This window comes from Spongiibacter sp. (genome assembly GCF_984394615.1).
Window position 1 is genome coordinate 1 of the sequence record NZ_CFHTQA010000007.1, and the last position, 57,671, is coordinate 57,671.

General features: G+C 55.2%; 50 protein-coding genes (1 of these 50 running past the window's edge). 22 read left to right on the top strand and 28 right to left on the bottom strand.

Annotation, left to right across the window (positions count from 1 at the left end; all coding sequences use genetic code 11):
• Positions 1-118 precede the first annotated feature (118 nt).
• Positions 119-832: a BamJ family beta-barrel-assembly machinery protein gene (bamJ, locus tag AC5DB9_RS04360; protein WP_028968338.1), complete on the bottom strand. Its 714-nt coding sequence runs from the start codon at positions 830-832 to the stop codon at positions 119-121.
• A gap of 157 nt (positions 833-989) precedes the next feature.
• On the opposite strand from bamJ, the gene AC5DB9_RS04365 reads away from it, so the two are divergent.
• A complete protein-coding gene (locus tag AC5DB9_RS04365; protein ID WP_272991218.1) occupies positions 990-1,817 on the top strand; it encodes a hypothetical protein in 828 nt (275 codons plus the stop codon).
• A 7-nt stretch (positions 1,818-1,824) separates the two neighbouring features.
• Here AC5DB9_RS04365 and AC5DB9_RS04370 read toward each other — a convergent pair whose 3' ends face one another.
• Positions 1,825-2,310 (bottom strand): TIGR02444 family protein, encoded by a 486-nt coding sequence (locus AC5DB9_RS04370; protein WP_272991219.1) that lies wholly within the window; start codon positions 2,308-2,310, stop codon positions 1,825-1,827.
• Between the two features lie 27 nt (positions 2,311-2,337).
• On the opposite strand from AC5DB9_RS04370, the gene AC5DB9_RS04375 reads away from it, so the two are divergent.
• A complete protein-coding gene (locus AC5DB9_RS04375) occupies positions 2,338-4,236 on the top strand; it encodes an ATP-binding cassette domain-containing protein (RefSeq protein WP_273009698.1) in 1,899 nt (632 codons plus the stop codon).
• A gap of 17 nt (positions 4,237-4,253) precedes the next feature.
• Here AC5DB9_RS04375 and AC5DB9_RS04380 read toward each other — a convergent pair whose 3' ends face one another.
• Positions 4,254-4,910, bottom strand: coding sequence for a glutathione S-transferase family protein (locus tag AC5DB9_RS04380; protein ID WP_022959142.1), 657 nt, complete (start codon positions 4,908-4,910; stop codon positions 4,254-4,256).
• A gap of 152 nt (positions 4,911-5,062) precedes the next feature.
• Between AC5DB9_RS04380 and AC5DB9_RS04385 the strand changes: the two genes are divergently transcribed.
• Entirely contained in the window at positions 5,063-5,689 is a 627-nt protein-coding gene (locus tag AC5DB9_RS04385) for a class I SAM-dependent methyltransferase (protein WP_022959141.1), read from the top strand.
• On the opposite strand, the gene AC5DB9_RS04390 is transcribed toward AC5DB9_RS04385, so the two are convergent.
• Positions 5,686-6,342 (bottom strand): 2OG-Fe(II) oxygenase, encoded by a 657-nt coding sequence (locus tag AC5DB9_RS04390; RefSeq protein ID WP_272989024.1) that lies wholly within the window; start codon positions 6,340-6,342, stop codon positions 5,686-5,688. The two genes, AC5DB9_RS04385 and AC5DB9_RS04390, sit on opposite strands and share 4 nt — an antisense overlap.
• A gap of 58 nt (positions 6,343-6,400) precedes the next feature.
• The gene (locus AC5DB9_RS04395; protein WP_272989027.1) at positions 6,401-7,276 is read right to left on the bottom strand and encodes a hypothetical protein; all 876 of its coding nucleotides are present in this window, start codon (positions 7,274-7,276) and stop codon (positions 6,401-6,403) included.
• Positions 7,277-7,365: 89 nt separating this feature from the next.
• On the opposite strand from AC5DB9_RS04395, the gene argA reads away from it, so the two are divergent.
• Positions 7,366-8,676: an amino-acid N-acetyltransferase gene (gene argA / locus AC5DB9_RS04400; RefSeq protein ID WP_272989029.1), complete on the top strand. Its 1,311-nt coding sequence runs from the start codon at positions 7,366-7,368 to the stop codon at positions 8,674-8,676.
• Between the two features lie 17 nt (positions 8,677-8,693).
• Complete coding sequence (locus tag AC5DB9_RS04405) at positions 8,694-9,422, top strand: 16S rRNA (uracil(1498)-N(3))-methyltransferase (protein ID WP_272989032.1); 729 nt, start codon at positions 8,694-8,696, stop codon at positions 9,420-9,422.
• Here AC5DB9_RS04405 and AC5DB9_RS04410 read toward each other — a convergent pair.
• The 6 genes from AC5DB9_RS04410 to pilG form a co-directional block, all read right to left on the bottom strand.
• Complete coding sequence (locus tag AC5DB9_RS04410; protein ID WP_022959136.1) at positions 9,419-9,910, bottom strand: chemotaxis protein CheW; 492 nt, start codon at positions 9,908-9,910, stop codon at positions 9,419-9,421. The genes AC5DB9_RS04405 and AC5DB9_RS04410 overlap by 4 nt on opposite strands.
• Positions 9,907-15,174, bottom strand: a complete 5,268-nt coding sequence (locus AC5DB9_RS04415; RefSeq protein WP_272989037.1) for a hybrid sensor histidine kinase/response regulator — start codon at positions 15,172-15,174, stop codon at positions 9,907-9,909. Before AC5DB9_RS04415 ends, AC5DB9_RS04410 begins: the two co-directional genes overlap by 4 nt.
• A gap of 66 nt (positions 15,175-15,240) precedes the next feature.
• Positions 15,241-17,262: a methyl-accepting chemotaxis protein gene (locus tag AC5DB9_RS04420; protein ID WP_022959134.1), complete on the bottom strand. Its 2,022-nt coding sequence runs from the start codon at positions 17,260-17,262 to the stop codon at positions 15,241-15,243.
• 50 nt (positions 17,263-17,312) lie between these two features.
• The gene (locus AC5DB9_RS04425; protein WP_272989041.1) at positions 17,313-17,852 is read right to left on the bottom strand and encodes a chemotaxis protein CheW; all 540 of its coding nucleotides are present in this window, start codon (positions 17,850-17,852) and stop codon (positions 17,313-17,315) included.
• Positions 17,853-17,868: 16 nt separating this feature from the next.
• Positions 17,869-18,231, bottom strand: coding sequence for a twitching motility response regulator PilH (gene pilH, locus AC5DB9_RS04430; protein WP_022959132.1), 363 nt, complete (start codon positions 18,229-18,231; stop codon positions 17,869-17,871).
• An 88-nt stretch (positions 18,232-18,319) separates the two neighbouring features.
• Entirely contained in the window at positions 18,320-18,709 is a 390-nt protein-coding gene (gene pilG, locus AC5DB9_RS04435) for a twitching motility response regulator PilG (protein WP_022959131.1), read from the bottom strand.
• 324 nt (positions 18,710-19,033) lie between these two features.
• Here pilG and gshB point away from each other — a divergent pair, with 324 nt between their 5' ends.
• The 4 genes from gshB (at position 19,034) to ruvX (ending at position 21,995) form a co-directional block, all read left to right on the top strand.
• Positions 19,034-19,999 (top strand): glutathione synthase, encoded by a 966-nt coding sequence (gene gshB / locus AC5DB9_RS04440; RefSeq protein WP_272989045.1) that lies wholly within the window; start codon positions 19,034-19,036, stop codon positions 19,997-19,999.
• Complete coding sequence (locus AC5DB9_RS04445; protein ID WP_272989048.1) at positions 19,996-20,877, top strand: energy transducer TonB; 882 nt, start codon at positions 19,996-19,998, stop codon at positions 20,875-20,877. The genes gshB and AC5DB9_RS04445 overlap by 4 nt, the downstream gene beginning before the upstream one ends.
• Before the next feature lie 79 nt (positions 20,878-20,956).
• A complete protein-coding gene (locus AC5DB9_RS04450) occupies positions 20,957-21,526 on the top strand; it encodes a YqgE/AlgH family protein (protein ID WP_272989051.1) in 570 nt (189 codons plus the stop codon).
• Between the two features lie 49 nt (positions 21,527-21,575).
• The gene (gene ruvX, locus AC5DB9_RS04455; protein ID WP_022959127.1) at positions 21,576-21,995 is read left to right on the top strand and encodes a Holliday junction resolvase RuvX; all 420 of its coding nucleotides are present in this window, start codon (positions 21,576-21,578) and stop codon (positions 21,993-21,995) included.
• Positions 21,996-21,997: 2 nt separating this feature from the next.
• Here ruvX and AC5DB9_RS04460 read toward each other — a convergent pair whose 3' ends face one another.
• Both AC5DB9_RS04460 and AC5DB9_RS04465 read right to left on the bottom strand, forming a co-directional pair.
• A complete protein-coding gene (locus AC5DB9_RS04460; RefSeq protein WP_022959126.1) occupies positions 21,998-23,158 on the bottom strand; it encodes a PilT/PilU family type 4a pilus ATPase in 1,161 nt (386 codons plus the stop codon).
• Between the two features lie 26 nt (positions 23,159-23,184).
• Complete coding sequence (locus tag AC5DB9_RS04465) at positions 23,185-24,219, bottom strand: type IV pilus twitching motility protein PilT (RefSeq protein ID WP_272989055.1); 1,035 nt, start codon at positions 24,217-24,219, stop codon at positions 23,185-23,187.
• 99 nt (positions 24,220-24,318) lie between these two features.
• On the opposite strand from AC5DB9_RS04465, the gene AC5DB9_RS04470 reads away from it, so the two are divergent.
• The 8 genes from AC5DB9_RS04470 to rdgB all read left to right on the top strand — a co-directional run bounded on the left by AC5DB9_RS04470 (position 24,319) and on the right by rdgB (position 29,728).
• Positions 24,319-25,029 (top strand): YggS family pyridoxal phosphate-dependent enzyme, encoded by a 711-nt coding sequence (locus AC5DB9_RS04470; protein ID WP_272989058.1) that lies wholly within the window; start codon positions 24,319-24,321, stop codon positions 25,027-25,029.
• A gap of 112 nt (positions 25,030-25,141) precedes the next feature.
• The gene (proC, locus tag AC5DB9_RS04475; RefSeq protein ID WP_337924564.1) at positions 25,142-25,969 is read left to right on the top strand and encodes a pyrroline-5-carboxylate reductase; all 828 of its coding nucleotides are present in this window, start codon (positions 25,142-25,144) and stop codon (positions 25,967-25,969) included.
• 7 nt (positions 25,970-25,976) lie between these two features.
• Positions 25,977-26,564 carry a YggT family protein gene (locus tag AC5DB9_RS04480; protein ID WP_022959122.1) on the top strand — a complete coding sequence of 196 codons (588 nt, stop codon included), beginning with the start codon at positions 25,977-25,979 and terminating at the stop codon, positions 26,562-26,564.
• 6 nt (positions 26,565-26,570) lie between these two features.
• Positions 26,571-26,879 (top strand): DUF167 domain-containing protein, encoded by a 309-nt coding sequence (locus AC5DB9_RS04485; RefSeq protein ID WP_272989060.1) that lies wholly within the window; start codon positions 26,571-26,573, stop codon positions 26,877-26,879.
• 9 nt (positions 26,880-26,888) lie between these two features.
• Positions 26,889-28,043, top strand: coding sequence for a homoserine O-succinyltransferase MetX (gene metX / locus AC5DB9_RS04490; RefSeq protein WP_022959120.1), 1,155 nt, complete (start codon positions 26,889-26,891; stop codon positions 28,041-28,043).
• The gene (gene metW / locus AC5DB9_RS04495) at positions 28,043-28,633 is read left to right on the top strand and encodes a methionine biosynthesis protein MetW (RefSeq protein ID WP_022959119.1); all 591 of its coding nucleotides are present in this window, start codon (positions 28,043-28,045) and stop codon (positions 28,631-28,633) included. The genes metX and metW overlap by 1 nt, the downstream gene beginning before the upstream one ends.
• Positions 28,634-28,659: 26 nt before the next feature.
• The gene (locus AC5DB9_RS04500) at positions 28,660-29,133 is read left to right on the top strand and encodes a DUF4426 domain-containing protein (protein ID WP_272989065.1); all 474 of its coding nucleotides are present in this window, start codon (positions 28,660-28,662) and stop codon (positions 29,131-29,133) included.
• 1 nt (position 29,134) lies between these two features.
• Complete coding sequence (gene rdgB / locus AC5DB9_RS04505) at positions 29,135-29,728, top strand: RdgB/HAM1 family non-canonical purine NTP pyrophosphatase (protein ID WP_272989067.1); 594 nt, start codon at positions 29,135-29,137, stop codon at positions 29,726-29,728.
• A gap of 463 nt (positions 29,729-30,191) precedes the next feature.
• On the opposite strand, the gene AC5DB9_RS04510 is transcribed toward rdgB, so the two are convergent.
• Positions 30,192-32,783, bottom strand: a complete 2,592-nt coding sequence (locus tag AC5DB9_RS04510) for a hypothetical protein (protein WP_272989070.1) — start codon at positions 32,781-32,783, stop codon at positions 30,192-30,194.
• A gap of 686 nt (positions 32,784-33,469) precedes the next feature.
• Here AC5DB9_RS04510 and AC5DB9_RS04515 point away from each other — a divergent pair.
• Together AC5DB9_RS04515 and AC5DB9_RS04520 are read left to right on the top strand one after the other, a co-directional pair.
• A complete protein-coding gene (locus tag AC5DB9_RS04515; RefSeq protein WP_272989074.1) occupies positions 33,470-35,116 on the top strand; it encodes a TIGR03545 family protein in 1,647 nt (548 codons plus the stop codon).
• Between the two features lie 80 nt (positions 35,117-35,196).
• Positions 35,197-35,535: a HopJ type III effector protein gene (locus AC5DB9_RS04520; RefSeq protein WP_272989075.1), complete on the top strand. Its 339-nt coding sequence runs from the start codon at positions 35,197-35,199 to the stop codon at positions 35,533-35,535.
• Between the two features lie 718 nt (positions 35,536-36,253).
• Here the strand turns inward: AC5DB9_RS04520 and galE are convergent.
• The 14 genes from galE to AC5DB9_RS04590 all read right to left on the bottom strand — a co-directional run bounded on the left by galE (position 36,254) and on the right by AC5DB9_RS04590 (position 52,516).
• The gene (gene galE, locus AC5DB9_RS04525) at positions 36,254-37,273 is read right to left on the bottom strand and encodes a UDP-glucose 4-epimerase GalE (protein ID WP_272989077.1); all 1,020 of its coding nucleotides are present in this window, start codon (positions 37,271-37,273) and stop codon (positions 36,254-36,256) included.
• Positions 37,274-37,814: 541 nt separating this feature from the next.
• Complete coding sequence (locus tag AC5DB9_RS04530) at positions 37,815-39,236, bottom strand: mannose-1-phosphate guanylyltransferase/mannose-6-phosphate isomerase (RefSeq protein ID WP_272989079.1); 1,422 nt, start codon at positions 39,234-39,236, stop codon at positions 37,815-37,817.
• 503 nt (positions 39,237-39,739) lie between these two features.
• Positions 39,740-41,086 carry a UDP-glucose dehydrogenase family protein gene (locus AC5DB9_RS04535; protein WP_272989081.1) on the bottom strand — a complete coding sequence of 449 codons (1,347 nt, stop codon included), beginning with the start codon at positions 41,084-41,086 and terminating at the stop codon, positions 39,740-39,742.
• A 201-nt stretch (positions 41,087-41,287) separates the two neighbouring features.
• The gene (gene rfbD, locus AC5DB9_RS04540; protein ID WP_272989084.1) at positions 41,288-42,163 is read right to left on the bottom strand and encodes a dTDP-4-dehydrorhamnose reductase; all 876 of its coding nucleotides are present in this window, start codon (positions 42,161-42,163) and stop codon (positions 41,288-41,290) included.
• On the bottom strand, positions 42,160-42,717 hold the full coding sequence (rfbC, locus tag AC5DB9_RS04545; protein WP_272989087.1) for a dTDP-4-dehydrorhamnose 3,5-epimerase: 558 nt from the start codon (positions 42,715-42,717) through the stop codon (positions 42,160-42,162). The genes rfbD and rfbC overlap by 4 nt, the downstream gene beginning before the upstream one ends.
• A gap of 28 nt (positions 42,718-42,745) precedes the next feature.
• Positions 42,746-43,627, bottom strand: a complete 882-nt coding sequence (gene rfbA / locus AC5DB9_RS04550; protein WP_272989089.1) for a glucose-1-phosphate thymidylyltransferase RfbA — start codon at positions 43,625-43,627, stop codon at positions 42,746-42,748.
• A 77-nt stretch (positions 43,628-43,704) separates the two neighbouring features.
• Positions 43,705-44,787, bottom strand: a complete 1,083-nt coding sequence (gene rfbB / locus AC5DB9_RS04555) for a dTDP-glucose 4,6-dehydratase (RefSeq protein ID WP_272989090.1) — start codon at positions 44,785-44,787, stop codon at positions 43,705-43,707.
• 20 nt (positions 44,788-44,807) lie between these two features.
• Positions 44,808-45,911 carry a glycosyltransferase gene (locus tag AC5DB9_RS04560; RefSeq protein ID WP_272989092.1) on the bottom strand — a complete coding sequence of 368 codons (1,104 nt, stop codon included), beginning with the start codon at positions 45,909-45,911 and terminating at the stop codon, positions 44,808-44,810.
• Between the two features lie 27 nt (positions 45,912-45,938).
• Positions 45,939-46,931: a glycosyltransferase family 4 protein gene (locus AC5DB9_RS04565; protein ID WP_272989095.1), complete on the bottom strand. Its 993-nt coding sequence runs from the start codon at positions 46,929-46,931 to the stop codon at positions 45,939-45,941.
• Positions 46,932-46,940: 9 nt separating this feature from the next.
• A complete protein-coding gene (locus tag AC5DB9_RS04570) occupies positions 46,941-48,158 on the bottom strand; it encodes an oligosaccharide repeat unit polymerase (protein ID WP_272989097.1) in 1,218 nt (405 codons plus the stop codon).
• 2 nt (positions 48,159-48,160) lie between these two features.
• Entirely contained in the window at positions 48,161-49,192 is a 1,032-nt protein-coding gene (locus tag AC5DB9_RS04575) for a glycosyltransferase family 2 protein (RefSeq protein ID WP_272989099.1), read from the bottom strand.
• Positions 49,182-49,829, bottom strand: coding sequence for a DapH/DapD/GlmU-related protein (locus tag AC5DB9_RS04580; protein WP_272989101.1), 648 nt, complete (start codon positions 49,827-49,829; stop codon positions 49,182-49,184). Before AC5DB9_RS04580 ends, AC5DB9_RS04575 begins: the two co-directional genes overlap by 11 nt.
• Positions 49,826-51,058: a flippase gene (locus AC5DB9_RS04585; protein ID WP_272989104.1), complete on the bottom strand. Its 1,233-nt coding sequence runs from the start codon at positions 51,056-51,058 to the stop codon at positions 49,826-49,828. Before AC5DB9_RS04585 ends, AC5DB9_RS04580 begins: the two co-directional genes overlap by 4 nt.
• A 72-nt stretch (positions 51,059-51,130) precedes the next feature.
• On the bottom strand, positions 51,131-52,516 hold the full coding sequence (locus AC5DB9_RS04590) for an undecaprenyl-phosphate glucose phosphotransferase (RefSeq protein ID WP_272989108.1): 1,386 nt from the start codon (positions 52,514-52,516) through the stop codon (positions 51,131-51,133).
• A 1,098-nt stretch (positions 52,517-53,614) separates the two neighbouring features.
• On the opposite strand from AC5DB9_RS04590, the gene AC5DB9_RS04595 reads away from it, so the two are divergent.
• The 3 genes from AC5DB9_RS04595 to AC5DB9_RS04605 form a co-directional block, all read left to right on the top strand.
• Positions 53,615-55,105 (top strand): capsule assembly Wzi family protein, encoded by a 1,491-nt coding sequence (locus AC5DB9_RS04595; RefSeq protein ID WP_272989110.1) that lies wholly within the window; start codon positions 53,615-53,617, stop codon positions 55,103-55,105.
• 59 nt (positions 55,106-55,164) lie between these two features.
• Positions 55,165-56,304, top strand: a complete 1,140-nt coding sequence (locus tag AC5DB9_RS04600) for a polysaccharide export protein (RefSeq protein ID WP_272989112.1) — start codon at positions 55,165-55,167, stop codon at positions 56,302-56,304.
• A 76-nt stretch (positions 56,305-56,380) separates the two neighbouring features.
• Positions 56,381-57,671: the 5' portion of a polysaccharide biosynthesis tyrosine autokinase gene (locus tag AC5DB9_RS04605; protein ID WP_272989115.1), read on the top strand. It continues 959 nt past the right edge of the window; the window shows 1,291 of its 2,250 coding nt (coding positions 1-1,291); its start codon is at positions 56,381-56,383; its stop codon lies beyond the right edge, outside the window.

Sequence of the window (57,671 nt, forward strand, 5' to 3'; positions counted from 1 at the left end):
GTAGTGGTATCCATAAATAGGCCTCATGGGTGTAAACCTATTTCAGGACGGGACATCAGGCGAAAAAAAGCCCCGACCAATGGTTGGGGCTTTTTTCTGTCAGCGAAGAAACGGAAGCTTACTTCTCCTCCGCCTTATCGTCGCCCTCAATGCCGATCAGCTCAACATCGAATACCAGTGCTGCGTTAGGCCCAATCATCTGACCTGCACCACCGGCACCGTAAGCCAGCTCAGAGGGAATATACAGTTTCCACTTGGCACCGACCTTCATCAACTGCAGCGCCTCAGTCCAGCCGGGAATCACCCCGTTGACCGGGAAGCTGACCGTTTCACCGCGCTGATACGAGCTGTCGAAGACACTGCCATCCAGCAATGTACCTTCGTAGTGCACTTCTACAACGTCTTCAGCCGTGGGGCTGGCGCCGTCACCTTCTTCCACAACGGTGTACTGCAAGCCGCTTTCAGTAGTCACCACGCCTTCTTTACCGGCATTCTCTGCGAAGAACGCGTCAGCGGCTTCTTTGTTGGTATCAGCAACAGCTTGAGCTTCTTCCTGCCGTTCAGCCATCTGCTTTTGCTGATAGGCCTGCAAGGTAGACATAATCTCTTCGTCGCTCATTTTCAGCTCACCGCCGCTCAGCGCATCACGCACACCGGCGCTGAAAGCGTCAACGTCCAGTGGCAGGTCTTCACCGAAGCGCGAACCGATATTGGCGCCGATGCCATAGCTGACTTTGGCGATCTCCGAATCGAGCGAAGGCTCTGCAGATTTTCCACCACAGGCAACCAGCAAGCCACTCATTACCACTGCACTAATAACTGTTTTCTTCATGCAACTACCTTAATTTTGGGGAATGTTTTGCTGCCGCCCTCATCCTGGCAACAGTCAATCAGACCATAGTCTGCCACAAGCGTTCACCCATACACAGTGACGCGGATGTGAAATCACCTGCATCACGCCAATAGCTTCCCGGCGACAAGTTTGTATAATGGAAATTGACGGATTTTTAATCATCCTGCGAGCCTGGGCTATGGTGTTCAATAAGAAAAAAGCAAAAGAGCAAGCCATCGACGAGCTGCAACGACTGCAGTCGGAACTGGAATCCCTTCGTACAAAACAGCTCAATGCGCTGGAAAGCCAACTTCAAGCCGTTGAAAAGGCAGTAGAAATTCAGAAATCGAGGGTGGACAAAGCCCGCCAGACCGTCACCGAAGCCAAACAGCGATTACAGGAAAAACAGGGCGCCAAACCCAGCCTGATAAAGCGGGCAGAGGAGAGCCTGGAAAAAGCCGGGGCCGCGCTGGAGACCGCACAGGCCGATCTCGCACAACGACAGAGTGAAGCCTTGAACCTGAAGCTTCAGCTCAGAAAGGAAAAAGCTGTCGCCAAAGCCATGAGCGACGCAGATAAAGCCTTTAAAAAGCCCCCAGCAGAAACACCCGCAAAAGCCCCTACCCCTCGCAAATCGCCTTCCGGCACCAGCCGTAAACCCCAGCCAGCCGCCAAACCCGCCGCCGAGTCGGCTCCCTCCAAACAGAGCCCGGCGACAAGCAAAACACCGGCAGGCAATAAAACCGATGGCCAGAAAGCGAAAACTGCCACCCAGGCCACCGCCAAGAAAGCAGCCGTAAAGGCAAAGGCGGATGAACAGAAAACTGCCGTCGCTCCGGCAACGACTAAACCGGCGCCGGCAAAAAAGGCCAGTAAGCCGCGGGAAGAAGCCAGACGCTCAAAGCGTCCCAAGCCGATGAGTGATATCCCCAGCCATCCCGACAAGGTCGAAGATCGCCTGGCAAGCCTGTTCGACGATTTCTGAACAGCGCTTACTCTGCGAGCAGCGCCGACAACTGTTTCAGTGTCGGCAATGCTCCCTCCGATGCCGTCATCCGCAGATTCTCCAGCAACAATACGCCGTTGTGACCATCGACGGGCCAGCGCAGCATAAGTGTTTCCAGCACCAATACTTGGCGTCGCTCCGCCGCCAGCTCCGCCGCCTTCAGCGCCTCATAAAGTGCCTGCTGCTCCTCAGAATGATCATTTTCCGGGCGCTGCGCCCGGCGCATCCTACGCAGGGGTTCAATCAACTGCTCGCGCCGTGGCTGGCAACAGCTCTTCAGCTCGGTAAGGCGCTCAGGTGTCAGCCGCTGGCCCTGCGTCGCCAGCCAGGCCGCTGACAGCAGCAACAAGACATCCACGCCGTGCTCGTCCTGAACGTGCAGACAAGCCTCAGCCACCCCCGGTCGAGCATAGCTGCGACAGACAAAGTCCCATAAAACCGATGGCTGAGCTGCGAAATCTACCGACGCCATGAATTCTCCACGCTATAATCGCGCCCCATGATTGAAATGACAGATCTCAGCTTACAACGCGGCGGCAAAGCGCTGCTAGAGTCGGCCTCGCTGCGGGTAAACCCCGGCGAAAACCTGGCCCTGGTCGGCGCCAATGGCAGCGGCAAATCCAGCCTGTTTAAACTGCTCTCCGGCGAACTCGCCTACGACAGCGGGGAACTGCGGCTGCCTGCCAACTGGCAGATCGCCCAGATGCGCCAGGAAGTAGATGCCAGCGAACGCCCGGCGATTGAATACGTGATCGACGGCCACCACGAATACCGCCGCATTGAGGCGGAAATCGCCGGCTGCGAAGACGACCACCACCTGGCCGAGCTGCTGTCGGAACTGGAGGTCATTCACGCCTACCAGATTCGCAGCGATGCCGAGCGATTGCTGCAAGGGCTGGGATTCGGACTGGGCGAGATCGAACGCCCGGTCAATGCCTTTTCCGGCGGCTGGCGTATTCGCCTGAATCTCGCGCAGGCGCTGATGTGTCCCTCAGACCTGTTACTGCTCGACGAACCCACAAACCACCTCGACCTCGATGCCAGCCTGTGGCTGGAGCAATGGCTGCGCCGCTATGAAGGCACACTGATGCTGATCTCCCACGACCGGGATTTCATCGATGCCTGCTGTGATGTGGTGGTGCATCTTGAAAATCACCAGTTGCACCGTTACCGGGGCAATTACAGCGCCTTTGAGCGCCAGCGCGCCGAACGGCTGGCCCAGCAGCAGCAAGCCTTTGAGAAACAGCAGGCCGAGCGCGCTCATATGGAAGACTTTGTGCGTCGTTTCCGCGCCAAAGCCAGTAAAGCCAAACAGGCTCAGAGTCGACTGAAAGCCCTTGAGCGAATGGAAGAAATCGCCCCCGCGCACGTCGATTCGCCTTTTAAGTTTCGCTTCTACGAACCCGGTCAGGTCTCCGACCCACTGCTCAATCTCTCGCAGGCGGATCTCGGTTACAGCCAGCCCCTGCTCAGCGGCGTGAACCTGAGTATTCACCCCGGCAGTCGTATCGGCCTGCTCGGTGCCAACGGCGCGGGCAAATCCACGCTGATGAAATCCCTCGCGGGCACCCAGCCACTGCTCTCCGGCCAGCGGCAAGGGGGAGAACACCTGCGGATGGGTTACTTCCATCAGCATCAGCTCGAATCTCTCGATCTGGACGCCAGCCCAATCCTGCAATTGCAGCGCCTGCGCCCCGAGGCCCGGGAGCAGGATATTCGCAATTTCCTGGGCGGCTTCAACTTCCGAGGCGAACGCGCCGAGGGGCATTGCCGACACTTTTCAGGGGGTGAGAAAGCTCGGCTGGCGCTGGCAATTATCGTCTGGCAGCGACCCAATATGCTGCTGCTCGACGAACCCACCAACCATCTCGACCTGGAAATGTGCCACGCCCTGACGACCGCCCTGCAGGAATTTGAGGGCGCGGTGATCGTGGTGTCTCACGACCGTCACCTGCTTCGCAACACCGTAGACGAACTGCTATTGGTGGATCAGGGACGCGTCGACGCCTTTGACGGCAGCCTGGACGATTATCGCCTGTGGCTGCTGGCGCGTAACAAAGATGCCGGAACGCGCCCGCAGGGGAGTGTCGCCGCCGAGGCCCCGGTCGACAAAAAGAAAGCCCGTCAGGACGCCGCAGCGAAGCGCGCCCAGCTTGCCCCGCTGCGCAAAGAGATTCAGAAACTCGACAAGCGCATGCAGCAGTTGCAGGACCAGCTCGCCAAGCTGGAAGAGACCCTCGCCGACAGCGAACTTTACAGCGATGCGAACAAGGACACACTGAAAACCCTGCTCGCCGAACAGGCTTCACTGCGCAGTGAAAACGACGACGTTGAGGAACGCTGGCTGGGACTACAGGAAGAAATGGAAGTACTCGAGGCTGAGATGGACGGCGCCTGAGCGCCGCCCCGCAACGCTCATTTGCCTTTCAGCATTGCCAGAAAGGCCGCCATAGCGTCGTTGGTATCGGCATCCAATTGCTGACTGATTGGCGACGAGGCCATCATCGCTTTCCACTCTGCCATACCCGCAACTTCAGCCGCAATATCACGCTGAAAGACCGCGCCGCCCACCAGATCAGCCACGACCATCGCGTATCGCAAGACAATATCCGCCAGGGTCAGGGAGTCGCCGAGAACATAGGGCTTGAACTGGGCCAACGCCGTGACCGCGGCAATCCCTTTATCCATCAGCTCTTTGACTTCTGCCACGGTCTTTTCGTCAGCCGGAGCGCCAGCCAGCACCACTGGCAGTAAGCGCCGCGCGGGCAGTTCCAGATACAACTCAGCCACTTTCATGAGCTCGAGACATTTGGCGCGCTGCCACGGGTCGGCTGGATACAGGGGCTGCTGCGGGTACCGGGCTTCCAGGTAGTCGAGAATCACACTGGTTTCTGCCAGGCAGCCGTTTTCCGTCTCGATACAGGGCACCTTACCCATGGGGCTCTTGCTCAGATAGTCCGCTCCGGCATTCGGATAGACAGTGACTTCGTCGAAGTCCACGCCCTTGTGCAGCAAGCTGTGCTTGACCATATTGAAGTAATTGCTGACCGCAAAACCGTACAGTTTAAGCATGATATTCCCCAAATTTTTATCGTAAACAGAACGCAAAAGACCGCGACGAGTATGGCGCAAGCCGCGGCTGCGGGAAAGCTGACAGGATGGTAAGTTGCTCCGCCGTCGCAGTTTGGCTAAGGTTTTGCCTCTTTCAACTCCCGGTGACCCCCATGGCCGTTTCTCTGCCCATTGATGTTTCTCTAGTAAAAGGCTTTCTCGCCGACGACGAGGCAGACGCCCTGTACCGATATGGCTGCGAGCAAGCGGCCAACGGCGCACTGCTGGAGGTGGGCAGCTACTGCGGCAAATCCACGTTGTATCTGGCTCAGGCCTGTCGCGACACCGCGCCAGCTACCGCTGTGGTATACGCCGTGGATCACCATATCGGTTCAGAAGAGCATCAGCTTGGCGAGATGTTTCACGACCCGGAGCTGTACAACGCCGAAGAGGCGCGCTTCGACACGCTTGCGGAATTTCGCCGCAATATACGCCGCGCCGGTTTTGAGGAATGGGTTGTCCCGCTGGTCGCCCCGTCGGAAGTCTGCGCCAAGCACTGGCAAACGCCTCTGGCCATGGTGTTTATCGATGGCGGTCACAGCCTGGAGGCCGCCCTCAGTGATTATCGCTGCTGGGCCATGCACATTCAGCGCGGCGGCATTCTCGCCATTCACGACCTGTTTACGGCCCCCGAAGAAGGCGGGCAAGCGCCTATCGCCATTTACCGGCTGGCACTGGCCTCCGGGTTATTTGAACCGCTTGAGCGGGTGAACAGCCTGGGCGTGTTACGCCGGATTTAAGCAGGTGGGTCGATGTGCGGGCCGAGGCTGGTATTCACCCTGAACCAGCCAGCAATGCTGTGGCGAAGTCGCTTGGCCGCACTCACCTCATGAGGCACTTTCTCACTGAGAAACACCACCAGCGTTCCCATCAGCGGAATCACACTGTCCGTCAGCTCATCGCGGTCGCCATAGATCAATAGCTGGCCACCATCGGCCGCCGTCCATCCCGGATTCAGGTAGTAAACCGTCGACAGAACGCGATTGCTGCGGCCCCGAAAGGCATCCACATGCTTGCGGTAAAAGCTGCCCGGCGCATAGCGGGCGAAGTGGCACTCGTAGTCAAACAAGCCGAGAAACAGGCGGCGATTCATGCCCTCGCGCAGCGCATTCATCCACTCCAGATACGCCGCTTCCGCGGCGTCTTCGGCGGTAAACCAGCGAATTTCATCGCTGCGCACGAGGCGGTTTTGTTGATAGTCAGACTGACGCCCCACCCCGCCGGGCTTAAAGGCCCCGTCGCCCAGCTCAATCACGCGCAGCAGTAATTGCTCGGCAAGTTCTGCGGGGAGTGCAACAGGCAGTACCGCGTAGCCGCGTAACTCCAGCTCATCGGCAATCTGATCAAACAGCAGCTCGCGATCAGGCGCGGTAATGATTGATTCGGCGGTCACGGCAGCTCTCCACAGTTTGGCGCAGTGTAGCTGCCTTATGCAGTGTGGGCACGTGGTTTTAGCGCAACTGTCGCAGCAGTTGCAAAAGGTCAGGCAGGAACTGCAGATAACTGCCGTATTGCCAGAGGTGCTCCCGCAATGGCGGACGCAATTGCCGGTGAACTTCGTCCAGCAAGCGATGCAGGCGCTGGCGACGCCACAGCCGGTTAAAGCCACACTCAATAAACGGCGCCAGCACCGGCGTCAGCGCCATCACGCCGACCACCCCCGCGGCTGCGCCGCCCAGCGTCACCCAGCCCGGCACACCAAACCAGCTCGCCCACCAGGCCGCCAACCACCCCTGCTGAGACAGGTATAGCGAGCTGGCAGCCGACATCCCGATCAGCGAGGCACTGCCAAACAGCACTTTGTCGCTCAGCCCTCGCCCCGCCAATCCCAGCACCAAAAACAGCAGCAGATCGCGGCTGCTGTCCTGACTGAGTCCCCAACGCGCCACCGCCTCCCGCAGTCGCTGCGCGGCCTGCTCGGGATCACCTGCCAGCTCGGCCCGCAAGGCATCCACCGTCTCGGGGCGGTAATCCGGGTGGCTTTCGAGACGCTGGAACAACCGGGCCTGCAGACCATCGAGGTCCAGTACGTCTACGGCGATCAACTGCGCTATCGCCTGCTCCTTCCCCGTCAGTGGGCGCTCACTTTTTCCGCGACGACTAACAAGCCGCCATACACTGCGCGGCAGCGCCGCCAGATCTGCTGGTACATCGCGCCGATACTGCCAGTGTCGCTGGAGCACCGTCGGCAGCGAGCGAAAATGCTGGCGGTACACCGACTCCACACGCTGATGGGCCTCGGCAAAGTGCGCGTCAATGTCGTCCCGCAGCGCCTCGCCCCAGGCGGCGAGCGCGGGGGAGATGTCTGCCGCCGTCCCGTCAGTCATCCACAGCCCATGCATTTCATAAAAATGCCTTGTAAGCTACTGAGCATACAAACAAAATACTCCCGTTAATGCAGCGAGCGGCCCGCGCCATGTCAGAGCAAACCGATTACGTTAAGTGGTTTAGAAATTCTGCGCCCTACATCAATGCCCATCGCGGCAAAACCTTTGTCATGCTGCTCAGTGGCGAAGCGGTAGCGGACAGCAATTTTGCCAATATTGTCCACGATATTGCCCTGCTGAACAGCCTTGGTGTGCGTTTGGTACTGGTTCACGGTGCCCGACCGCAAATCGAAGAGCGCGTCGCCAGCGCCGGTCTGCAAAGCCAGTTTCACAATGACCTGCGCATTACCGACGAACAGGAATTGCGCTGTGTGACCGACGCGGCAGGCTCACTGCGCGCGCACATCGAAGCCTTGCTGTCGATGGGTGTGGCCAACTCACCCATGCACGGGGCCGCCATTCGCGTCAGTTCCGGCAACTACGTCACCGCCAGACCGATGGGCGTGCTCGACGGCATCGACTTCAAACACACTGGCGTGGTCCGCAAGGTCGACGCCACCGCACTGCGCCAGCAACTGGATCAGCAGCATATTGTGCTGCTGTCACCGCTGGGTTACTCCCCGACCGGAGAGATATTTAATCTCAGCGCCGAAGACGTGGCGGTGCATACCGCCGTTGCCATCAAGGCCGACAAGCTGATTCTGCTGACAGACGAAGCCGGACTATTAGACCCGTCGGGAGAGCTTATTCGCCAGTGCGAGTACCGCGATGTGGATGCCGAACTGGCCCGGCAGCCGGAACTGAGCCTCGACAGCATTGTGCAGGCCACCGTCGATGCCGGGGACCTCGGCATCGATCGCTGCCATATTGTCTCCTATCGCGACGATGGTGCCCTGCTGCGCGAGCTGTTTACCCGCGACGGAGCGGGAACGCTGGTTACCCAGGAGCACTACGAGCAGCTCCATACCGCCACCATCGACGACATCGGCGGTATTCTCGGCATTATCGAGCCCTTAGAAACCAAGGGCGTGCTGCTCAAGCGCTCCCGAGAGTTGCTGGAAAACGAAATCGGCCACTTCAAAATTATTGTGCGCGACAGCATGGTCATCGCCTGTGCGGCGCTCTACCCCTATGGCGACGAAAAGATTGGCGAAATCGCCTGTGTGGCCACCCACCCGGATTACCGGGGCGCTGACCGCGCCGAACGCCTGCTGCGCCAGCTTGAACGGGACGCACGCAGCCACGGGCTGGAGCGGGTGTTTGTGTTAACCACGCAAACTTCGCACTGGTTTCAGGAGCAGGGCTATGTGCAGGCGCCGTTTACCGAGCTGCCTGCCGCCAAACAGAAGCTCTACAATTTTCAGCGCAATTCCAAAGCCTTTATCAAAACGCTGGCGTAGTTATTTCAGGAATCAGTATGCGTATCCCCCGCATTTATACCAGCCAGGCCTTGAGTAGCGGCAACGAACTGCAACTGGAAGAACGCGCGGCCCACTACCTCGGCCAGGTCCTGCGGATGAAGGTGGGCCGCGAGCTGCGCCTATTTAACGGCGATGGCTGCGACTATCGCGCGACAGTGACTGCGGCCGGACGCCGGGAGCTGCGCTGCGAAATTCTCGAGGCTGAGCCCACGCTGGACCGGGAGTCACCACTGCGCATCGAACTTGGGGTCGGACTCTCCAAAGGCGATCGCTTCGATTGGGTCGTTCAGAAGGCGACGGAACTGGGAGTGGCGCGCATCGCCCCCCTGTATAGCGAGCGGGTGGATGTGAAGCTGGATGCGCAGCGTGAAGACAAGAAGTGGCAGCACTGGCAGCAGGTGATGATCAGTGCCTGCGAACAGTCGGGGCGCAGCCAGCTTGTCGATCTCCTCGCACCACAGCCCCTCGACCAGTGGCTTAGCGACTGCAAGGCCGACTGCAAACTGGTGTTAAGCCCCCATCACGCCGACGCCCACAATAGCTCTGCTCCGGGCAGCATCTCACTGCTGGTGGGCCCCGAAGGCGGCCTCAGTGAACAGGAAGTGACGGCGAGCCTGGACAAGGGTTTTGCCCCTCTGAGACTGGGGCCGAGGATTCTGCGCACCGAAACCGCACCGTTAGCAGCCATCAGTATTTTGCAGTCGCGCTGGGGCGATATGAGCTAGTCCTGCGACTCGGTTTCGCGTTCCGGCGGCCACAGCTCGTTGAGAATACGCTGTTCTACCACATCCACATCGGGAATCAGCAGACGCTGCCCATGAACCTCTACTTCGGCATAGACCGCTTCCAGCGCCTCGTGGCGATCCACAGTATGAACGTCCTGTGTATTCAAGCTGAGTAAGTGCGGCACCGACGCCAGCAGAATCGCATAGTGCGGCAGGCGCTCCGGATTCCTTAAGCCCGTCATAACGGCCACGTGGCGCAGCGGGGGAGCCGCTGGCATCTCGCCATCGCGCAGCCCTTCGAAACACAGCAGAGGAATTTCCTGCTGCCGCCAGCGCAACATCCCCAACAGGCAATCAGAGGCCATCGCAGAACTGAGCTGACGCGCGCTGGCCACCTCGGCCACGCAACTGTTGGGCAACAGCAGCGCTCCGCCGCTGATCGGCATAATCAGATTGGCCAGCGAGGTATCGGGCAGAGCCTGGGTCATTCTATTTCCACCTTGGAAAGCACATCGTCAATGGCTTTCAGCAGTTGTATTTCCTGGTAGGGCTTGCCGAGGAAACAATCTACCCCCAGACCCGCCGCGCGCTGCCGGTGCTTCTGCCCGGTCCGCGAGCTGATCATGATAATGGGGATATTCTGCAGGCGTGGATTGCTCTGCATATGTCCAGCCACCTCAAAGCCATCCATCCTCGGCATTTCGATATCCAGCAGCATCACGTCAGGCAGAGGTTCCATTTCCTGTAACTGGCTCAACGCCTCCATGCCGTCCCTCGCCAGGGTCACTTTCATTCGCTGCCGCTCCAGCAGACGCGACGTCACCTTGCGAACGGTTACCGAATCATCGACCACCATCACATGCTTGACGAGATGATCGGCGGGCGCCAGCGCCATCGGATCGGCGATATTCAGCATTCGCCGCGCAGCCTCAGCGCGGATGCTGGCCAGCATGTCGAGAATCACCACCACGCTGCCATCGCCCAGCACTGTCGCCCCCGACAATCCCGGCACCGCCGCAAACTGGGGCCCCAGGGTTTTCACCACCACTTCCTGCGAGCCCATCAACGAGTCGACTTGAACCGCCGTCGGCGGCTCGGCGTTGCGGATCAGCAGTACCGGACGCGGCTCTAGCTGGCCGTCGAGATGCGGCGATTGCACTCCCAGTAACTGCCCCATATAACGCAGATTGTACTGGCGACCGGCGTATTCGAAGTCCGGGCCGCCATCCTCGTAGTACACCTCGAGTTCATAGGGACTGACCCGCACAATCCCTTCGATATTGTTCAATGGCACGGCGTAGACTTCGCCGCCCACGCTGACCATCAGCGCGCGGTTAACGGATACGGTAAACGGCAGACGAATTTCGAAGCGACTGCCAACACCGCGCTCGGTACTGACTTCAATCGAGCCACCGAGCTGTTTGATTTCGCTGTGGACCACGTCCATGCCCACGCCGCGACCCGAAATTTGCGTAATGTTGTCGGCGGTACTGAAACCGGCATGGAAGATAAAATCGAGCAGTTGGCGCTCACTGAGCGAGGTATCCGCGTCGACCAGACCCAGTCGTTCAGCCTTCTTGCGCACTGCCTCCAAATCAATACCGGCACCATCATCGCTAATGGTAATGACGACATCCCCGCCCTGGCGACTGAAGCGCATACTGACTTCACCTTGGGCCGCTTTGCCCGCCGCCAAACGCTGATCACCGGCCTCGATACCGTGGTCAATCGCGTTGCGGAGCATGTGTTCCAGTGCCGGAATAATGCGCTCCAGCACCCGGCGGTCCATCTCGCCTTCGGCGTTGTAGACCTTGAAGTCCACATCCTTGCCCAGCTCACCACAGAGCTGGCGAACACCGCGACGTAGGCGCGGCACCATCCGCGCAAAGTGCACCATCTGCGATCGCATCAGGCCTTCCTGAAGCTCGGTGTTGACCCGCGACTGCTGAATCAGCAGGGTTTCCATGTCGCGGCTTTTATCCAGTACGGTGTTGCGCAGATCGACCAGATCAGACGCCGATTCCAGCAGTGCCCGCGACAGTTGCTGAAGCTGCGAGTAGCGGTCGAACTCCAGCGGATCAAAGCCTTCGGCACCCTCGCTTTCCATCTGCTCCTGACGGTGGATGATTTGTGCTTCCGTTTCCATATCCAGCCGCCGCACCTGCTCCTGCAGGCGCTCGACGGTCATTTCCATCTCATCCAGCGAGAAGTGAACATCGTTGACCTGTTCACCCAGGCGACCGCGGGCGATCGAGGTTTCCCCGGCGAGGTTGATCAAGCGCTCCAACAGTTCGGAAGGGACCTTGATCATTTCCTGCGGCGCACGCGGCCCCAGTGGACGCGCCACGTCCTGTTGCGTTGCGGCGGGCTGGCTGTAATCGGCAAACGGCGCCGGCAGGGTGTCGGTATCTGCGAAGGTCTCCATGGGCAGCTCGTCGCCACCCAGAGCATCCATTGTCGACACGAGTGTGTCCTGCGCCCGCTGCACGCGCTTCAACAAAGCCGGCAAATCCGGCTCACGTGCGGCCAGCGCCTCGGAAATGTCAGTCTCCATCTCGTGGCTGAGGTCACCAAGCTGGCTCAGCCCTGTCAGTCGCGCACCACCCTTGAAGGTGTGGAGGAAGCGCAGAATATCGTCGAGGTAAACGGTATTGCCAACATCCTCGTTCCAGTTCTGCAAGGCGGTGTCGAGGCCATCCAACAGGTCTCTCGCCTCTTCGAGAAAGATCGCCAAAATCTCGGGATCAACGTCATCTTCCTCAAGCTGCGAAAGCGCGTCCGGTACCTCGACATCCATCACCGGCTCAGGCTCTACGGCTTCGGGCTCGGATAGTTGCAACTCGCCTTCTACCGGCTCTTCCGCTATGGGCGCTGGATCACTGTTGTCACTGCGCAAGCTGCTTTCAAAGTCGCGCAAGGCCTCAAGTAAGTCGGTGTTTTCTCCAGCACTTTGTTCAGCGGCGATCTGGTTGAGATCCTCCATCAACTGATCGGTAGCCCGCTCGACCAGCGCAAGGTAGTCAGGGCTGACAGGATCGCTGACGTGGCTGAACAGAACCTGCAGCGCCTGCGCCATTTCAGCAGTACTCTCACTGCCAATGTCTTCCGCGCGCTGGGCAAATTGCCCCATTGTCGGGGCAAAATCGGCAAACAGCGCCGCATTCACGCCGCCGCTATCATGCAAGCGATCCGCGAGATGTTGCAGATGATCGCCATAGGTCATCAGGAACTGTGTCAGAACCCCTGGCGCCAACTCCCCCGACTGAACAGTATTGCTGCTTTCCGCGCGAGCGAGCATGTCGTTCATGGCCTGCTCAACCCGTGACTGAAGCTCTTCTGGCACATCCAGCGATGAGGGCGACTGATGGCGCAGCCGCAGTACCATTTTTCGCGTCGCCGCGAGCACATCACGGATCAGCGTTACCAGCGACTCATCCGCCAGCACCCGCATCGACCGTGCTTCTTTAACCAAACCCTCAAGCGGCGTGATCAGTTTGGCAACCGGCCACACCTCTGCCATTTTCGATGAGCCCTTGAGCGTATGCAGCGCCCGCTGCAGCTCGTCACTCAGGGCAACGGGATAGCTGTAAACGCCGTCGAGGAACTGCTCGACCTGTTTGAGGTGGACCTCTGCCTCACCAATAAATACCGCTGTCAGCTCGTTCTGTTCCGGAGAGACCAGTGGCGCGGTATTTGGCGTCTGCTCACGGCTGAGCGCCTCGGCCTGCGCAACGATACCGAGCAAGGCATCATCCGCGACAGGCTGGGATTGAGACAGCGCGTCGATCAATGCCGGTAATTCGGCATTCGCCGCTTCTACCACCGCCAGCCGCGCAGCATCCATGGTGAAGTGCCCTTCCACCACTTTATTGAGCATGTTCTCGATGGCCCAGGCGAACTCACCGAACTGCACGGCCCCCGCCATACGCCCGCTGCCTTTAAGGGTGTGATAAGCCCGGCGCACCTCCGCCAGCAAGGCATCGGCGTGCAGTTCATCGGCCAGGCGCGGCAGGACCTCATCCAGGTGCTGCTGCACTTCCCTGGCCTCTTCCAGGAAGATATCCAGTACGTCCGGGTCCAGGCTGTCGATAACCGGGCTGTCGATAGCCGGTGTCGGCGCAAGCGGAATATCATCGACGGGAGCACTGTCGACAGGCGGCTCAGCCGTATCGCGGGACGGCAACTGAACAATGTTCTCGGCCGAGGCACCCTGTAATGGGTAGCCGAGCCGGGCCACGCAGTCGGCGGCGACCTGCAGCAGGCTGAGGTCCTCACTGCGGCCCCCTTCGGCACTTCGCTCCAGGAAATAATCCACCGAAGTCACCGCATCGGCGAGGGCATCCAGTTGCGCCCAGTCGGGCGTCACTTCGCCGGTCAACAGTCGCTCGGAAATATAGCTTGTCGCCTGCACCAGCAGCGCGGCCGGCTCATCCAGACCGGCACTGCGCAGCGTCTCGACGGTTTCCGCGAGTTTGTCAGGCAGTGGCTGGAGGTGGTCGGTCCGCCACTGCTCAGCCACATAGCTCATCAACGCTTCCTGCACCTCGGCGAGTACCTCACGCACCTCGGTAATCACCGAGCGTCGCTCGTCGCTGAGCGGTAGCTGCAGCGTCGGCTGAGCATCCTCACCCGACAACTGATCGGCGATGCGAGCCAGCGTTCTGCTCAGTCCAAGGCGCTGACTGGCACTGTGCTGTTCAGCAGCGACGCTCGCTGCACGCAGGGTGTAGAGGTGGGGCGTCAGGCCGAGAATGGCCATGCAGTCACCGAGCTCCGCCAGCCGCTCTCCCTGCCCGGGAATGCGCTGCTCGCCATCCAACTCGGCAGACAAGTCGCGCAGCGCCATAATCAGTCGTTCACGCACGCCCTGACTGAACAGCTTCTGCGACATCACATCGCGGAGTGCCGCGTCATAACCCTGTTGCTGCCAGAGCGCGGGGGATTTATCACTGCACGCCGCATAGAACACCATGTCGTCGAGAAGACGGCTTCGCGGTACCTGCCCGTCACCACAAAGCAGCGTGATATCGCGCTCCAAGCCCTTGAGGAACTGTCGCAACAGCAGTTCCGACAGCGGCAATTGTTGCTCTAGATGAGCCTCTAATACCGCCGCCGCGGCCTGCCACAGCAATTGTTCTGCGGGATCGGCAATCAGACGCGCGGCGCGGCTGCAGACCTTTTGCAGATAACCGAGATTTTTTTCCGGGGACTCGCCGCGCGCATAGGCCTTGTAGGCGATCTGGTACATCTGCCGCAGCTTGGTCAGCAGTTCTTGTGCGTCACCGCGGGATACCGAGGCGTCGACCGCGGACGAGGGCAGGCGTGCTGTAAACAGCAATCCGGAGGACAGCAGTGTGTCACCTTGCGCGGCGCGCAAGCCGTTGAGAATCAAAATCAGCGGTACAGGGAGTTCATGACGGGCGCGACGCAGCGCGGCAAAGTAACCCGGCAAGGCTTCCGCCGCCTGCTGGACCGCCTGCGTGAGAGCCTGCTTCTCGGGTTCCAATAAACTGCGATCGGCGGCTCGGCGAACCGTATTTTCCATCTCCTCCAGCAGCATGGCAGCACCGCTGAACTCGATCATCTGCAGACTGCCCCGAGCCTGGTGCAGCTGTCCTGCCAGCACCTCAAGCGTTTCGGGATCGGTCCCGGCATCCGGGCGCGATTGAATAGTGCTTGCACAGTTGAGAACAGTCGCCACGACCTCGTCGCTCAACCATTCCAGTGCGATGTAATCTCGGCGATCGCTCATAGCCATGAACCCGGATTCTATAGGCGGGCCAGAATTCCGGTCTGGCCCGGCTCGCCCGCAGGCGAATTAATTGGGTAACGTGAAGCCCGCTACCGAGCTGCGCAGGTCATCAGTCATATTGGCCAGGTCACCGATGGACTTCGCCGTTTCGGTACTGCCCGCAGAGGTCTGCGAAGTGATTTCCTGAATAATTTTCATCGTTGCGGAAATCTGACCGGCCGAACGCGACTGGTGGGCCGCCGCGTTGGAGATCGTCTCGATCAACTCCGCCAGCTCCTGCGATACGGTTTCGATCTCGGTCAGCGCCGCCCCTGCATCCTGAGCCAGACGCGCACCGCGCACTACCTCGGAGGTCGTCTGCTCCATCGAGATAACCGCTTCATTGGTGTCGGATTGGATGGTTTTTACCAGCGCTTCAATCTGCTTGGTGGCGCCCGATGAGCGTTCCGCAAGACGCTGTACCTCGTCCGCAACCACCGCAAAGCCGCGTCCGGCATCACCGGCCATCGACGCCTGAATCGCCGCGTTCAACGCCAGAATATTTGTCTGGTCGGCAATGTCGTTGATGAGTGACACGATATCGCCGATTTCCTGCGTCGACTCACCCAGCCGCTTGATACGTTTGGACGTTTCCTGAATCTGCTCGCGGATATTATCCATACCCTTGATGGTGTTCTGCACCACCTCGGCGCCGGTGTTCGCGATCGCTACCGAGCGCTGCGCTACGGCCGCTGACTCGCGGGCGTTGCTGGATACTTCATCGATACTGGCCGCCATATCGGTAATCGCCGCCGACGCACCGGCAATTTCGCGCGCCTGACTTTCGGAGGCTTCCGCCAGATTCAGGGCGGTGGCCTGAGAGCTCTGCGCTGCCAAGGAAACGTCCTGAGCGGTTTCATTGATCTGCGAAACAAGCACGCGCAACTGGTCGATGGTGTAGTTGATCGAGTCCGCAATGGCGCCAGTAAAATCTTCGGTAACGGTTGCCGAGGTGGTGAGATCACCGTCAGCGAGGTCGGCCAGTTCATCGAGCAATCGCAGAATTGCCGTCTGATTGCGCTCGTTCGTCTCCGCAGTCGCGCTCAAGCGCCGCTGAGTGCTGCGAATCGAACTCATGCCCAACAGACCCAGTGCAATCACTACCAGACCCACAAAGCCAATTGCCGACACCACCGACAACGGGCGTTCTTCGTCGAGGCGACCGATACGGCTGGAGAGGTTACTGGTCACCTGCATGATTTCCGGCACATTGACGGCGATGGTTGTCGCCGAACCCGCGGATTTCAGCAATTCCGGGGACACCTGGAAAATCTCATCCACCGAGCCGCTGATCATCTGAAAGTCCTGACCAATACGCTGCAACAACTCCCGAGCGCTGGATTCCTTCACCGCATCCACACCGATAGCGCGGTTGCCCGCCAGCATAGCGCGCAGCACCGTGCCAAACTCATTGGCATCCACCGTAAACTGCTCCGCCGCGGCAGTCGCCGCTTCAGTCCCTTCGAGCATGCGATCCACGTTGCGGGCGATACGCTCCAACAGCAGTGACTGGCGCTGGGCAATCGCTACCTGATTCGCCGCAGCACCGCCTTTAAGCATGATGCCCACGACACGCTCGTAGGCTTCCTGTAATTGGGGAATCAACTGGTTGAGATTGGCGGCAACATCGTAGAGAAACAAAATCCGCTCGCGGTTACCCACAATGGTTTCCGCCGCGCTGTCGACCTGCGCCCACAGGCGATTCAGCTCCGCGACATCATTGCCCAGCATGGCCGCAGGCGACGGCAGATCTTTGCTGCCTTCCGCCAGCTCACTGCGAACCGCCGAAAAATTACGCTGAGCACGCGCCAGCGTGTCGAAAGACGCCGCATCCCCCAGCGCCGCCTCACGGGCAGAGTTGGCCAGCTGCTGCGCATACAGACGCATTTCACCGGTCAGCTCCAGATAGCGCTGATCGTAGTTGGCATCGCGAAGAATAACGTAGGTGTTAAAGCCCGCCCCGATAAACCCCACCAGCATCAGCAGTACCAGCACACTGACTCGGCGTCCGGTATTGAGCGTTGCTCCATCTCCCGGTTTTGCTTTCATTTGCCCCGACTCCAGGTAAGACCCGTTTGTTGTAGTAGTTCTGTGCCGCGTTATATCGCGACATCGTAAAAATCTCTGACTTCCATCAGTTTAAGTGGGCGAAACAGTGCCCACTGTCGGCTGCCCTGCCGATAGCTGCCGCCGACAAAACGCTGCAAGGCGTCCGGCACGTCGGCAGTTTCAGAATAGGCATCCGTTTGAAAATGCTGCATACCGAAAACGTCATCCACCACCAGACCAATGTAGATATCGCCGCGCTCTAACACCATCACCCGTCGCTGATGACGGGCACCGGTAACACTGTTGTCGAGAAAGGCCGACAGGTCCATCAGCGGCAGTAAGCGACCCCGCACGTTAGCGACGCCCTTGATCCAGCTTTTTACGCCCGGCAAGCGCGTGGTGGGCGGCTCGCTCATCACTTCCGCGATTTCACCCATCGGCACAACGCAGTACTGATTTCCTACAGCAAAACCTATACCGCTCCACAGGGATTCGCTGCTTTCTTTTGACACGGACAGCTCACCGGCATCGCGGCGGCTGCGTCTGGCGAGATCAACCAGATACTGAAATGCGGGATCGGCTGCCGACATGAATGCGTTTGCCGCCTCAGTTAAGAACAGATTCGATGGTTTTGATCAGCAGCTTACCGTCTACCGGCTTGGTCAGGTAACCCTTGGCGCCTTGACGTTGTCCCCACAGGCGGTCCGTTTCCTGATCCTTGGTAGTCACGATAATGACCGGCACCGCGCTGGTGGCGGGATCGCGACTGAGTTGGCGGGTCGCCTGAAAACCGTTCAGGCCCGGCATCACAATATCCATTAGCACCACATCCGGGTGCTCGGCACGCACCATTTCCATGCCCTGCTCGCCACTGTCGGCGGTCAGCACATCGTAGCCGTGCTTGCTTAAGATCTGACGGAGTTTAACGATCTCCGTGGGTGAATCATCGACGATCAGTACTCGTGGCATTGCGTCCCTCTCGCGTTGCACTCCCAGTTATGCACTTGCGCGCGCCGGGATTATCTCTGGCTTTCCAGCCTTCCCTTTGGCGTTATCGTTATTCTTCTACCGCGACGTGTGTCTGAATCGCTTCCAGCAGTTCGTTCTTGCTGAAGGGCTTGGTCAGATACTGGTCGGAGCCAACGATACGGCCTTTCGCTTTATCGAACAAGCCGTCCTTACTGGACAGCATGATCACCGGTGTGTCTTTGAATTCACTGTTGTTTTTGATCAGTGCACAGGTCTGATAACCGTCCAGACGCGGCATCATAATATCGACAAAAATGATGTCCGGCTTACTGTCGGCGATCTTGGCCAGGGCATCGAAACCATCGATGGCGGTGACTACCGTGCACCCGGCTTTGGCCAACAGCGTTTCTGTTGTGCGCCGAATCGTCTTACTGTCATCGATGATCATGACCTTCAGGTCTGAAAAATTGACGTCCATACACTCTCTAACCCTATGCTGACGGGATTCCCGGCGGAACCGATCTGGCGCCGATTCCCTCGGGGGCATTTTTTGTACCATGTAAAGGCAGCGGCCGCCACGCCCTTAGGGTGTAGACGTTTATCAAGGCAGCTGCCAGTGAGTCACTGTACCCCCACTCGCGGAAAATTGCCCGCGACATTGAGAATACGGTATTTTAGCGGCGCAGTGGTGTCGCCACCGCCCGACTCCGGAACCGCGCTATCATCGCAAGGCGACTGTAGGTCGTCCTGCGCTTCGTAGGGGGTTTGGGAGCTGTCTCACAAATTTGTCACAGGTGATGCAATGACAATTCGGCTAGGCGTGGTCATGGACCCCATCGAGCAGATCAACTACAAAAAGGACTCCACCCTCGCCATGCTGTGGGCGGCCGGAGACCGGGGCTGGCATATCGATTATATGACCCTGCCCGACCTTTATCTGGATGCCGGTAAAGCCCGCGCTCGCGTTCGTCAGGTGACCGCCTTCCGCGACCCGGAAAACTTCTACGAACTGGGCGAAGAGCGCGATATCGACATGGGGGAGCTCGATGTCGTGCTGATGCGCAAAGACCCGCCGTTCGACAATGAGTTTCTCTACGCCACCCATATTCTCGATCAGGCACAGCGTCAGGGCGCCTGGGTGGTCAACCGGCCACAATCCCTGCGCGACTGCAACGAAAAGCTGTTTGCACTGCAGTTTCCCCAGTGCATTCCTACGCTGATTGTCAGCCGGGACCCGGTGCGCCTGCGCGCCTTCCACCGCGAACATCAAGACGTCGTGATGAAGCCACTGGACGGCATGGGCGGCAGCTCCATTTTCCGACTTCGCCCCGACGATGCCAACGTCTCGGTAATTATCGAAACCCTGACCAACCACGGCCAGACCACGATCATGGCGCAGAAATACCTGCCGGAAATTGTCGATGGCGACAAACGCATTCTGCTGATCGATGGTGAACCGGTAGATTACTGTCTGGCACGGGTACCTGCCGTGGGCGAAAGCCGGGGCAACCTGGCCGCCGGAGGGACGGGGCGCGCGCAGCCACTCACCGACCAGGACCGCTGGATTGCCGAGCAGGTCGGTCCGGTCGCCAGGGAAAAGGGCCTGATGTTTGTCGGCCTGGATGTCATCGGGGACTCGCTGACGGAAATCAACGTCACCAGTCCGACCTGCATCCGTGAAATCGACACCCAGTTTGGCACCGACATTGCCGGCTCGCTGATGGATGCCATCGCCCGCAAGTTACCCGAGATGCCCTACCGCCAATGAGTGCTGTATTGCCGCCCAACGCCGATGCACCCAACCCTGAGCGCTTCGGTTTCATCATCTGCTTTGCGGCGGCATTGCATGCGGCGGTGATCCTCGGCATCACCTTCAGCGTGGGCGACATCGACGTTAAACTGCCCAGCCTTGAAGTGACACTCGCTCAATACCAGAGCAAAAATGCGCCGGATAACGCCGATTACATTGCGCAGTACGACCAACAGGGCAGCGGCACGCTGGAGGAGAAAGCGGAGCTGAGCAGCCGGGTAGAAAGCGCTTTTCATGACAATACGGCGCCCACTGAGCAGGTCCTCAAACAGGCTCGAGCCAACCAGGCCAGCAATGCACGTCCCGTACTGAGCACCCAGAGCGACAGCAGCCAGCAGCTTGCGTTGAACAACAGCGCAGAATCCCGCCCCGAACAGCGCCTCAACGGCAGCGACGACGTGGATGCCCTGAGTAACAACATCGCGGCACTGGAAGCCCAGCTCGATACGCTCAATCAGGCTTATGCCAGTATGCCTCGCCCAAAATTCATCACCTCGGTGGCCACCCGCGGCTCGCCGGATGCACTTTATCTCGACCGCTGGGAAGCCCACGTAGAGCAGGTCGGCAACCTCCACTATCCCGCCGAAGCGCGGCGGCTTGGTCTGGTGGGCGAGTTGCGTCTGCTACTGATGCTTCATCCCGATGGCCGCATCGACGAAGTGCGTATTATGCGCAGCTCCGGCCACCCGGAACTGGACCGCGCCGCCAATCGCATTGTGCGTCTTGCTGCACCCTACGAGGCGATTCCAGACGACGTGCTGGATGGCAAGAATCGCCTTGGCATCGTGCGCACCTGGCGCTTTGAGCGCGATGCCCTGCGCGCCAGTGGCCGCTAGTTCGGGCCGCCGCCTTGAGTTTGGCGCCAACTCCCCCATACTGATTCAAGACCACTTCACTTTTTGGACTCGTCTGCCCATGCCAGAACGCGCATTTCCCTCACTGAAACACCACTTCCTGGTCTCCCTGCCCAGTCTCAGTGAAGGAATTTTTGCGCACAGCCTCTGCTATCTGTGTGAACACGATGAACAAGGCGCGATGGGACTGATCGTCAACCATCCGCTGGACATGGACGTTAGCGAGATACTTGAGCAGCTGGAACTCGACAATCGGGCAGCCATTCCCGAAGAAGCCATTTATGCGGGCGGGCCGGTTCACACCGACCGCGGCTTTGTACTGCATCGCCGAGATACACAAAGCTGGGAGGCGAGCCTGCTGGTCAACAACGATATGGCGGTGACGACCTCTCTGGATATTCTCGAAGCCATCGCCGAACAACGCGGCCCCAAAGAACACTTGATCGCTCTCGGGTATGCGGGATGGGGGCCGGGGCAACTGGAGGAAGAGCTCGCCGACAACGCCTGGCTGAGCCTGCCCGCCGACCCCAAAATTCTGTTTGAGATTCCCGCCGAAGAGCGGATCGACGCCGCCCTGGCAACACTGGGTATCAACTTCGCCCAGCTTGGCTCAGACAGCGGACACGCCTGAGTCGTCGCTCTGCTACACTGCGCACGCCCAAACCACGAGATTCACTGCCATGCCCGCCGCTCATTACTTGCTCGCCTTTGACTACGGCCTGAAATGGATAGGCTGCGCGGTGGGGCAGAGCCTGACGGGGAGCGCCAGCCCCCTGTCTGCACTGCGCGCCAAAGACGGCACGCCCCGCTGGGAAGAAATAGAAGCGCTGCTGAACGAATGGCAGCCGCAGCAGGTGCTGATCGGCCTGCCATTGAATATGGACGGCAGTGAGTCGGAAATGTGTGCCCGTGCCCGCAAATTCGGCAACCGCATTCACGGTCGTTTCGGTGTGGCCGTCAGCTTTGCCGACGAGCGCCTGTCCAGCTTTGAAGCCAAGGGCGAACTGCTGGAACAGGGCGGCGGCGACTTCAAAGAGCGCGGCGTCGACAGCCTCAGTGCCGTCCTGATCCTCGAGAGTTGGCTGCGAGAAAACGGCTGAGTTCAGCGCCCTCGCGTGCCACCACCGCCACCGCGCGGTTTCTGATCGATGTCTTCCATGCTCAGTCGCCCTGCGGCCTCTTTCATCTGCCCGACATTGTTGTCGGCACCCAGCTTGATCAGCAGGCGCAAATCGTTGGCCGAGTCGGCGTGGGCAATGGCGTCCTGATAGGTAATCTCGCCAGTACTGTAGAGTTCGTAGAGCGCCTGATCGAAGGTCTGCATCCCCTGTTCGTTGGACTGACGCATCAAGTCTTTCAGCGCCGCCACGTCACCTTTGCGAATAAGATCAGCCGCCAGCGGCGTATTCAGCAGAATTTCCACACAGGCGCGACGCCCCTGCCCGTCGCGGGTCGGAATCAACTGCTGCGCCACCATGGCTTTGAGGTTGAGCGACAGATCCATCCACAATTGAGTATGCCGCTCTGGCGGGAAGAAGTGCAGAATGCGATCCAGCGCCTGGTTGGCATTGTTGGCGTGAAGCGTACACAGACAGAGATGCCCCGTTTCAGCGAAGGTAATGGCATGTTCCATGGTTTCGCGGGTACGCACCTCGCCGATCATGATCACATCCGGCGCCTGCCGCAGCATGTTCTTCAACGCCACTTCGAAAGACTCGGTATCAATACCCACTTCCCGCTGAGTAATGATGCACCCTTTGTGCTGGTGCACGAATTCGATGGGATCTTCCACGGTGATAATGTGGCCGCGACTGTTCTCGTTGCGGTGCCCGATCATCGACGCCAGGGAGGTGGACTTACCCGTTCCCGTCGCCCCGACAAAAATAATCAGCCCGCGCTTGGTCATCGACAGGTCTTTGATGATATCCGGCAGACCGAGGTCATCCGTAGTGGGAATCTGCGTTTCGATACGGCGCAGCACCATGCCGACCAGATTGCGCTGATAAAAAGCGCTGACCCGGAAGCGACCGACTCCTCTTGCGCTGATCGCGAAGTTGCACTCGTGATCGCGCACAAACTCGCGGCGCTGCTGCTCGTTCATCACGCCCATCACGGTTTCCCGCGCCTGTTCGGGGCTCAGCGCATTACTGCTCACCGGAATCAACTGGCCGTTCAACTTCACTGACGGCGGGACCCCCGCCGAAATAAACAGATCCGACGCGCCTTTTTCCTGCATCAGACGCAGCAGTTTTTCAATTTCCAAAAACGATCTCCCCGGCGTTCAGGCCGTTAAAAGTTCTCCGGGAACCGCGCCTTCAGGCGGGCGGCATCGCGGGTAATCTGGCGTTTGGCCAGCAGGTCTTTCAGACACTGATCCATGGTCTGCATGCCGACATTGGCGCCCGACTGAATCGCCGAATACATCTGTGCGACTTTGTCTTCGCGAATCAGGTTTCGGATCGCCGGGGTGCCAATCATAATTTCGTGGGCAGCCACCCGACCGCCTTCAGGCTTTTTCAACAGGGTCTGGGAAATGACCGCCTGCAGCGACTCCGACAACATGGAGCGCACCATGGACTTTTCCTCACCGGGGAACACGTCCACCACCCGGTCGATGGTCTTGGCGGCCGAGGTGGTGTGCAAGGTACCAAACACCAGATGCCCGGTTTCCGCGGCGGTTAATGCCAGACGGATGGTTTCCAAATCCCGCAGCTCGCCCACCAGAATAATATCGGGGTCTTCCCGCAGCGCCGAGCGCAGCGCTTCATTAAAGCCGTGGGTATCGCGGTGCACTTCGCGCTGGTTTACCAGACATTTTTTGGATTCGTGCACAAATTCGATGGGGTCTTCGATCGTGAGGATATGGTCGAATTTATTGTCGTTGATGTAGTCGATCATCGCCGCCAGCGTGGTGGACTTACCGGACCCCGTTGGACCGGTGACCAGCACCAGACCTCTGGGCAGCATGGATACATCGGTAAACACCTTGCCCATGCCCAGGTCTTCGAGGGTCAGCACGCGCGAGGGAATGGTCCGGAACACCGCACCGGCGCCGCGGTTCTGGTTAAAGGCATTGACCCGGAAGCGGGCCACGCCCGGCACCTCAAAGGAGAAATCCGTTTCCAGAAACTCCTCGTAATCCCGGCGCTGACGGTCGTTCATGATCTCGTATATCAGGCGATGAACTTCCCGGTGGTCCATGGCGGGAACATTGATTCGGCGCACATCACCATCGACCCGGATCATCGGCGGCAGGCCGGCAGACAAATGCAGGTCAGAGGCGTTTTGCTTGGCACTGAAGGCCAGCAATTCGGTAATATCCATGGTTCTCCTTACAACACAGCACAGTGCAGGGCCGGAACAGACACCGGCATTATCGCAGTTACGTACCACAAGCAAAGCGATCTGGAGCATAAATCGGCCATGAGCTCGCCGCAGACCATTACCGCCAATATAGCAGCCCTTCGCCAACGCATCGTCCAATCTGCCAGTGACGCGGGGCGCGATCCAGCGGAAATTACCCTGCTGGCGGTAAGCAAAACCCGAAGTGCCGAGGAAGTCGCGGTGGCGCTGGATGCCGGACTGACGCAAATCGGCGAAAACTACCTGCAGGAAGCCGTCGACAAACAGGCCGCCCTGCAAGGCCGAAACGCCTGCTGGCACTTTATCGGTCCGATCCAATCCAACAAGACCCGCGAAATTGCCAGTCACTTCGACTGGGTACACAGTGTCGATCGCGAAAAAATCGCCAGGCGCCTCAGCGAGCAGCGCCCCAAGAGAAAGCCGCCACTGAAAATCTGCCTGCAGGTGAATATCAGTCGCGAGGACAGCAAGTCCGGCGTGCTTCCCGAGGACGCCCTGACACTGGCCAAACAGATTACCGCCTTGCCCGCGCTACAACTGCGCGGACTGATGGCCATTCCCGCCGCCAGCGATGACCCTGCCGAGCAGCGAGCCGCCTTCGCCGCGCTGCGTGCTCTGCGCGACACACTGCAACAGGCATTGCCCGATCAAACACTCGACACCCTGTCGATGGGCATGTCGGGCGATATGGATGCCGCCATCGCCGAAGGCAGCACCTTGATCCGCATTGGTACTGCGCTATTTGGGCCGCGTCCGGCCAAAGCGGAGTAAACACGCATTTGGGCGCGACTTTCGGCGGCCTTTCCCTGCCTGATATACTCGCCAACCACGCTGCCGCCCCATCTGTATTCACGGCAGTATAGCCATCACCCGGAGGATTTCGGTGAGCACAGCAACCATTGGATTTATCGGCGGCGGTAACATGGCGGCCAGCATTATCGGCGGCCTGTTGACCAGCGGCGTCGACGCCCGGCAACTGCGCGCCGGCGACCCGAGCCAGGAGAGCCTCGACCGCCTGGCTTCGCTCGGCCCGATTACCACCAGCCAGGATAACCTCGACATTATTCCGGGCTGCGATGTGCTCGTCATGGCGGTCAAACCCCAATTGATGAAAGTCGTCTGCGCGGGTATTGCCGATACCGTGCAGGCCAGCAAGCCGCTGATTATCAGTATTGCGGCGGGTGTGACCAGCGACAGCCTTAACCATTGGCTGGGCGGCAATCTTGCCATTGTGCGCTGTATGCCCAACACCCCTGCGCTGTTGCGCTGTGGCGCTACCGGCCTGTTCGCGAACACCGCGGTCAGCGAGATCCAGCGCCAACAGGCACAGCAGATTCTCGACGCCGTGGGCCTGGCGCTGTGGGTGGAACAAGAAAGTGAACTGGACGCCGTCACCGCGGTCTCTGGCAGCGGTCCGGCCTATTTCTTTTTGATGATGGAAGCCATGCAGGCAAGCGGTGAAGCACTGGGGCTCAGCCCCGACGTTGCCAAGCAGCTCAGCCAGCAAACCGCGCTGGGCGCAGCCAGAATGGCACTGGAAAGCGACGTGGACGTGGCCGAACTGCGCCGCCGGGTGACCTCGCCGAAAGGCACCACGGAGCGCGCCATTACTATTTTTGAAGACGGCGGTTTCCGCGCGCTGGTGCAACAGGCACTGCAGGGTGCCGCGGACCGCGCCGACGAACTGGGCCGCGAACTCGAAGGGGAATAAAACACCGATGTCTGCCGCAAACGATATCTCCTACCTGCTGGTCAATACCGCTGTCGGGCTTGCCCTGATCGTGTTCCTGCTGCGCCTGATACTGCAACTGGTGCGCGCTGATTTTTACAATCCCATCTGCCAGACCATTGTTAAAATCAGCAACCCGCTGGTCTTGCCACTGCGCCGGGTACTGCCACCACTGGGCCGTATCGACAGCGCCTCACTGCTGATCGCCTTCGCCATTCAGGCACTGGGCATTGTCGTGCTGTGTCGACTGCTGTTCGGGGCGATTCCCAATCCGGCGCAGATCCTGCTGTGGTCAGCCATCGGCCTTGTGGGAGCGGTGGTCAACTTTTACTTCTTTGCCATCATCGGCAGCATCATTTTGAGCTGGGTCGCACAGGGCAGCTACAACCCCGGTGCGCAGCTCCTGTATCAAGTTACCGAACCCGTCATGGCGCCCTTTCGCAAGCTGGTCCCTCCGCTGGGAGGTCTGGACCTCTCCCCGATTTTTGTCTTCTTACTGATTAACGTGATCGAAGTCCTGTTGCGGCATATGGGCGCATCCGTCGGCCTGCACCCCGCACTGGTGATCGGCCTGTAAATTGCCATGACGGCGTTTTACCGCTGGCAGGACAATACGCTGCTGCTGTTCTGCCATATTCAACCCGGCGCCAGCCGGGATGAGTTTGCCGGCCTGCACGGCGAGCGACTGAAAATCCGGCTGCGCGCCGCCGCCGTTGACGGCAAGGCCAACGCCGCACTCTGCGCCTTTCTCGCCAAGCGCTTCAAGGTAAAGAAAGCCGATATCGAACTCAGTTCGGGGGCGCAAAGTCGGCAAAAAACCCTTAGAATTCAAACACCCGGAATACTACCGGCAGAACTTTCCATTTCTGCTGCACACAGCGACAAGGGATAAGGCGATCAGGTGACACAACACCCATCTCAGGAGCCAGACAGCGTAGGCATTGTCCAGCCGCAAACGCTGCATTTCGATCAGCCGCTGGTACTGTCCTGCGGCCGCAGCCTGCCGGAACACGATGTGGTTTACGAGACCTACGGTGAACTGAACGCCGCGCGCAGCAATGCCATTCTGATCTGCCACGCACTGAGCGGCCACCATCATGCGGCGGGCTATCACAGCGAGGACGAGCGCAAACCCGGCTGGTGGGATTCCTGCATCGGCCCCGGCAAACCCATCGACACCAATGTGTTTTTCGTGCTCAGCATCAACAATATTGGCGGCTGCCACGGCTCCACCGGCCCCGTCAGCATCAACCCCGAAACCGGTAAGCCCTGGGGACCAGACTTCCCCTATCTGCGTTGTCGCGATTGGGTAGAAAGCCAGCGTTTGATGATGCAGCACTTCGGCATCGAACAATGGGCCGCCATTATCGGTGGCAGTCTGGGTGGCATGCAGGCCATGCGCTGGGCATTGGAATACCCGGACGCCACGCGCCATTGCGTCGTGATTGCCTCGGCCATGAAGCTGTCCGCGCAGAACATTGCCTTTAATGAGATCGCGCGCAACGCGATCATGTCAGACCCCGAGTTTCACGGTGGCCGCTATCTGGAGCACAACACCCTGCCGCGACAGGGGCTGTCGCTGGCGCGCATGATCGGCCACGTGACCTATCTGTCGGACGATGGCATGAAAGAGAAATTCGGCCGCGATCTGAAAGCCGGCGATCTCCGTGTCGGCGCCGAAGGGCCGGTCGAGTTTCAGGTGGAAAGCTATTTGCGCCATCAGGGCTCGCGATTTGCCGAAACCTTTGACGCCAATACCTATCTGCTGATGACCAAAGCGCTGGATTACTACGATCTGGCGCGCGAGTACGACGACGACCCGGTCGCCGCCTTCAGTCACGCCAAGTGCGCATTTATGGTGGTGTCATTCACCTCGGACTGGCGCTTTGCTCCCAGCCGTTCGCGGGAAATTGTCGACGCGCTGGTCGCGGCCGGTAAATCGGTGAGCTACGCGGAGATCGAGGCGAACCACGGCCACGATGCCTTCCTTATTCCTATTCCGCGCTACGTATCGGTATTCAACGCGTATATGAAGCGTGTGGCGGAGGGCCTGTGATGCGTTTTGATCTGACCCTGATCCAACCCTGGATTAAACCCGGCGCCCGCGTTCTCGACCTCGGCTGTGGCGACGGGACGCTGCTGAAAACCCTCGGCGATGAAAAACAAGTGTCCGGTCTGGGCTTGGAAATCGACCCCGACAACATCACCGAGGCGCTGAACAAAGGCGTGAACGTGATTGAACACGACCTCAACACCGGTCTGGGCAATTTCCGCGACGACAGCTTCGATGTGGTGGTCATGACCCTGGCCCTGCAAACCCTGCGCTATCCGCATCTGGTGATCGATGAGATGCTTCGGGTGGGCCGCGAATGCATCGTCACCTTCCCTAACTTCGGGCACTGGCGCAGCCGCTGGCACCTGAGCGGACGCGGTCGTATGCCGGTCAGCAAGTTTCTGCCATACGCCTGGTATGACACACCCAACATCCACTTCTGCACAGTCAGGGATTTTGAGGTGCTCTGCGCCGAGCGTCATATCCGTATACTCAACAGCAGCGTCGTCAGCGGCGACAATACCCAGGGCGCGCTGGCTCAGCGCTTCCCGAATCTGCTGGGTGTCACCGCCGTTTACCACATCAGCAAATAAATGCCCTGTCAGGCGAGGAGACAAGCATGCGCGTTTTCAAGCGGCTTAACATTCTGTTGATCGGCCTGATCGCGGCGTTGCCCGCGATCGCGCAAGAAGACACGCCCCCCGAGGCCGCGCCGACCAGCAAACAGTTTGGCGATGTCACGGTGCACTTTACTGTGCTGAACACCAGCTTTCTCAGCCCACAGGTGGCTCGCAGTTACGGGATCGTGCGCGGCGACAACAAGTTTTTAATGAATGTTGCCGTCAGCAAACAGGAGGAGCAGCGCAGTCGCGCCTTGCGCGCCGAGGTCAGCGGCAGCAGCTCCGACCTGATCCACCGCACCCCGCTGGAATTTCGCGAAGTGATTGAACAGGACGCGATTTACTACATCGCCGAGTTGGAGATCGACAGTAAGCGCGAACGCCGGGGCTTTCGCCTGAGCGTGAAAACGGACGAGCGCCCACAGCCCTACGACATCCAGTTCAACAAACAGCTTTACCGCGACGGAGACTGATGTGAGCAGCAAAATTGTGGTGGCCACCGGCAATCGAGGCAAGCTCGCCGAATTCAGCCAATTGCTGGGCGAGCGCTTCGAGCTACTCAGCCAGAAAGACCTGAAGGTAGACGAAGCCGAGGAGACCGGCCTGAGCTTTGTTGAAAATGCGCTGCTCAAAGCCCGCAATGCCGCCGCCCAGACCGGCCTTCCCGCACTGGCGGATGACTCCGGCCTCTGCGTGAACGCGCTCAACGGCGCCCCCGGCATCTACTCCGCCCGCTACGCAGGCGATGGCGCCAGCGACACCGACAACAACGCCAAACTCGTTGAGAAACTGGCAGGCGAGAACAACCGCCGCGCCCATTTCCACTGCGCACTGGTGTTTGTGCGCCACGCCACCGACCCCGCCCCCATCATCTGTGAAGGCCGCTGGCCCGGCGAAATTATCGATACGGCCAGAGGCGGCAACGGCTTCGGCTACGATCCTCACTTTTACGTCGCGGCGCTGGATAAAACCGCAGCGGAACTCCCTCCGGAAGAGAAAAACCGACTCAGCCATCGCGGCCGGGCCGTCGCCGCATTTGTTGAGCGGTTTAAAGAAGAAATGCGATAGATAACTTCCCCAGCCTCGCCACACATTGCCATCACCACTAACCACGACACCGTCATCCCGGACTTGTCCCCGGATCCAGTGCCACCTAACCAGAAATTACCCACCGAGCAAAACTCCAGTGCGGCGGGATTGGACCCCGGCTCGGAGGCCGGGGTGACGAAGTGGTGCAGGCCCAACCGCCATCACCGCTAACCACAACACCGCCATCCCGGGCTTGCCCCGGGATCCAGAGCCACCTAACCCGAATTTACCCACGAGCAGAACTCCAGCGCGCTGGGATTGGGGCCCGGCTCGGAGGCCGGGGTGACGAAGTGGTCTAAGCGCAACACCACTGAACAACGCGCTGTAAAGAGGAATAACTTCACCCTTCCGCTACAAGCAAACACAAAGCATCAGAAACAAAAAAGGGCCCGATAGACCGCAGCATTTGCTACGTTCCATCGGGCCCCGTCCCTAAGCGGCTTTACGATTCGGGCTGAGGCTCCATTTTGCGGCGGAAGCTGCCTGAGATACGCACCACATTGTCACCGCCTGGCATGATTTGCTCACCGTCGATAATCAGCGCTGTGGCCGTGTAGGTGCCGGTCACATAGCCATTGTCATCGCTGAGAATTTCTACCCGACAGGCAGCGCCATCCAGCGTGAGCACAGCCTTGGCGTCGCGGTCGTACTGCGTAGTCTGATACAGCGCGCCAATCGCTTGCAGATTTACCTGCACCGCGCGATTGTCGGCACTGTTCACATCAGCGCAGTTATACACACCCACTTCACGCGGCATATTGATCACGTCCAACTGGAGCCCTTTGCGGCGATCCAGAGTGCGATGACCGTACTGGTTGTAAGCGGTCTCATAGCCATACAGCTGATCGAAGGCGTCGTAGAGGAACTTGAAGCGATCGCCCGTCTGCCAGTGGCCACTGCCGTCTTCAACACGCAGGGTCATGCCGACTTCGTTGGGCGCCAGTTCGCCTTCGTCACCGCTGTCATCATCGGGGCGCGTCAGCACGACAGCATAGTTACGGAATTTCCCGCTGATTTCCAAACGGCGGTCTTCGTCCTCCAGCAAGTTTTCCTGAGCAAACAAGGTCGCGGTATAGCTGGCGTCGTAGAACTTGCCACCGCGCGACACGGTAACGATTTCACACTCGCCACCGCTGTCATCAGAGCTGTAACGCTGCTCAAGCAGGTAAGTACCCACTTTCACCCACATATGCATAGCCCCAAAGCGATTCCGGTACTCAGTGCCGCAGTTGTAGGTGGTGTCTCCGGCAAAGCCACCGTTGGGCTGAGTGCCCGCATGCAAGCTGATGATATCGGAGGCATTGCCGGTAAACGGCGGCGTGCCGTCATCAGGGCTGGTACCGCCGAGACCAACAGGGTTATCCAACAGGAAGTGCTGATCTGAGCCGAGTTCGAAACTGGGGTTGTCGGCCAATTCGATACTGCCGAAGTATTCCAGCGGCAACTCGCCCTCCAGTGCCCCGGCCGTACCAACATGGTCATAAACCTTAAATGGCACATTTTCGAGCTGGATTTCGTAGTCGCCTTTCTCCAGGCTGGCCGACAGGATAACGCCCTGTATACCACCCAGCTCGCTCACATAGTCGGTGCGCACCGTGCAGTCGCTAGCCGTGTAATCACCACGATTATCCGGCGCCCCCGACGTAGCGTTCATCGACAGCACCATCTGCAACTGCTCGTCGCAGGTTTGCTCACCCAAGACAAGGGGAACATTCAGATACATGGCCGCAGGCAGTAAGCCTTCGTACTCAGTAGTATCGATGGTATTACGGGTATCGACGTTAAACCGCAGCTGCCGAACACCACCCAATGTTGTATAAACGCTAGCGAAGTCCAGCGGATAGCGGTAATCGCTGTCTGCAAACTTCAAATAGGCGCCATTCTTGCCATTCAGGGGATCGTAAACCGGGTTATCGAGATCGCCAGCGACACCACCGCCGCCGGTTTCGCCGCCGGTTTCGCCGCCAGTCTCACCACCGGTTTCGCCGCCAGTCTCACCACCGGTTTCGCCGCCCGTTTCACCACCGGTTTCTCCTCCAGTCTCACCGCCGGTCTCACCACCCGTCTCACCGCCAGTCTCACCGCCGGTCTCACCACCCGTCTCACCACCCGTCTCACCACCGGTCTCGCCGCCAGTTTCACCACCGGTTTCTCCGCCGGTCTCGCCGCCGGTTTCTCCACCCGTCTCACCGCCAGTCTCTTCCTCACCAATCGTGCTGGAATCCGGGGTGAGCGCCGCAGTGTTTGCCTGCAAGGCCGAGTTTGCTAGCAGCGCCGCCTGAGCGCTGATCGCCGCCGTCAAATCTGCCACGAAGTCGGTATAGGGAACGGTCACAGAGCTGCCATCAGCCATACCGTCCAGTGCGCTGTCTTTGCCGTCGGCAACCAAGGCATTCATGGTGTTCACCGCAGGCAAGCCATCGCCGGATGACAGCTCGGCAAGAGCTGCCAGTAATAAGGCATAGCGCCCCGCTTCGGTGTCTTCCAGGCTGTTGACTGCCGTCGCGCCGGACACCAAGCTCGGCACGCTGAGAATACTGGTCAAGCCCGGCGCAATCGCGGCGCGGACCTCTTCATTAATCGCGTTCACGTCATCACTGGTCAGCGGGGAAATACCGCGCGCCAAGGCAATCTCATACGCCAGATGAGTCAGCGGCGTGACCGCCAACGCGGTATTGGGTGCAATCGCCATCGCGCGCATACTCTGCCCCGCCGGAAAGGCCAGTGTTGCCTTGGCAGACTCGTCGTAATAGCTGGCATCACTGCCACCGACTACTTCGATGACTACCGGCCCACGGTAACGACCGTAGTCAACGACCACACTCCCGTCAGCCGCCGTCGTTCCGGTGCCGATCAGCGTTAGGCCATCGGCTTCGTAGACATTCACCAGGGCACTGGAGACCAAACCGAGAGACGGTGATACCGCTACCGATTCCGATTTACCGCCTTGGGGATATTTATGGTCATCGTTACAAGCTGCCACCGTGACGGCTAAGGCCAGCACGGGCAGGTGCTTCCAAGCTAGAAATCGCATAGTGTTCTCCGACTCAACAATCATCGCATTCCGTCGCTGCAATACGGGCGGCGCGAAACATCTTTAGCATTCCGCGAACAGTATTCGTGGAGTCAGCGCGACCCACCACCCCGTGTACGGGGGTAATCGCGGGGATAACCGAGCGCCATCTCCATCAACCACTACACCGTCATCCCGGACTTGATCCGGGATCCAGAACCACCGAACCCCAAATTACCCACGAGCAAAACTCCGGTGCGGTGGGACTGGACCCCGGCTCGGGGGCCGGGGTGACAGAGTTCTGCTGGCTGAACGCGCATCTCCATTAACCACCACACCGTCATCCCGGACTTGATCCGGGATCCAGAACTACCGAACCCCAAATTGCCCACGAGCAAAACTCCGGTGCGGTGGGACTGGACCCCGGCTCGGGGGCCGGGGTGACAGAGTTCTGCTGGCTGAACTCGCATCTCCATTAACCACCATACCGTCATCCCGGACTTGATCCGGGATCCAAAACCACCCAAGCCGCAACCAGCCACCGCGCAGCGCGCCCAGCAAAGACAAGTAATGAAAATGGAGTAAATTCCCGGTTTGTGAGTCAAACAGAGAATGCCGTGTTGCCAGCGCTGGCTTATATCGCCAACATTGGCGTACGGGAGCCCCGGCTCTGGCCACCCATCACATCAACAAGGAGAATCGAGCGCATGCTGAAATGGATACCGCGCGTCCTGCTACTGCTGGTCGTGCTCGTGATTGCCACGGTGCTATTTGCCATGGAACCCATCGCAAAATGGGCCATAGAAAGCGAGGGCAGCAAGGCCGTCGGCGCTCGAGTAACGGTGGATAGCGTCGACATCAAACTTTATCCCACCCATGTCGCACTGAATGGCCTGACGGTTGCCAATCCGCAGGAGCCGATGCGCAACTTGTTGGAAAGCGAACGCATTTCTGCCGATGTGGATACGAAGGCCCTGCTCAAACAGCAGGTAATTGCAGATCAAGTGCTGCTCTCGGGACTCCAGCTCTACACCGAGCGCAGCACACCGGGCACGCTGGACGGCAGTATGCCTCCACCCAAACCGGAGCAGGAAGGCAGTGGCATGCCCAGCATCACTCTGCCCGATGCCAACGCCATTATGAGCGAAGAGCAGGCGATTATTCAGGCCGAGGTCAATGACATCGAAAACGGCTTTAAGTCGCTGGAAAGCAAGTGGCAGGAAAAGTCGAAAACCCTGCCCAAGGAAGAAACTTTCAATGAATTCAAACAACGCTGGGAAGCGCTGAAGAAGAAAAATACCCTTGAGCGCCTGGCCGGTGCCAAGCAGCTCCGCGACGATATCAAAGACGAGCTGAAGCAATTCAAAGGGCTTAACAAAGAGCTCGGCGCCGATATCGACATGGCTAAATCACTTACCCAGCGCGCCGCCAAACTGCCCTCGGCCCAGAGCCAGCGCATTATGAGCAAGTACGGTATCGACCAGGGTACCGAAGGCATGCTGCGTTTTCTGGTTGGCGATGAAGCCACCGCGATGGTTCAGCGCGGCCTGACGCTCTACCGTGAAACCGTAGGCGACCTGGCAAGCAAAGAGCCCGAACCCACGCAACCGGAAGCCAGCAGTGAATTGCCGGTGAACATTCTTATCCGCGAAATCCTGATTGACGGCTATCAAATGGTCGGTGAAGAAAAGCTGGCGTACTCCGGAGAAATCCGCGACGTCACCGACAAACAGGATTATTGGAACAAGCCCATCACCATGCTGCTGAAAGGTGGCGTCAATAATGCCTCGCAATTGCAGATAGACGGCATCTTCGACCAACGCGGTGACGCGCTCAAAAGTGCATTCAATATGGCACTAAAGCAGTTGGCACTGTCCGGGATCTCGCTGTCACAAAGCCCGCAATTGCCTCTGCAACTTGAAAAAGGGCTCGCGGATATCAACGCCAACTTTGCCGTTAACGGCAGTGACCTCAGTGGCTCCGTCAAAGGCTTGGTCAATCAAGCCAAATTGCTGGTCGCGAATGCCAGCAGCGAGAATGATACCGCCCAGCGGCTCGCCAAAGCTCTGGAGAGCGTCAGCAAGCTGGTAATGAACCTGAACGTCGGCGGGAGTGTCAGTGACCCCATCGTCAAATTGAAGTCGAACCTCGACAGTATTATTGGCGATGTCCTCGGTGAGGAGCTGAAGGGCCAGCTAAAAGAGGTTGAGGCCGACGTCAAAACTAAAATTCAGTCAAAATATGGCGACGACCTCAATCGTCTGCAGGAAAAACGCGAGCTGCTTGCCGACTACCAGAGTCTGCTGGGCGATCGCGAAGCGGCGCTGCAGGCGATTATGAAAGAACTGATGTAAACCGCAGTAACGGCGGGCCTGTGAGGCCCGCCGCTTTTCTCTATAATCCCCACCCTTTTACCACCGAAGAGATCATGCCCATGAGCGAGCAGGCCCTGCTGCAACGACTGGCCGACGGCACCGCTGACTTTGCCGATGTCATCAGCCATATTGATACTCACTACGACTTTCAGCCCACCGCCTTTCGCAATGGCGACACGCACAACGATGCCGGAACGAATAATGGCTCGTGCAAGATTTTCGCCTTTGGCAAACTGAAAGGCCTGAGCCCGCAGCAGACCCTGAATGCTTTCGGCGACTACTACCGTAAAGACGTTCTGCAAAACCCCGAGGGCAGTGATCACGCCAATATCCGCAACTTTATTCAACACGGCTGGGAAGGTATCGACTTCGAAGGCGAGGCGTTAACCGCCCGATAATGAGATAGCAATGGGGGCGGCTTGCGAAATGGCAGCCAATTGCCAATGATCCAGGCCTGAACTCAAAGGCACTAGACCCCGGCTCGGGGGCCGGGGTGACGCAAAGTAAACGAGCCTCCCCCTATCGCCCGCATACCAAGCCCCGGCCAAAACAGCAATACAAGATCCGCCGCCCCGCTCCCGACACCGTCATTCCGGGCTTGACCTGGGATCCAGAACCACTGAATACCAAAGCATGCACAAAGCGCCGACCATAAACTGAGGCCTGAGGATCGAGGCCGGGGTGACGCAGGGTAAACGAGCCCCGTAGCCTCAATCGTCCACATGCCAAACCTAGGCCCAGACAGCAATACAAGATGGCTGCCACCCCGTTCCCTACACCATCATCCCGGGCTTAACCCGGGATCCAACCGAAAGACTTACAGAGCGCAAACCACAACCTCAGGGCCCAAGACCCCAGCTCGGATCCCGGGGAGATAGGACAGAAACCCGGTCAATAAATAATTAAATAGAAAAAATTGTCTTCATTCGTTTGCAGGGTGGGAAATAGGGGCTATATTTCTCATAGGCTCAGGATGAGCCGTTGGCATGGAAGGCTGTCTCAAGGACGAGAGTCAGCAAAGGATTGTGCGACGTCGCCACAAAGGAAGGCGGCCGCCTTCCTGCCGTTCTTTTCTTTTTCTACCCTACCCAGTAGAAATTACGCTGAAGGTCTTAATCACTGATCGCGATAGCCATCTGGATTCTGGCTTTGCCAACGCCAGGTATCTTCCATCATTTTTTCCAGGCTGCTTGCCGCACGCCAACCAAGAAGCGTCGCCGCCTTATCGGCATTTGCCCAAAATGCGGGAAGATCACCGCTTCTACGCGGCGCATACTGATACGGCACATTCTGGCCAGTGACTTCGACAAACGCCGTCACCATCTCCAGAACAGAAACGCCATTACCTGTGCCAAGATTAATCGCGTGTAAGCCCGGCTGATCCAGTACCTGCAGGGCACGACAGTGGCCATCGGCCAAATCCACCACATGCAAATAATCGCGAATGCAGGTGCCATCAGGCGTTTCATAATCGTCACCAAAAATCGCCAACTGCTCCAGCTTGCCCACCGCAACACGACTGATAAAGGGCATCAGATTGTTGGGAATACCCAGCGGGTCCTCGCCAATCAAACCCGACTCATGGGCACCGATCGGATTAAAATAGCGCAGCGCGGCGATGGCCCAGCGGTCATCTGCCACGCAGATATCCGCCAACACCCGCTCAACCATCGCCTTGGAGGCGCCATAGGGGCTTGAGGGCTGCCCGAGAGGCATCGTTTCCTCGTAAGGCACCGGCGCATCTGGGCCATACACGGTTGCCGAAGAGCTGAAAACCAAACGAAATACGTCCGCTCTGGCCATGGCTTCGCAAAGCACCAACGTGCCATTCACGTTATTCTCGTAATACTTCAGTGGTTGCTCGACGCTCTCTCCCACCGCTTTCAAACCGGCGAAATGAATCACTGCATCAATCGCGTAACTCCCAAACACCCGATCAAGCGCCTCCGCATCACGGATATCCGCGTGAACAAACTCCGGGGCAATACCCGTGATCTGCTCTATCCGTTCAAGCACCTTTATGTTGCTGTTAACCAAGTTGTCCAGAACAACAACCGCGTGCCCCTGCTGCTGCAGTTCAACCACCGTGTGGCTGCCGATATAGCCTGCACCACCAGTAACCAGAATTGTTGCCATGCCTTCCTCGTTCATTACTCGCACACAGCAATGTGTGCATCCAATTTTGCTGTCTGACTCGATATGACTCGTAAGGCCTCAAAAATCCTCAACCCCGTCATGCCGGACCTGATCCGGCATCCAATACCACCGAGCTCCAATCCACCCACCGCTCCACGCCTATAACTCCGTGGCTCTGGATACCGGCTCAAGGCCGGTATGACGGTACCAGCGGCCCGCAGAAATCCAACATACACATCACCGTCATGCCGGACCCAATCCAGCATCCAACACCACCGAGCCCAACCTCACCACCGCTCCACGCCTATAACTCCGAGGTTCTGGATACCGGCTCAAGGCCGGTATGACGGTACCAGCGGCCCGCAGAAATCCAACATACACATCACCGTCATGCCGGACCCGATCCGGCATCCAATACCACCGCAGAGCTAATCACTCACCATACCCAGCTAAACTCCACGCGGTAGTGACGACGAATTCGCCCCAAGCCCCCACACAAAAAAGCCCAGGTATTCCTGGGCCTCGCATCAGCAGCAAATACTCACTTTGCTTCAGCAGGCGCCCTGCCGTAACGGTCTTCAAAGCGCACAATGTCGTCCTCACCCAGGTACGAGCCCGACTGGACCTCAATCAGCTCTAGGGGAATCACGCCGGGGTTCTCCAAGGCATGCACCACACCGACGGGAATGTATGTCGACTGGTTTTCAGTTAGCATAATTTCCTTATCGCCATTGGTCACTTTTGCCGTACCTGACACGACAATCCAATGCTCAGCGCGGTGATGGTGCATTTGCACCGATAGCTTGGCACCGGGATTAACGGTAATGCGCTTCACCTGGTAGCGCTCGCCATTATCAATAGAGTCGTAAACGCCCCAAGGCCGATGAACGTGGCGGTGATGCAGCACCTCGTTCCGTCCTTCGAGCTTCAACTGCTCAACGATCTTCTTCACATCCTGAACCTGATGCTTGTCTGCAACGAGAACCGCATCGTTGCTTTCAACAACGACCACATCACTCAGCCCCACAGTTGCCACCAGACGATGCTCAGCACGGATATAGCTGTTGCGGGTATTATGGGTCAGCACATCGCCAGACACGACATTGCCATCATCATTGCCATCGGCCACTTCCCACAGTGACGACCACGCCCCAACATCACTCCAGCCTGCAGATAACGGCACCACAACGGCCTTACTGGTTTTTTCCATTACCGCGTAGTCAACGGAGTCGTCCGGGCACTCGGAAAATGCCTCCGTGCCCACACGCAGAAAATCCACATCCCGACTTCGCTCGGCATAGGCCTGCTTACACGCCGCGTAAATATCAGGCCGATGGGCTTCCAGCTCGGCCAGATAGGCATCTGCCGCAAACATGAACATGCCGCTATTCCAGTAATAGCCGCCATTATCCAAATAGGACTGTGCTGTATCCGCGTCCGGCTTTTCTACAAACTCTTCAACTTTGTAGGCCGAACCCTGCGATTCGCCACGACGAATATAGCCATATCCGGTATGCGCGCTCTCCGGCACAATACCAAATGTCACAAGATACCCGGCTTCCGCTTCAACAGAGGCCTTCATTACCGCTTCTTGAAACGCCTTAACATCCTGAATGAGGTGGTCCGCTGCCATCACCAGCATCAACGGCGAAGACGACTCGCTTTGTTCAAGAAGATCAAATGCCGCTAGGGCGATAGCCGGAGCAGTGTTCCGTCCCACTGGCTCAAGAATAATCGACGACAGTTTCTCTCCGGCCTCTTGTGCCTGCTGGGCAACAATAAAGCGATGCTCCTCATTGCAGATGACCGTGCTGCCTTCTACCTCCACGCCTTGCAGGCGAGCCAGCGTCTCCTGAAGCATCGTTTGCTCCCCCGCTATTGGCAGGAACTGCTTTGGGTACAAGCCACGACTCGCCGGCCACAAACGGCTGCCACTGCCACCCGCCATCACGACTGCGTACATGAAAAAATCCCCTCATCCTGAACGTGGATAAACCAATAAATACGTTTACTGAATGCTACTATGCTAAAAGACAAACCACCGCGACATGGCGCAAGAACCCAAACTCTACTGCCACCATTATCTTGGGCTCGCCACAGGTGCAACACTAACGAGCCCAATCGAAGCACGCTTCCATGCTTACAAACCGGAGGATCTGGATACCGGCTCAAGGCCGGTATGACAGCATGAAGGAACTCGCGACTTGCAGTAATCCATCATACCCAAGACACCGTCATGCCGGACCCGATCCGGCATCCAGTACCACCGAGCTCAAACAACCACCGCACCAAGCTCACAACGTTGAGGCTCTAGATACCGGCTCAAGGCCGGTACGACAGCATGAAGGAACAGACGATGCACAGTAGTCCATCATACCCAGATCACCGTCATGCCGGACCGGATCCGGCATCCAGTACCACCGTAATCAAAACCACCTTCCGCTCTAAATCAGAGGCAGCTTCAGCCTAACCCTCAACAATCCGAACGCTCCGCCCACGACCGATGCCGTAGTACGCCAAACCATAACCCTCAACCAATTCCGGGTCATACTGATTCCGACCATCTACAATTACCGGATACGATAGTGCGGCTTTAATCTCTTCAAAATCCGGCGCCTTAAACACGTTCCATTCCGTGCACACAACCAAGGCATCTGCGCCATTTAGAGCCGCCTCCTTGGTACCCATCAATGCTAAGTCTGAACGGTGCCCGTAAATACGCTGAGTTTCATTCATCGCTTCAGGGTCATAGGCCTGAACACTCCCGCCCGCTGCCCATACCGCTTCCATTAATACACGACTCGGCGCATCGCGCATATCGTCTGTATTCGGCTTGAAAGAAAGCCCCCACAGGGCAATTTTCTTGCCTTGTAAATCGCCATTGAAGTGCTGAGACAAGTTCTCAAATAATTTACATTTCTGCCGCTTATTCACCGCCTCAACAGAACGCAATAGCTCTGGCGTATAACCCACCTTTTCAGCGGTGCGCACCAACGCCTGAACATCCTTAGGGAAGCACGATCCACCATAGCCACAGCCGGGATAAATAAAGTGATAGCCAATACGCGGATCAGACCCAATCCCCTGACGCACCTTTTCAATATCGGCACCCAGCCGCTCAGCCAGATTCGCAATCTCATTCATAAAGCTGATCTTAGTCGCCAACATACAATTGGCCGCATATTTAGTCAGCTCCGCCGAGCGAACATCCATCACAATCAACTTTTCATGATTCCGGTTGAAGGGCGCATACAGCTCGCGCACCTTCTCTTCAACCTTCGGGTTATCTGTACCGATTACAATTCGGTCAGGCCGCTGACAATCAGCAACGGCCGCACCCTCTTTCAAAAACTCCGGATTGGATACCACATCAAACGGCACATCGACGCCGCGCTCACTCAGCACCGCCTCAACTGCCGCCTTAACCTTATCCGCCGTGCCGACGGGTACAGTCGATTTATCAACGATAATCCGGTGCGACTCCATATGGGCGGCAATGGTTTTGGCAACGGCCAATACATACTGCAGGTCAGCGGAGCCATCCTCGTCGGGTGGCGTTCCCACAGCGATAAACTGAACAACACCGTGTTTAACGCCGCGCTCGGCGTCAGTGGTAAAGTGCAAACGCCCAGCCTCAACATTAGCTTTAACCAATGGTTCTAAACCAGGCTCATATATCGGTATCAGGCCCTTTTTCAGGTTTTCCACCCGCTCGGCATTCACATCCACACATACAACGTTGTGACCAACGCCGGCCAAGACTGCGGCCTGTACTAAGCCCACATAACCAATGCCGAAAACTGTTACTTTCATAAATCAGACCTGACCAATCTTACAATCTTAGATTTTAACATAGCCAGCAGCGCCTGCTCTCACATCGGGGAACCCAGCAGCATAAGCCGTAGTAATCACGTACCTTAATCACTATTTAGTCGAGATAAATATTAAATTTTGAGGCATTACATCTCGTAGTTACAAAGCGTGCTCTATCAAAAAATTACCTTTTAGCGAGATTTAGGAAATCTTAGGCAAAACCGCCAGCAAAGCACTTTTCCAATCACAGGCAGGCACAGAGAAATCCTTCATGAGCTTCTCGCTTGTCATAACAGAATAAGCAGGACGAGCTGCCGGAGTAGGATAATCAGCTGTCGTTATCGCATTTACTATCGGTTTTGTTGAGAGCATTCCGCTATTGCTGGCTTCTTGGAATATCTCGCTTGCGAAAGCATGCCAACTTACAGCCTCGTCACCCGCGAAGTGATATATACCGCTGCAGAAGCTCCCCTCTTTTACTTGCTCAGCGATCACATAGCAGGCTTTGGCAATATCACCGGCGTAAGTTGGGGAACCAATTTGATCTGCAACGACCCCGAGCTCACTTCGCTCTTTCCCAAGCCGTAACATTGTTTTCACAAAATTATTGCCGTACTCACTGAATACCCAAGCTGTGCGAAGGATAATATGCCTATCACAGCGGCGCTGAACCTCTCTTTCGCCGTCTAGCTTTGTTTGCCCATATACCCCCTGGGGGTTCGTTTCATCACCTTCGAAATATGGGACATGCGCAGTACCGTCAAAAACATAATCGGTAGAAATATGAATCAGCAGCGCATTCACCTCAGCGGCCGCATCCGCAAGGTTTGCGGGCCCAGCGACATTTATGGCATAGGCAAGTTCGGGCTCTGACTCTGCCTTATCAACAGCGGTATATGCGGCGGCATTGATAATAACGTCTGGGCAAAATGCTTTAACGGTTTGGGCTACCGCAGCCGCATCGCTAATATCTAGGGCGTCACGTCCCAGGGCCTTCAGCTCGTGGCCTGAGCCACCGTAGACATCTTGTGTGCAACGTCCGACTTGTCCATTTGCCCCCGTTAGCAAAACCTTCACGCGCTCAGCTCCGCTTTTAACTCTGAAAAACTGGGCGCAGCACTGTCTTTAGCCGAAAGTTGAATTTCCGCATCACCAATGCTCGGCCACTGAATAGCCAACTCCCCGTCATCCCAAGATAACGAGCCTTCATCGCTGGGGTCATAGTAATCCGTACATTTGTACTCGAAATCTGCAGTATCACTAAGTACCAAAAATCCATGAGCAAAACCTGGCGGCACCCAAAACTGGCGCTTATTTTCTTCAGAGAGGATAACCCCCTCCCACTCCCCAAAGCTTGGTGACCCCTTACGAATGTCTACAGCGACGTCAAATACCTCACCGCGAACAACACGCACCAACTTACCTTGCGGCTTAGTTTTCTGAAAATGCAGACCTCGCAATACCCCCTTCTGGGAGCGAGAGTGATTATCCTGCACAAAAGTCAGATCTATACCGGTCTGCTCGCGATAACGCTCTGCCTGAAATGTCTCGAGGAAAAAGCCGCGTTCGTCGCCAAAAACCTTCGGCTCTATAATCACGCAATCCTTAAGTTTTGTTGGAATAACGTTCATAAAACTGTCCCATCAACACGCGTGGAATTTATTGGTAGCCGTCGGCCACTTTTAGCAAATACTGACCATAGCCTGTCTTTTTCAAAGCTACTGCTTGCTCGGCAAGTTGTTCTTGACTTATCCACCCCTGGCGATAGGCGATCTCTTCCAAACAGGCAACTTTTAAACCCTGCCGATGCTCTACCGTCTGAACAAAATGCCCCGCCTCAATTAAAGAATCGTGAGTACCTGTATCCAGCCAAGCGAAGCCGCGACCGAGCACTTGAACATTGAGCTTACCTGCCTTCAGATAGGCAATATTTACATCGGTAATTTCCAGCTCACCGCGGGGTGAAGGCTGGATGTTTCGCGCAATTTCTACTACATCATTGTCGTAAAAGTAGAGGCCTGTCACCGCATAAGAAGACTTTGGCAGCGAGGGCTTTTCCTCGATACTGATTGCTTTACCATTCGCATCGAAATCAACCACACCAAAGCGTTCGGGATCAGTAACATGATAACCAAACACTGTCGCTCCCGACTCTATCGCAGCGGCCTGCTTTAATTTTTCGCTAAAGTGCTGGCCATAGAAAATATTATCACCTAATACCAAGCTCACATTATCGTTACCGATAAAATCAGCGCCAATGGTAAATGCCTGCGCCAAACCATCTGGACTGGGCTGCTCAGCATAGCTAATTGAAATACCAAAACGACTCCCATCCCCCAATAAACGCTGAAACCCCGGCAAATCTGTAGGGGTAGATATAACTAATACCTCACGAATACCAGAGAGCATCAACACCGAGAGCGGGTAATAGATCATTGGCTTATCATAAATGGGCACTAGCTGCTTTGATATGCCCATAGTAATCGGGTGCAGGCGAGTACCGGAGCCTCCAGCCAAAATAATGCCTTTATAGGGCTTCATAACTATCCTTGATTAACGTTAAATGTTGTGGAAGCGGCTTCAGCCGCGGAAAAACCTGGGTACTGTGCTATATACACCTACGCATTCTCACCCACCCGAGCCAGTTGATAATCCCCGGATAGCACCCTCTCCCACCACTCGCGATTTTCCAGGTACCAAGCAACCGTTTTTTTCATGCCAGACTCAAACGTTTCCTCCGGCACCCAGCCTAATTCACGCTGAATTTTCCCTGCATCGATGGCATAGCGAGCATCATGCCCCGGACGATCTTTAACGTAGGTAATTAATCGTTTGAAACCACCTTCACAACCACTGGCTAAGGAATTAGGGTTGTCGGGAGCCAATTCTTCAAGCAAATCACATATCGTATTTACGACTTCAATATTCTGTTTTTCATTGTGGCCGCCTATATTGTAGGTTTCGCCCACCTCACCCTCGGTTGCCACTTTAATCAACGCTCGGGCATGATCTTCCACATAAAGCCAGTCGCGAATCTGCTTTCCGTCGCCATATATAGGTAGTGGTTTTCCAGAAAGCGCGTTTAAAATCATGTGTGGAATGAGCTTTTCCGGAAAGTGATATGGCCCATAGTTGTTAGAACAATTAGTAACCACAACTGGCAGACCATAGGTGCGATGCCATGCACGAACCAAATGATCAGAACTGGCTTTTGACGCAGAGTATGGCGAGCTTGGGGCATACGGCGTTGTTTCTACAAATAGGTCGTCAGTACCCTCCAAATCTCCATACACTTCATCGGTAGAAATATGATGGAAACGAAAGCGACTCCTTGCTTCGCCTGACAAAGTCGACCAATAAGCCCGTGCACACTCTAGTAGATTATAGGTACCGACTATGTTTGTTTGAATAAATTCACCCGGCCCATCAATAGAGCGGTCAACATGACTCTCCGCCGCCAGGTGCATAACGACATCTGGCTGATACTCTGAGAAAACTCTATCGAGCTCTGATCGATCACAGATATCCACTTTCTCAAAGAAATACCTGTTACAATTCGCTATATTTTGTGGAATTGACTCCTTATTACCCGCATATGTTAACGCATCAATATTAACCAGATCGTGAGAAGTTTCATTAATAATATACCGAACAACCGAGCTACCAATAAATCCTGATCCACCCGTCACAAAAACAACCATTTTAGATCACCAAATAAATCCTAAAGAATGACGCCAAGTTTATTGCTGATATATTCTTTCAATTCCTTTTTAAATCGACTATCGCTAAACTTTCTCGAGTGAGCCCTCAAAACTTCTCGATCAAACTCATACTTACCCGCCTCTAGGCTCATCACGGCTTCACAAATAGCTTCTGGCGTTTGCTCATCGAAATAGATTCCAGTCTCACCGTGAATAACGGAATCAAGAACTCCACCTGCAGCATAGGCTATCACCGGCGCACCTGACGCCATTGCCTCGACAGGTACAATACCGAAGTCCTCAACCCCTGGAAAAATCAACGCTTTACACTCACTCAACATTCTCTTAATTTCTTCAAAAGGCTGCCTACCCATAACTTCAACATTTGACTGTGCATTTTCGCAGACAGATTCAAACAACTCACCCTCGCCCACTACTTTGAGTGGTAATCCGAGTTTATTGAAAGCTTCGACAGCAAGATCAGCTTTTTTATATCTTACTAGCTGTCCGAGATACAAATAGTAGCCTTTTCTCTCCTCATTAATGGAGAATTCATCAACACTTACCGGGGGGTATATAACTTTCGACTCCCTTCGGTAGTATTTATTGATTCGACTCGCAACAAACGATGAGTTAGCTATAAAATAGTCAACTCGGTCAGCCGACAGCCTATCCCACATTCGCAACCTTCCAGCAAGAACGGGGAAAATCAGCTTAGTGAAAAAACTAGCACTTTTTTTATACTCATGATACATGTCCCACAAGTACCTCATCGGCGAATGACAGTAACACACATGGAGCGCATCAGGCCTCGTAATCACCCCTTTTGATGGCCCTGATTCACTGCTAATAACCAGGTCATATTCAGTCAGATCCAATTGCTCCAGCGCGAAAGGCATAAATGCCAGATATTTTTGGTACATTTTTTTAGAAAATGGCAACTTGGAAATAAGACTCTTATTAATACTTCCCTGAAAGTTACTTGGCAAAGTATTCTTCAATAGATCATCATCACACACATGTAAGTACAGGTCAGCCGATGGAAACAAATCCAACAACGCCAAACAAACTGCCTCCCCCCCCCTGTTTGTCAACCACCAATAATGAACAATTGCTACCTTCATCCTACCAGCCACCAAAATTAATCAAGTTCACGTGTAGACCTGAGCCAATAATTCACTCAGCCTTCCCGACACAGCAGACCAACGATAATAGAGAGCCCTCTCGAGACCCATGTTTCGCATCTCAGAAACAAGTTCTGGAGAGTCGATCAATTTGTTGATACCCGCGGAAATCGATTTGATATCGCCGGGATTGACAAGAATTGCTGCACCACCCGACACCTCCGGCATTGCAGTTACATTTGACGTTATCACGGGAGTACCGGATGCAAAGGCCTCTATAATCGGCAAGCCGAAACCCTCATAGAACGAGGGGAATAGCAAAAACTCCGCTCCCTTATATAAAGAAGCCAATTTTTCTTCAGTTAACTGGCCGGCGAAGATGACCCTATGCCCCGCACCGTGAGCTTGAGCTATCGCCTTTAATTCATCATCGACTGGCCCTGTAAATATTAACCTATAGTCACTTTGAAGATCGCTCGACAAAAAAGCACGTAATGCACCCTTTTCATTTTTATGCTCCTTCCGATTTCCTACACATAATGCATATCTATAACCCGGACGATATTTCTCAGAATTATTGTGGAAAATCTCAGAAACCCCGTTACCCACATTAAAGACATGCTCCGGCGCGATACCAAACCAGTCTATTATCCTTGACCGTGAGAAATCTGAGACGGTGACAATAGCTTCCGCCCGCCTACACAAAACTCTCAATACAGACTGATAATAAAGACGCTTAAGGACGTTCGAGTTTTCATTTCGATCAATGTGGTTAAGATCATGCAAAGTAAAGATATAAGGAACTCTTGACATCAACGGCGCATTATAACCAGGAGAATAGTAAACGCCTTCAACTTCATTGCGAAGTTTATACGACAGCCTAAAAGGATCTAATGGGGATGTCGGCATAGATTGCAACATACTGCTAACACCCTCATGAGAAATACGCGCTGCTAGCTCTTTTGAATACCTACCAATTCCATTATCTCCGGACCACCGATCATCAAATATAACTCGCATTTTAACTACCTACTTGCCCAGACGATAATTTGCAAGGAACAGCCTAAGAGCCCCCCCCAACGCCAAAAAAACAACAAACTTTGTATCCAATAAGTAATTCGTCCCAAACCAGAACAAAAGACAAAATGCAACCCAAGGATAAACAATCAAAGAGATAGGTTCATTATCGCTCCAGGCTCGCCAAAAATATCCCGTGATTAAACCTTGAAAGAATATAATGACAAACGCCCACACACCCAAATCTAAATATAAGTACCCTAAATTAGTCAACCAAATAATATTAGGATTTAATCCAGCTGACCCTACCTCCCGGAATTCTGAAGCCCACAGCTCTTGGTAGCTAGGCCAACCCATATAGGAACTTAAACCAAAAAAATTATTAAAAGACTCATTGAAACTTATAAAGCCACTGACAAAAACACCTGAACCAGCATAGTAATTTCCCAACCCTCCAGAAAGAAGCAAAGCTAATCGGTTGTATGAAGCAATTGTATAAGCCATCAAGTCAGACACGAGCTTATACTGATCAGCTTCACCCCTTGCCAAAGAGAATAAAAAAAAGACAGCAACTATTGAAGAAAAAGCGAAAGCAGCAACTACCATTGCCTTCGGAAGCTTTATGGCCTTAACATCGTACCTTCGCCTTAGATAAATAAAAACTATACCAATCAAAAATGGTATCAGCTCTCCTCTAGTAAGCCTCATAATGCTAGAAAGAACTATAGATATGAAAAGTACACGAAGCGGCCAATGTAGCCGATCTTTTCTACCCTTCTCGAATAAACTCACCCCTAACGCAAACCAGTAAATACCGATACATGCGATATTTAACAAACCGCCATCAACACCGACCTCACCATCCTTAATCTTATAGCCTTCTTGGTTTAAGATGATATCCGCCAATAGATGGCCAGAGGAACCTGAAAAAAAAGCGTCTGCGATATTTGCTATGGCAGCAATAGCAACGACTCTCGGCAACAACCAACTTTTCCTATATCGACCCAAATCCCGCACAGCGAGACCACTTCTAAAATACCTAGAAAGACCAACCCCCCCAAAAAAAATTAGTGACGAAAAACCATAAAAAGCAATCATCGCCACATTCGCGAACATAAAATTCGGCTCTCCAATTACTTTTTCGTAGTATGAAGGAGGAAAAATCACAGCCACTAAAAATATCGCTGTTGTCGCGCACCACAGATGAAAAGGCGATATATATTTACCCACAATTATATTCCTATACGCGGACTCCTCCCCAATACCCTCCTAACAATACCGGTCAACCAGTTAAACTTTTCCTCACCAAGCAGATATCCAACTACAAAATAGACATGAAACATCGGGTACTTTTTAAACCCTTGTCTCCCAAAGGCCTTGTACAAAGCAATATAGTCCTTTAAGGGCAGGTTAAACTGGTCCTTAATATACGGGTAGAAGTAGTTTGCATAATCCTTGCGAATCAACTCCAAAAGCCCCTCTCCTACTTTCTTCTCCGCAGCAGCTGCAATATCCAATGCCCCTGAAATCATTCTTAACCTCGCCTCCGGCGTGTAAGCCCCAGGAGTATAAATCCCTTTCTCCTTTTTGGAATTACCGAAATCAGGCGGGACATTATTCCTGCACAAAACTAAAATATCCGAACAAGTTACAGCATCCTCTTCCGCCAAAACTCCAGCGGTCATGTGCATTTGATAGTATAAGCTACCATCATATTCATCAGTTTTTATTCTTTCCGCAGCATCCCTTTTAACAATATAACCCGATATAACGCCTGAACGCCGAAAACATACACTAACCGCTTCAAGACCTCTTTTTAGAACTCTCGATTCCTTAAAATACCTAACCTCTTGATTGATCTTTTCCGGAAATTCGTCAAACCATGCATAGCTTTTCAGAACCAGCCCAATGGATTCATTATCCCGGACTAATTCATGCACAACCTCTAGCGCGCGGTCACACATAATATCGTCGTTCCCCATAAAAAAACAATATCTACCCTTAGAAACGGAGACAAGCTTTCTTATATTCGCGTCATAACCAAGGTTTTCTTCATTCTCTATATATCGAATTTTATCTTCGTATTTAGACTGGTAGTCGCAAACAATGTCTTTAATACTTTTTCTTTCCGGCGAATCATCTTCACAAATAACAACTTCGTAAGAGTCAAAATTTTGCCTGAATATCGAATCCAATAAACTACTTAAATGGATTGCCCTATTGTAAGAAGGAACACATATAGAAAAAAAAGGCCTAGCTTTCACAACTTTCCCACCGCTTACTGTCAAAATTAAATTTTTTTATAACCCTTGCCGGGCTCCCGCACGCTATCGAAAAATCAGGTATCCCAGACGTAACGACTGAGTTGGCGCCTATTATCACGCCATCTCCAATACGCACCCCACCACAAACAACAACATTATCACCTAACCAGCAATTTTCACCCAATGCAATCGACCCACTTGAACTCAACTCTCTTTGCGCAGGTGGAACACTGGGCGCACTCCCCTCCCCACCGCCGTAAAAACCATGATTGTGATCCCCAATATATATATTGCTACCAAACAAGCACCCATCCCCTACGGTAATTGAATTAATAGCACTCAGATGAACACCTGAAGACATGGAAACCCCATCACCAATCTTTAAAATCGGGTCATAATCTTTACCAGCATAACTAACGACCGCCTCCAACCACACATCCCCGTTGACAAATAAACCCTTTCCAAAATCTATGCGCTTAACACCACGAATTTTTAGCCTGCCACTAACACTCATCCCTGGCGCGCCGTAAACCAATGAATAAATTAATGACCTCACCTTTACACAAAGCTTGTTAGTGACAATAAAAAAGGATGGCAGCAGACCTTCTGTTTTTATCAAAGAAATCAGCTTTTTCAACCTATCCTCCTCTTTACAATATACGCAGAAAGCAACAACACTATAATTTCTACTATTAAATTAGCTACCGCCCCGCCCACACCTTGGAATAAGTAAACTAAAAATACAAAAAGAGGTATTCCAAATACAGCTACAGCAAACAGTATTCGACTGACCCAGCGCTCATAGCCAAAAGCGGTTAGCGTTTGGATGCACAATATATTGGCTGCTACACTAACTGGAAAGACGAAGATAAATAATTTAAGTATCTCACCTGCGTCATCATAACCTCTGCCAAAAACATTCAACATTATCCAGTCCGCAGCAAAATATACTGCCCCTGCAAAAAACATTGATACACTTAGAAGCAAAAAAGCTATGCGCTTTAAGTATGTCACTGCACCAGCTGGATCCACTTTAACAAGACCAGCGACATGCGGATACACTGCGTTACTAATCGGCCCGTATATAGCCTGCAATCCTCGAACAATTTTTTCAGCAATATGATAATTCGCAACGACTGCCGGAGAGGCTACGATACCCAATATAAATGTATTTGCCGTCGTATAGGCACTGATAGCAGCAGTTGAGACGAATATATCTCGACCATTAGAGAACTGCCTCCTGATTTTATGCATCGATACTCCCTTTAAGCCAGCAACGTCTACTTCGGCAAATACCAAGGGCAAGCACAGAACCGCGCCGATCAATGGACTTAGCGATTGAAAAAGTATTGCGACTAATACATCGCCCTCATTCCTGACAAATAACAGCAACCCCAAAAAGGCTGCCAACTTACCCACTATCTGCAAAATGCTTACATACCCCATTCGCTGCAGCCCCTGAAAAAGCCACTGCGGATAAATGATATTTGCCAGCACCAGAAGAGAAACAACCGATATATTTTGAAAATTGAGCCTCACACTGCTAAAGACGAGACCAAGGAAACAGATTAATAAAACAAGAATTGTGAATAGCGTTAATTTACAAAACAATATTGACCAAAATATCTCGCTTACTTTATGCCGACTAGAACCAATGGTTGCGACATCCCGCGGGCCACTTAAGTTAAAGCCATATTCAACAAATATCACACCTAGCTGGCCAATTGACATTACGAATGCCAAGACACCCAAACCATCAACACCAATAGTTCGAGCAAGAAACGGAATGGCTAGCAAGGGCAATCCAACATGAACAACCTGGCCAGCCAGCATATATATTGCGTTTTTTCTAACAAGTGCAGTCATGCTGGCGTACACGCAGCCGGGCGAAGTAAGGCCTTTCCAAAATAGGTTCTTACAACATTGAAAACTCGGGGCCTATTTCGCATTTTCGGAGATAAAGCCCTTATAGAAAGTCAAAAATATTATTTTAATATCCATGCCAACTGACCAGTTGTTTATGTAATAAAGATCACATTCAATTCGTTTACTTAGGTCTGTATCACCGCGCCAACCATTCACTTGTGCCCAGCCCGTAATTCCAGCTTTAACCATGTGTTTTTTCATATAACCGTCTATATCGTGCTTAAACTCGTTAACAAACTGCGTACGCTCGGGCCGCGGACCAACAATCGACATATCACCAAATAAAACGTTCAAGAATTGAGGCAGCTCATCCAAACTCGTTTTGCGAATAAACTGTCCGAATTTATTCGTTGCTTTGCTGCCGGCATTCCCCCATTGAACTCCGTTTTTTTCTGTATCAACGGGCATAGAGCGGAACTTGTACATCATGAAGGGTTTTCCCGCACGACTAACGCGCTCTTGGCGGTAGAATACTGGCCCCGGTGACGACAGCTTCACGCCTATGGCCAAGGCGATCATGACTGGGCTTATGGCAAGCAGAATTAAGGCGGCAAGGGTTCTGTCTTCGACGGCTTTGACTAGACGGTTCATTCCTGTCATAGGTGACACTTGGAGATTGATCACCGGCATATCGGCCACTTGCGTTACGGAGTTATTAATTAGCCGGAAGCCTTCCATGCCAGGAATTAGGCGCACATCTTGCGTAGCGAAGCGTAGCTCTTCGAGGATTTGATTGATTTCTTTCTCTTTAGATAGCGGCATCGCTATCCATATCTGGTCGACTTTATCGGCACTCTTCTCCAGATAGCTATTAATTTCGTGGAAATCGCCCAACAGAGTTTCACCGGGTATTTCATCCGCACCGAAGTAACCTCGCACATTGAAACCGGCCCACTCGGCGCTTCTTATAGTATTAATCGTACTGGTGGCCAGGCCATTATCACCCACAATCACTACGTGGGTTTGATTACGACCACGCCGCCGTGCACGGCGCAAAACCGCACGCACGCAGCTACGCACTAATAGTATCCCGCCGAGCCCTGCGAAGAACCATACTGAGAAGTATTCAATACGGGTGGCATCTGCGTTTTCAGTGAAGTATAGGAGGAACGCCAAAATCAAGAAGTTGAAGGTCCACGCCTGGGAAGCATTCAGCAGTTCTTTAGCTGAGCTTTCACCTCGCCAGGCGCGGTATAAGCCAATGGCGGGATAAAGCCACAGCGCGATGACCATACTCATGGCAACGCTCAAGGCCAGGAAGTTATCCATTTTAATGCTGCCGTATACCAGGCCATGGGCGAGCATTGCCGAAGCTGGGATAACGGCGATATCGCTAGCGCGATGCAAGAGCGCAAGGCGAATTTTGGATTCGGAGACGAACGGTTTGTTTTTATCCATTTCTCTTTCCTCCACTACAAGCACACGGCTTTAAGCGGTGCACTGCTAGCTTGGTGAAAGTTATTGGATGGAGTGCAGCCAAAACCGGGTTGCGCATCCAAAATAACGGCTACGCAGCCCCCCTGCGACACTGCCGGTGAGTGAGCAGATTTGGTGTTCACAGCTATTCCCTCGCTAATGCGGTTAGACAAGTCTTTGCTTCGTTGTAAGGCAGCTGGTCGTCACCAGCACCAAAGACCCGCAGTATCCCCCCATGAGGGGTAGGTCCACACCCCCTATATACGGTAACCTGCTGTGATCCAATCACGGGGCAGGCTAACTTGAGGGCCGCTATTTTGCTCCACAACGGTGCGGAAACCAAGCCAGCATTGCTATCGAGTGACATTGTGACAAGTTGGACCGCGCAAGTGCGACACAGCGCCACCCATCAAGTGCAGTTTTTGCGCCAACAACGTGCGCGACCTGTGAGGCAATGCACATTTTGCGCCAGCTAAGTGCACACAAAGCCCGTTTCGACTCATATCGCCATCAAAAGATTGATGCGCCCCTGCTTACAAGCGCGGAGCTTACATGGCGATTACTACGACGGCGTTAAAGTATAGGTGAAGTTTTAGGCCGCCTAACTTAGTAAAGAACAGGGCGCAGCTAAAACCATTACTCCCCCTTGTGGCTTTTTTGTGGCATGCGCTTGGAGGCTTGCTGCTTTTGGGGGCGCTATCGGTAGGGTCGGCTGCGAGATTTTTAGTTCAGGGGTATTGGATCCCGGCTCGGGGGCCGGGATGACGAACTGTAGCCCTTGTCGTCATGCCGGACTTGATCCGGCATCCAGCACTACGGAAGGCGGATAAAGCTCGGCGCCCAGTTTGGATGAAGGGACTCGGAGGCCGGGATGCCGATCGGGGGAGGTGTCGCGGAGCCGGGATGACAGCGGGAAAGGAAAGGCCGGGGTGTGACGGGCAACGCATGCAATGTCGTGACATTGTCACAGTTACTTGGCATGATCCTTGTCCTGCTAATTTGTGGGCGCGTATCATCTACAGCCGCACCACTATCAACCCGACAGCGCGCCGCGCATCACAAAAAATGGACACCTGAGCAATGAGACACGGCCAAGGGCGGCTTATCCGCTGGTTTCGCTTCGGCACATCACTACTGGCAGCGGCACTGCTGCACCAGCAGGCATTTGCCAAGCCCTGGATCGGCCCGGATGAGTTGGTACTTCGCCACCACATAGAACTGCTTTCGGCCAGCGGCGTGCTCACGACCCCAACAACCCAGTGGCCATTAATGTGGGGCGCGATCCTTCCCAATTTGCGCCGCGCTCAGGCACAACAGTTGAGCGACTCGGAACGCCAGGCTGTCGACGCGCTTCTGGCCCGTTTCGAGGAAGAGCGCCAACCGCTCTCGGCGAAAGTAGAAATGGCAAGCAGCAAGCAGGAACGCCGCTTTCTTACCGGATTTGGCAATCACAACAACGCGCCGGAATACGCGGCGGTGTCCAGCGAGTTTGTCAGCTCAGGCTGGGCCGGGCAGCTCCGCATCAGCTATGACTCTCCCGACGCCCCAAGAGAGCATCGCCGACTGGATGGCAGCTATCTGGCAAAAGCGTTTGGTAATTGGGGCGTGAGTGTTGGAGCAATCGATCGCTGGTGGGGCGCAGGTTGGCAAAGCAGCCTGTTGCTGTCTAATAATGCTCGCCCTGTTCCCGGCATCGCTTTGCAACGCAACCGTGCCCATGAATTTGAGAGTGCCTGGCTGAACTGGCTAGGCCCATGGCAGCTACAAGCCTTCGCCGGACAAATGGAAGGCGACCGCGCCGTGCCGGAAACCAAGCTACTGGGAATGCGTGTTGCTGTGAAACCGATACAGTGGCTGGAAATTGCTGCAAGCCGTACCGCTCAGTGGGGCGGAGAGGGTCGCCCGGAATCTTTTTCGAATTTTAAGGACTTAATGCTCGGTAATGATAACCGGGGCGACGGTGGCCTCACTCAGGAAAACGAGCCAGGTAACCAGTTGGCAGGCTTCGATGTCAAAATGCTATGGGCCACCCCCTGGGGTAATCAGGGCGTGTACATTCAGCACATTGGTGAAGACGAGAGTGGCGCACAGCCGTCTCGCCTGACCCATGTCGTCGGCCTGAATGGTCTGCTTGCTGTCCAAAAGCACCGCATCCACTGGTTTCTGGAGCGTACTCAAACAACCGCAGGCGCCTTGATTGGAGATGAGCGTCCTAATTACGTATACGAGCATGCTATTTATAAAAGCGGCTATCGCTACAAAGGGCGCGCGTTGGGTGCCAGCATCGACAACGACAGCGAGCTGGATACCTTGGGCGTTGATTGGATAATGCCGAATCAGGGCATGATTTCACTGCGGTATTCGGATGTGGCACTGAACATTGATGGCGGTGGCCGCGCTCCCGCCGGGCGGAGTGCTGGAGAAGGAAACAGCCTCGAATTGAGTTACGAGCAACGCTTTGGCACGCTTCGCGCCAAAGTGGGCTACTTAAATATTGATGACGGACTTCAACTTTATAATTACGACCATGGCATAGAAACTGCCTTCATCGAAGCCAGTTACCGCTGGTAAGCGTACAGGGATTAGCGGACAGCTCGTCGTTGCAACAACTTAACTAATATGGGTGAACTATGGATGTAAGGAAGCTGGCAGCCTGTGTACTGGTGGCCGCCACAGCAGGCTGTACTGTCGTGCCAGGCAGTAATATGAACCGCATGAACTCCGTGTGGTTTGATGACACCCCCGAAGAGTACACACCGGCAGAGACTGCCATTCAGTATATTCCGATCAATGCCACAGTGCTTGCACATCTTAGTCAGACGACACCCGCACAAGTACTCAGTAATGCAGAACTGGAAGCCGCCATTGCCGATTATCAGTACCGGATCGGCCCCAGCGATGTGCTGACAATTACGGTTTGGGAGCACCCTGAACTGACCATTCCCGCTGGCTCTTTTCGCACGGCTGCCGAAGGCGGTAACGAAGTCAAAGCTGACGGCACGGTGTTCTACCCCTATGCCGGCGAAATCCATGTGGCAGGGAAGACCACTGCCGAGATCAAGGCCATGCTGGAAGAGAAACTGGCATCGGTTATCAAGCGCCCGCAGGTCGATGTGCGCGTTGCCGACTTCAAAAGCCAGCGAGTTTACATCAGCGGCGCGGTGCGCCAGCCAGGAACACTGCCTATTACCTCAACCCCCCTCACGCTGGTCGATGCCATCGAAGGCCTTGGCGGGTTAGCGAATAACGCGGCATGGCAGCACATCCGCCTGACGCGAAATGGCCAGACACAGGAAATTTCTTTGCGCTCGCTTTATGAGCAGGGGGCATGGAGTGAAAATCTGCTACTACAGCACGGTGATCTGGTGCACGTCCCACGCAATGATGCCGATAAAATCTTCGTACTTGGCGAAGTCAATCGCCCTCAGGGAATCGCCATGTCGCGCACAGGCACCACATTGGCAGAGGCTCTGGCCAGCGCAAACGGTATTAATGAAAACCGTGCCGATGGCCGGGGCATTTATGTACTGCGCAACACCGGCGTAAGCCGCGACAATGCCAATCAACCCGTCTATACCGCTACCATTTATCACTTGAATGCCGCCTCCGCAGTGGGTTTCATGCTGGCCGACAAATTTACTCTGGAGCCCAGAGATATTGTGTATGTTTCGCCAGCCCCGATCACACGCTGGAACCGCTTCCTGAGCCAGCTGCTGCCGAGCGTCTCTGCTGTAGGTGTTATCGACGACTTGGGCGATAACAACGACTAACACTCGATAAATTTACTATTAAAAAGCAACGTTTAAACACTCTCAGCATGATGCTGAGCTCGCTGGAAGTTATTACATGAGTACACAATCACCCGCTGCGCAGCCCAAGCCTTCGAGTACTGAGGATGAAATAGACCTGCTGGCTTTGATCGGAACCCTTTGGGACAATAAAAACCTGATTGTCGCCATTACATCTGTATTTACGATTTTGGGTGTAGCCTACGCACTTCTCGCTACGCCGATATACCAAGCCACAGCAATTATACAGGTAGAAGAAAAGCAGCCCGGCCTGCCCGGCATGAGCGACATTACTGAAATGCTCGGCAGTGAATCTGAAGCCGTTACAGAAATCGAGCTTATTAAGAGCCGAAGTGTTGTCGGCTCTACCGTAGACAAACTGCACCTAGCGATCGAAGCCAAACCTGTATACGCACCAATATTGGGCGGCGCCATTGCGAGGAAGTTTAAAGATGCGGACGGTGAACTAGCCACCCCTATTTTAGGGCTGAATCAATATGCCTGGGGAGGCGAGAAGCTAGCAATTACTGAGTTGGATGTACCTGACGCCTTCTATGGCGAAGAGCTGGAGTTGATCGCTGAAGAAAGTGACAGCTACCAATTATTGGGGCCAAAGGGAACCCCGATCCTGGAAGGTAAAACCGGTGAAAAGCGTGTTGAATCCGGTTTCAGCATTTACGTGCAATCATTGAACGCCAGGCCAGGAACTCGCTTCAGCGTAATTAAGCACCGCCGTCTTAGCACTATTATTGAGCTGCAAGAGGAGCTAGGCGCCTCGGAACGCGGTAAAGACTCCGGCATCATTGCCCTGGCTTTTGAACATAAATCGCCGGAGTTTGCCGAGGATATACTTAACACTATTTCGCAGTTCTATGTTCGCCAAAACGTAGAGCGCCAATCTGCCGAGGCATCAAAGAGTTTAGAGTTTCTCCGTAAGCAATTGCCCATTATCAAAAAAGACCTGGAGAAAGCAGAGGCCGAGTTTAATAGCTATCAGGTCAAAGCAGGGTCGGTAAATATTAGTGCAGAAGCTGAGGCGTTGCTTGAGCAAGTAGTAGAAATTGAGACCAGCATCTCTGAGCTTCAACTAAAGCAAGCAGAGCTGGACAGGCTGTATACCCGCGACCACCCGAACTACCAAGCTTGGCGCGACCAAATGGCGGAGCTGCAATCACGCAAAAACCAGATGGACAAGCGTATAAAGGGCTTGCCTGGTACACAGCAGGAACTGCTAGGGCTGAAACGCGACCTAGAAGTTGGGACCGAAATCTATACACAACTGCTGAACAGCATCCAAGAATTGGACATTATTCGCGCAGGAACTGTCGGGAACGTTCGTATCGTTGATG

What these genes read in the sequence shown, in the direction of transcription:
- bamJ (WP_028968338.1), bottom strand. Translation starts at nt 832, where the DNA reads ATGAAGAAAACAGTTATTAGTGCAGTGGTAATGAGTGGCTTGCTGGTT.
- AC5DB9_RS04365 (WP_272991218.1), top strand. Translation starts at nt 990, where the DNA reads ATGGAAATTGACGGATTTTTAATCATCCTGCGAGCCTGGGCTATGGTG.
- AC5DB9_RS04370 (WP_272991219.1), bottom strand. Translation starts at nt 2,310, where the DNA reads ATGGCGTCGGTAGATTTCGCAGCTCAGCCATCGGTTTTATGGGACTTT.
- AC5DB9_RS04375 (WP_273009698.1), top strand. Translation starts at nt 2,338, where the DNA reads ATGATTGAAATGACAGATCTCAGCTTACAACGCGGCGGCAAAGCGCTG.
- AC5DB9_RS04380 (WP_022959142.1), bottom strand. Translation starts at nt 4,910, where the DNA reads ATGCTTAAACTGTACGGTTTTGCGGTCAGCAATTACTTCAATATGGTC.
- AC5DB9_RS04385 (WP_022959141.1), top strand. Translation starts at nt 5,063, where the DNA reads ATGGCCGTTTCTCTGCCCATTGATGTTTCTCTAGTAAAAGGCTTTCTC.
- AC5DB9_RS04395 (WP_272989027.1), bottom strand. Translation starts at nt 7,276, where the DNA reads ATGACTGACGGGACGGCGGCAGACATCTCCCCCGCGCTCGCCGCCTGG.
- argA (WP_272989029.1), top strand. Translation starts at nt 7,366, where the DNA reads ATGTCAGAGCAAACCGATTACGTTAAGTGGTTTAGAAATTCTGCGCCC.
- AC5DB9_RS04405 (WP_272989032.1), top strand. Translation starts at nt 8,694, where the DNA reads ATGCGTATCCCCCGCATTTATACCAGCCAGGCCTTGAGTAGCGGCAAC.
- AC5DB9_RS04410 (WP_022959136.1), bottom strand. Translation starts at nt 9,910, where the DNA reads ATGACCCAGGCTCTGCCCGATACCTCGCTGGCCAATCTGATTATGCCG.
- AC5DB9_RS04415 (WP_272989037.1), bottom strand. Translation starts at nt 15,174, where the DNA reads ATGAGCGATCGCCGAGATTACATCGCACTGGAATGGTTGAGCGACGAG.
- AC5DB9_RS04420 (WP_022959134.1), bottom strand. Translation starts at nt 17,262, where the DNA reads ATGAAAGCAAAACCGGGAGATGGAGCAACGCTCAATACCGGACGCCGA.
- AC5DB9_RS04425 (WP_272989041.1), bottom strand. Translation starts at nt 17,852, where the DNA reads ATGTCGGCAGCCGATCCCGCATTTCAGTATCTGGTTGATCTCGCCAGA.
- pilH (WP_022959132.1), bottom strand. Translation starts at nt 18,231, where the DNA reads ATGCCACGAGTACTGATCGTCGATGATTCACCCACGGAGATCGTTAAA.
- pilG (WP_022959131.1), bottom strand. Translation starts at nt 18,709, where the DNA reads ATGGACGTCAATTTTTCAGACCTGAAGGTCATGATCATCGATGACAGT.
- gshB (WP_272989045.1), top strand. Translation starts at nt 19,034, where the DNA reads ATGACAATTCGGCTAGGCGTGGTCATGGACCCCATCGAGCAGATCAAC.
- AC5DB9_RS04445 (WP_272989048.1), top strand. Translation starts at nt 19,996, where the DNA reads ATGAGTGCTGTATTGCCGCCCAACGCCGATGCACCCAACCCTGAGCGC.
- AC5DB9_RS04450 (WP_272989051.1), top strand. Translation starts at nt 20,957, where the DNA reads ATGCCAGAACGCGCATTTCCCTCACTGAAACACCACTTCCTGGTCTCC.
- ruvX (WP_022959127.1), top strand. Translation starts at nt 21,576, where the DNA reads ATGCCCGCCGCTCATTACTTGCTCGCCTTTGACTACGGCCTGAAATGG.
- AC5DB9_RS04465 (WP_272989055.1), bottom strand. Translation starts at nt 24,219, where the DNA reads ATGGATATTACCGAATTGCTGGCCTTCAGTGCCAAGCAAAACGCCTCT.
- AC5DB9_RS04470 (WP_272989058.1), top strand. Translation starts at nt 24,319, where the DNA reads ATGAGCTCGCCGCAGACCATTACCGCCAATATAGCAGCCCTTCGCCAA.
- AC5DB9_RS04480 (WP_022959122.1), top strand. Translation starts at nt 25,977, where the DNA reads ATGTCTGCCGCAAACGATATCTCCTACCTGCTGGTCAATACCGCTGTC.
- AC5DB9_RS04485 (WP_272989060.1), top strand. Translation starts at nt 26,571, where the DNA reads ATGACGGCGTTTTACCGCTGGCAGGACAATACGCTGCTGCTGTTCTGC.
- metW (WP_022959119.1), top strand. Translation starts at nt 28,043, where the DNA reads ATGCGTTTTGATCTGACCCTGATCCAACCCTGGATTAAACCCGGCGCC.
- AC5DB9_RS04500 (WP_272989065.1), top strand. Translation starts at nt 28,660, where the DNA reads ATGCGCGTTTTCAAGCGGCTTAACATTCTGTTGATCGGCCTGATCGCG.
- AC5DB9_RS04510 (WP_272989070.1), bottom strand. Translation starts at nt 32,783, where the DNA reads ATGCGATTTCTAGCTTGGAAGCACCTGCCCGTGCTGGCCTTAGCCGTC.
- AC5DB9_RS04515 (WP_272989074.1), top strand. Translation starts at nt 33,470, where the DNA reads ATGCTGAAATGGATACCGCGCGTCCTGCTACTGCTGGTCGTGCTCGTG.
- AC5DB9_RS04520 (WP_272989075.1), top strand. Translation starts at nt 35,197, where the DNA reads ATGAGCGAGCAGGCCCTGCTGCAACGACTGGCCGACGGCACCGCTGAC.
- galE (WP_272989077.1), bottom strand. Translation starts at nt 37,273, where the DNA reads ATGGCAACAATTCTGGTTACTGGTGGTGCAGGCTATATCGGCAGCCAC.
- AC5DB9_RS04530 (WP_272989079.1), bottom strand. Translation starts at nt 39,236, where the DNA reads ATGTACGCAGTCGTGATGGCGGGTGGCAGTGGCAGCCGTTTGTGGCCG.
- AC5DB9_RS04535 (WP_272989081.1), bottom strand. Translation starts at nt 41,086, where the DNA reads ATGAAAGTAACAGTTTTCGGCATTGGTTATGTGGGCTTAGTACAGGCC.
- rfbC (WP_272989087.1), bottom strand. Translation starts at nt 42,717, where the DNA reads ATGAACGTTATTCCAACAAAACTTAAGGATTGCGTGATTATAGAGCCG.
- rfbA (WP_272989089.1), bottom strand. Translation starts at nt 43,627, where the DNA reads ATGAAGCCCTATAAAGGCATTATTTTGGCTGGAGGCTCCGGTACTCGC.
- rfbB (WP_272989090.1), bottom strand. Translation starts at nt 44,787, where the DNA reads ATGGTTGTTTTTGTGACGGGTGGATCAGGATTTATTGGTAGCTCGGTT.
- AC5DB9_RS04560 (WP_272989092.1), bottom strand. Translation starts at nt 45,911, where the DNA reads ATGAAGGTAGCAATTGTTCATTATTGGTGGTTGACAAACAGGGGGGGG.
- AC5DB9_RS04565 (WP_272989095.1), bottom strand. Translation starts at nt 46,931, where the DNA reads ATGCGAGTTATATTTGATGATCGGTGGTCCGGAGATAATGGAATTGGT.
- AC5DB9_RS04585 (WP_272989104.1), bottom strand. Translation starts at nt 51,058, where the DNA reads ATGACTGCACTTGTTAGAAAAAACGCAATATATATGCTGGCTGGCCAG.
- AC5DB9_RS04590 (WP_272989108.1), bottom strand. Translation starts at nt 52,516, where the DNA reads ATGGATAAAAACAAACCGTTCGTCTCCGAATCCAAAATTCGCCTTGCG.
- AC5DB9_RS04595 (WP_272989110.1), top strand. Translation starts at nt 53,615, where the DNA reads ATGAGACACGGCCAAGGGCGGCTTATCCGCTGGTTTCGCTTCGGCACA.
- AC5DB9_RS04600 (WP_272989112.1), top strand. Translation starts at nt 55,165, where the DNA reads ATGGATGTAAGGAAGCTGGCAGCCTGTGTACTGGTGGCCGCCACAGCA.